This is a genomic window from Flavobacterium sp. FlaQc-48 (assembly GCF_044007335.1).
Classification (GTDB): domain Bacteria; phylum Bacteroidota; class Bacteroidia; order Flavobacteriales; family Flavobacteriaceae; genus Flavobacterium.
In genome coordinates this window covers 230,687-288,357 of sequence record NZ_JBIPCR010000001.1, presented here as the reverse complement: position 1 = coordinate 288,357, position 57,671 = coordinate 230,687, and the positions used below count along the sequence as shown (strand labels likewise).

General features: G+C 34.9%; 55 protein-coding genes and 1 pseudogene (2 of these 56 running past the window's edge). 31 read left to right on the top strand and 25 right to left on the bottom strand.

All coding sequences use genetic code 11. The annotated features are described in order from the left end of the window. Together ACHRWY_RS01205 and ACHRWY_RS01200 are read left to right on the top strand one after the other, a co-directional pair. Positions 1-706 carry the 3' portion of an ATP-binding protein gene (locus ACHRWY_RS01205; RefSeq protein WP_395351724.1) on the top strand. Its footprint begins 803 nt before the window's first position, so only the last 706 of its 1,509 coding nucleotides appear in the window; the start codon falls outside the window, past its left edge; the stop codon is at positions 704-706. A gap of 262 nt (positions 707-968) precedes the next feature. Then, a complete protein-coding gene (locus tag ACHRWY_RS01200; protein ID WP_395351722.1) occupies positions 969-1,133 on the top strand; it encodes a hypothetical protein in 165 nt (54 codons plus the stop codon). Positions 1,134-1,211: 78 nt separating this feature from the next. Here the strand turns inward: ACHRWY_RS01200 and ACHRWY_RS01195 are convergent, their stop codons facing one another. Next, positions 1,212-1,814, bottom strand: coding sequence for a hypothetical protein (locus ACHRWY_RS01195; RefSeq protein ID WP_395351720.1), 603 nt, complete (start codon positions 1,812-1,814; stop codon positions 1,212-1,214). A gap of 367 nt (positions 1,815-2,181) precedes the next feature. On the opposite strand from ACHRWY_RS01195, the gene ACHRWY_RS01190 reads away from it, so the two are divergent. Further along, a complete protein-coding gene (locus tag ACHRWY_RS01190) occupies positions 2,182-2,586 on the top strand; it encodes an XRE family transcriptional regulator (RefSeq protein ID WP_395351718.1) in 405 nt (134 codons plus the stop codon). Between the two features lie 82 nt (positions 2,587-2,668). Here the strand turns inward: ACHRWY_RS01190 and ACHRWY_RS01185 are convergent, their stop codons facing one another. The 8 genes from ACHRWY_RS01185 to ACHRWY_RS01150 form a co-directional block, all read right to left on the bottom strand. Next, positions 2,669-3,055, bottom strand: coding sequence for a hypothetical protein (locus ACHRWY_RS01185; protein ID WP_395351716.1), 387 nt, complete (start codon positions 3,053-3,055; stop codon positions 2,669-2,671). Between the two features lie 188 nt (positions 3,056-3,243). Continuing rightward, entirely contained in the window at positions 3,244-3,912 is a 669-nt protein-coding gene (locus tag ACHRWY_RS01180) for a hypothetical protein (RefSeq protein ID WP_395351715.1), read from the bottom strand. Between the two features lie 154 nt (positions 3,913-4,066). After that, positions 4,067-4,723: a hypothetical protein gene (locus ACHRWY_RS01175; protein ID WP_395351713.1), complete on the bottom strand. Its 657-nt coding sequence runs from the start codon at positions 4,721-4,723 to the stop codon at positions 4,067-4,069. Positions 4,724-5,390: 667 nt separating this feature from the next. Continuing rightward, positions 5,391-5,969, bottom strand: coding sequence for a DUF4833 domain-containing protein (locus ACHRWY_RS01170; protein WP_395351711.1), 579 nt, complete (start codon positions 5,967-5,969; stop codon positions 5,391-5,393). Positions 5,970-6,163: 194 nt separating this feature from the next. Continuing rightward, positions 6,164-6,595 (bottom strand): GtrA family protein, encoded by a 432-nt coding sequence (locus ACHRWY_RS01165; protein WP_395351709.1) that lies wholly within the window; start codon positions 6,593-6,595, stop codon positions 6,164-6,166. Position 6,596: 1 nt separating this feature from the next. Then, positions 6,597-7,283 (bottom strand): CDP-alcohol phosphatidyltransferase family protein, encoded by a 687-nt coding sequence (locus tag ACHRWY_RS01160; protein ID WP_395351707.1) that lies wholly within the window; start codon positions 7,281-7,283, stop codon positions 6,597-6,599. A 153-nt stretch (positions 7,284-7,436) separates the two neighbouring features. Beyond that, positions 7,437-8,243 (bottom strand): phytanoyl-CoA dioxygenase family protein, encoded by an 807-nt coding sequence (locus tag ACHRWY_RS01155; RefSeq protein WP_395351705.1) that lies wholly within the window; start codon positions 8,241-8,243, stop codon positions 7,437-7,439. A 223-nt stretch (positions 8,244-8,466) separates the two neighbouring features. Beyond that, the gene (locus ACHRWY_RS01150; protein WP_395351703.1) at positions 8,467-9,255 is read right to left on the bottom strand and encodes an SDR family NAD(P)-dependent oxidoreductase; all 789 of its coding nucleotides are present in this window, start codon (positions 9,253-9,255) and stop codon (positions 8,467-8,469) included. 408 nt (positions 9,256-9,663) lie between these two features. Between ACHRWY_RS01150 and ACHRWY_RS01145 the strand changes: the two genes are divergently transcribed. Then, entirely contained in the window at positions 9,664-10,065 is a 402-nt protein-coding gene (locus ACHRWY_RS01145) for a lipocalin family protein (RefSeq protein ID WP_395351701.1), read from the top strand. Between the two features lie 233 nt (positions 10,066-10,298). Here ACHRWY_RS01145 and ACHRWY_RS01140 read toward each other — a convergent pair whose 3' ends face one another. Then, complete coding sequence (locus tag ACHRWY_RS01140) at positions 10,299-12,674, bottom strand: outer membrane beta-barrel protein (protein WP_395351699.1); 2,376 nt, start codon at positions 12,672-12,674, stop codon at positions 10,299-10,301. Between the two features lie 197 nt (positions 12,675-12,871). Between ACHRWY_RS01140 and ACHRWY_RS01135 the strand changes: the two genes are divergently transcribed. Both ACHRWY_RS01135 and ACHRWY_RS01130 read left to right on the top strand, forming a co-directional pair. Beyond that, a complete protein-coding gene (locus ACHRWY_RS01135) occupies positions 12,872-14,446 on the top strand; it encodes a histidine kinase (RefSeq protein WP_395351697.1) in 1,575 nt (524 codons plus the stop codon). After that, complete coding sequence (locus tag ACHRWY_RS01130) at positions 14,443-15,138, top strand: LytR/AlgR family response regulator transcription factor (RefSeq protein ID WP_395351695.1); 696 nt, start codon at positions 14,443-14,445, stop codon at positions 15,136-15,138. The genes ACHRWY_RS01135 and ACHRWY_RS01130 overlap by 4 nt, the downstream gene beginning before the upstream one ends. Positions 15,139-15,279: 141 nt before the next feature. Here ACHRWY_RS01130 and ACHRWY_RS01125 read toward each other — a convergent pair whose 3' ends face one another. The 3 genes from ACHRWY_RS01125 to ACHRWY_RS01115 all read right to left on the bottom strand — a co-directional run bounded on the left by ACHRWY_RS01125 (position 15,280) and on the right by ACHRWY_RS01115 (position 17,791). After that, a complete protein-coding gene (locus ACHRWY_RS01125) occupies positions 15,280-15,567 on the bottom strand; it encodes a response regulator (RefSeq protein ID WP_395352489.1) in 288 nt (95 codons plus the stop codon). A 133-nt stretch (positions 15,568-15,700) separates the two neighbouring features. Then, positions 15,701-17,125 (bottom strand): amino acid permease, encoded by a 1,425-nt coding sequence (locus tag ACHRWY_RS01120; protein WP_395351693.1) that lies wholly within the window; start codon positions 17,123-17,125, stop codon positions 15,701-15,703. A 108-nt stretch (positions 17,126-17,233) separates the two neighbouring features. Then, positions 17,234-17,791 (bottom strand): hypothetical protein, encoded by a 558-nt coding sequence (locus ACHRWY_RS01115; RefSeq protein ID WP_395351692.1) that lies wholly within the window; start codon positions 17,789-17,791, stop codon positions 17,234-17,236. 182 nt (positions 17,792-17,973) lie between these two features. Here ACHRWY_RS01115 and ACHRWY_RS01110 point away from each other — a divergent pair, with 182 nt between their 5' ends. From ACHRWY_RS01110 to ACHRWY_RS01075, 8 genes are all read left to right on the top strand, one after another. Further along, the gene (locus ACHRWY_RS01110) at positions 17,974-18,384 is read left to right on the top strand and encodes a helix-turn-helix domain-containing protein (protein ID WP_395351690.1); all 411 of its coding nucleotides are present in this window, start codon (positions 17,974-17,976) and stop codon (positions 18,382-18,384) included. Between the two features lie 306 nt (positions 18,385-18,690). Beyond that, positions 18,691-19,848, top strand: coding sequence for a peptidoglycan-binding protein LysM (locus ACHRWY_RS01105; RefSeq protein WP_395351688.1), 1,158 nt, complete (start codon positions 18,691-18,693; stop codon positions 19,846-19,848). Positions 19,849-19,868: 20 nt separating this feature from the next. After that, positions 19,869-20,363, top strand: coding sequence for a DUF4280 domain-containing protein (locus ACHRWY_RS01100; RefSeq protein ID WP_395351686.1), 495 nt, complete (start codon positions 19,869-19,871; stop codon positions 20,361-20,363). A 5-nt stretch (positions 20,364-20,368) separates the two neighbouring features. Then, positions 20,369-22,459 carry a phospholipase effector Tle1 domain-containing protein gene (locus ACHRWY_RS01095; protein ID WP_395351684.1) on the top strand — a complete coding sequence of 697 codons (2,091 nt, stop codon included), beginning with the start codon at positions 20,369-20,371 and terminating at the stop codon, positions 22,457-22,459. Between the two features lie 429 nt (positions 22,460-22,888). Further along, entirely contained in the window at positions 22,889-23,947 is a 1,059-nt protein-coding gene (locus tag ACHRWY_RS01090; protein WP_395351682.1) for a DUF2931 family protein, read from the top strand. Then, complete coding sequence (locus ACHRWY_RS01085) at positions 23,934-24,062, top strand: hypothetical protein (RefSeq protein WP_395351680.1); 129 nt, start codon at positions 23,934-23,936, stop codon at positions 24,060-24,062. Before ACHRWY_RS01090 ends, ACHRWY_RS01085 begins: the two co-directional genes overlap by 14 nt. A gap of 90 nt (positions 24,063-24,152) precedes the next feature. Beyond that, the gene (locus tag ACHRWY_RS01080) at positions 24,153-24,389 is read left to right on the top strand and encodes a hypothetical protein (protein ID WP_395351678.1); all 237 of its coding nucleotides are present in this window, start codon (positions 24,153-24,155) and stop codon (positions 24,387-24,389) included. A 301-nt stretch (positions 24,390-24,690) separates the two neighbouring features. After that, positions 24,691-25,134 (top strand): DUF2931 family protein, encoded by a 444-nt coding sequence (locus tag ACHRWY_RS01075; protein WP_395351676.1) that lies wholly within the window; start codon positions 24,691-24,693, stop codon positions 25,132-25,134. On the opposite strand, the gene ACHRWY_RS01070 is transcribed toward ACHRWY_RS01075, so the two are convergent. The 3 genes and pseudogenes from ACHRWY_RS01070 to ACHRWY_RS01060 all read right to left on the bottom strand — a co-directional run bounded on the left by ACHRWY_RS01070 (position 25,067) and on the right by ACHRWY_RS01060 (position 27,632). After that, entirely contained in the window at positions 25,067-25,882 is an 816-nt protein-coding gene (locus ACHRWY_RS01070; protein ID WP_395351674.1) for a hypothetical protein, read from the bottom strand. The genes ACHRWY_RS01075 and ACHRWY_RS01070 overlap by 68 nt on opposite strands. A 120-nt stretch (positions 25,883-26,002) precedes the next feature. Beyond that, positions 26,003-26,140: pseudogene (locus ACHRWY_RS01065) on the bottom strand (DUF1826 domain-containing protein); the annotation flags it as partial. Between the two features lie 379 nt (positions 26,141-26,519). Continuing rightward, positions 26,520-27,632, bottom strand: coding sequence for a taurine catabolism dioxygenase TauD (locus tag ACHRWY_RS01060; protein ID WP_395351672.1), 1,113 nt, complete (start codon positions 27,630-27,632; stop codon positions 26,520-26,522). A gap of 272 nt (positions 27,633-27,904) precedes the next feature. On the opposite strand from ACHRWY_RS01060, the gene ACHRWY_RS01055 reads away from it, so the two are divergent. From ACHRWY_RS01055 to ACHRWY_RS01005, 11 genes are all read left to right on the top strand, one after another. Then, positions 27,905-28,540, top strand: a complete 636-nt coding sequence (locus ACHRWY_RS01055) for a nitroreductase (RefSeq protein WP_395351671.1) — start codon at positions 27,905-27,907, stop codon at positions 28,538-28,540. Between the two features lie 23 nt (positions 28,541-28,563). Further along, on the top strand, positions 28,564-30,081 hold the full coding sequence (locus ACHRWY_RS01050) for a pyridoxal phosphate-dependent decarboxylase family protein (RefSeq protein WP_395351669.1): 1,518 nt from the start codon (positions 28,564-28,566) through the stop codon (positions 30,079-30,081). Further along, positions 30,062-32,518, top strand: a complete 2,457-nt coding sequence (locus ACHRWY_RS01045) for a GNAT family N-acetyltransferase (protein WP_395351667.1) — start codon at positions 30,062-30,064, stop codon at positions 32,516-32,518. The genes ACHRWY_RS01050 and ACHRWY_RS01045 overlap by 20 nt, the downstream gene beginning before the upstream one ends. 1 nt (position 32,519) lies before the next feature. After that, the gene (locus ACHRWY_RS01040) at positions 32,520-33,842 is read left to right on the top strand and encodes a lysine N(6)-hydroxylase/L-ornithine N(5)-oxygenase family protein (RefSeq protein WP_395351665.1); all 1,323 of its coding nucleotides are present in this window, start codon (positions 32,520-32,522) and stop codon (positions 33,840-33,842) included. A gap of 10 nt (positions 33,843-33,852) precedes the next feature. Continuing rightward, positions 33,853-35,721 (top strand): IucA/IucC family protein, encoded by a 1,869-nt coding sequence (locus tag ACHRWY_RS01035; protein ID WP_395351663.1) that lies wholly within the window; start codon positions 33,853-33,855, stop codon positions 35,719-35,721. After that, on the top strand, positions 35,718-37,124 hold the full coding sequence (locus ACHRWY_RS01030) for an MATE family efflux transporter (RefSeq protein ID WP_395351661.1): 1,407 nt from the start codon (positions 35,718-35,720) through the stop codon (positions 37,122-37,124). The genes ACHRWY_RS01035 and ACHRWY_RS01030 overlap by 4 nt, the downstream gene beginning before the upstream one ends. A 35-nt stretch (positions 37,125-37,159) precedes the next feature. Beyond that, positions 37,160-37,402 carry an acyl carrier protein gene (locus ACHRWY_RS01025; RefSeq protein ID WP_395351659.1) on the top strand — a complete coding sequence of 81 codons (243 nt, stop codon included), beginning with the start codon at positions 37,160-37,162 and terminating at the stop codon, positions 37,400-37,402. A gap of 16 nt (positions 37,403-37,418) precedes the next feature. Next, positions 37,419-38,834 (top strand): AMP-binding protein, encoded by a 1,416-nt coding sequence (locus ACHRWY_RS01020; protein WP_395351658.1) that lies wholly within the window; start codon positions 37,419-37,421, stop codon positions 38,832-38,834. A 242-nt stretch (positions 38,835-39,076) separates the two neighbouring features. Then, complete coding sequence (locus tag ACHRWY_RS01015; protein ID WP_395351656.1) at positions 39,077-40,168, top strand: heparan-alpha-glucosaminide N-acetyltransferase domain-containing protein; 1,092 nt, start codon at positions 39,077-39,079, stop codon at positions 40,166-40,168. Positions 40,169-40,276: 108 nt separating this feature from the next. Then, positions 40,277-42,646 (top strand): TonB-dependent receptor domain-containing protein, encoded by a 2,370-nt coding sequence (locus ACHRWY_RS01010; protein WP_395351654.1) that lies wholly within the window; start codon positions 40,277-40,279, stop codon positions 42,644-42,646. A gap of 21 nt (positions 42,647-42,667) precedes the next feature. Continuing rightward, complete coding sequence (locus ACHRWY_RS01005; protein ID WP_395351652.1) at positions 42,668-43,882, top strand: hypothetical protein; 1,215 nt, start codon at positions 42,668-42,670, stop codon at positions 43,880-43,882. Positions 43,883-44,193: 311 nt separating this feature from the next. Here the strand turns inward: ACHRWY_RS01005 and ACHRWY_RS01000 are convergent, their stop codons facing one another. The 3 genes from ACHRWY_RS01000 to ACHRWY_RS00990 form a co-directional block, all read right to left on the bottom strand. Further along, a complete protein-coding gene (locus ACHRWY_RS01000) occupies positions 44,194-44,892 on the bottom strand; it encodes a DUF1826 domain-containing protein (protein ID WP_395351650.1) in 699 nt (232 codons plus the stop codon). Between the two features lie 371 nt (positions 44,893-45,263). Further along, positions 45,264-45,776 (bottom strand): PRC-barrel domain-containing protein, encoded by a 513-nt coding sequence (locus tag ACHRWY_RS00995; RefSeq protein WP_395351648.1) that lies wholly within the window; start codon positions 45,774-45,776, stop codon positions 45,264-45,266. A gap of 203 nt (positions 45,777-45,979) precedes the next feature. Then, a complete protein-coding gene (locus ACHRWY_RS00990) occupies positions 45,980-46,147 on the bottom strand; it encodes a hypothetical protein (RefSeq protein WP_395351646.1) in 168 nt (55 codons plus the stop codon). A 255-nt stretch (positions 46,148-46,402) separates the two neighbouring features. Here ACHRWY_RS00990 and ACHRWY_RS00985 point away from each other — a divergent pair, with 255 nt between their 5' ends. The 5 genes from ACHRWY_RS00985 to ACHRWY_RS00965 all read left to right on the top strand — a co-directional run bounded on the left by ACHRWY_RS00985 (position 46,403) and on the right by ACHRWY_RS00965 (position 51,058). Further along, positions 46,403-47,551, top strand: coding sequence for a helix-turn-helix domain-containing protein (locus ACHRWY_RS00985; RefSeq protein WP_395351644.1), 1,149 nt, complete (start codon positions 46,403-46,405; stop codon positions 47,549-47,551). A 142-nt stretch (positions 47,552-47,693) separates the two neighbouring features. After that, entirely contained in the window at positions 47,694-48,587 is an 894-nt protein-coding gene (locus tag ACHRWY_RS00980) for an alpha/beta fold hydrolase (protein ID WP_395351642.1), read from the top strand. Positions 48,588-48,774: 187 nt separating this feature from the next. Beyond that, complete coding sequence (locus tag ACHRWY_RS00975) at positions 48,775-49,233, top strand: VOC family protein (RefSeq protein ID WP_395351640.1); 459 nt, start codon at positions 48,775-48,777, stop codon at positions 49,231-49,233. Positions 49,234-49,567: 334 nt separating this feature from the next. Next, positions 49,568-50,365 (top strand): alpha/beta fold hydrolase, encoded by a 798-nt coding sequence (locus tag ACHRWY_RS00970; protein WP_395351638.1) that lies wholly within the window; start codon positions 49,568-49,570, stop codon positions 50,363-50,365. A 45-nt stretch (positions 50,366-50,410) separates the two neighbouring features. After that, on the top strand, positions 50,411-51,058 hold the full coding sequence (locus tag ACHRWY_RS00965) for a hypothetical protein (protein WP_395351636.1): 648 nt from the start codon (positions 50,411-50,413) through the stop codon (positions 51,056-51,058). 17 nt (positions 51,059-51,075) lie between these two features. Here ACHRWY_RS00965 and ACHRWY_RS00960 read toward each other — a convergent pair whose 3' ends face one another. The 3 genes from ACHRWY_RS00960 to ACHRWY_RS00950 form a co-directional block, all read right to left on the bottom strand. Then, positions 51,076-51,726: a Crp/Fnr family transcriptional regulator gene (locus ACHRWY_RS00960; RefSeq protein WP_395351634.1), complete on the bottom strand. Its 651-nt coding sequence runs from the start codon at positions 51,724-51,726 to the stop codon at positions 51,076-51,078. A gap of 106 nt (positions 51,727-51,832) precedes the next feature. Next, entirely contained in the window at positions 51,833-52,390 is a 558-nt protein-coding gene (locus ACHRWY_RS00955) for an NADPH-dependent FMN reductase (protein ID WP_395351632.1), read from the bottom strand. Between the two features lie 106 nt (positions 52,391-52,496). Continuing rightward, a complete protein-coding gene (locus ACHRWY_RS00950) occupies positions 52,497-53,609 on the bottom strand; it encodes an NAD(P)-dependent alcohol dehydrogenase (protein ID WP_395351630.1) in 1,113 nt (370 codons plus the stop codon). Positions 53,610-54,161: 552 nt separating this feature from the next. Between ACHRWY_RS00950 and ACHRWY_RS00945 the strand changes: the two genes are divergently transcribed. Continuing rightward, positions 54,162-54,833, top strand: a complete 672-nt coding sequence (locus ACHRWY_RS00945; RefSeq protein WP_395351628.1) for a YceI family protein — start codon at positions 54,162-54,164, stop codon at positions 54,831-54,833. Between the two features lie 74 nt (positions 54,834-54,907). Here the strand turns inward: ACHRWY_RS00945 and ACHRWY_RS00940 are convergent, their stop codons facing one another. The 3 genes in view from ACHRWY_RS00940 to ACHRWY_RS00930 are tightly spaced (at most 23 nt apart) and all read right to left on the bottom strand, a layout consistent with a single transcriptional unit that may run on beyond the window. Further along, entirely contained in the window at positions 54,908-56,065 is a 1,158-nt protein-coding gene (locus ACHRWY_RS00940) for a MalY/PatB family protein (RefSeq protein ID WP_395351626.1), read from the bottom strand. Positions 56,066-56,088: 23 nt separating this feature from the next. Then, positions 56,089-57,657 carry an ABC transporter permease/substrate-binding protein gene (locus ACHRWY_RS00935; protein ID WP_395351624.1) on the bottom strand — a complete coding sequence of 523 codons (1,569 nt, stop codon included), beginning with the start codon at positions 57,655-57,657 and terminating at the stop codon, positions 56,089-56,091. Further along, positions 57,654-57,671 carry the final stretch of an ABC transporter ATP-binding protein gene (locus ACHRWY_RS00930; protein WP_395351622.1) on the bottom strand. 906 nt of this gene lie beyond the right edge of the window, so only the last 18 of its 924 coding nucleotides appear in the window; the start codon falls outside the window, past its right edge; its stop codon occupies positions 57,654-57,656. Before ACHRWY_RS00930 ends, ACHRWY_RS00935 begins: the two co-directional genes overlap by 4 nt.

Below are 57,671 nucleotides of genomic sequence, written 5' to 3'. Positions count from 1 at the left end.
ATCCAATGATGACCTGCTGCATTTTGCCAATGTGGTCAGCCATGACCTGAAAGAACCTATTAGAAAAATCAAGACTTTCAATAGTCTTTTAATAAATGAATACAAATCTGATTTTAATGAGCACTCCAAAAAATTCCTCCAAAAGGTAGAACAGTCCGCGCAAAGGATGCAGAACATTATAGAGGGCATTCTCGCTTACTCTACCCTGGATAAAAAAACGCAGCCTATTGAAAAGATAAATCTAAATGAGATGATCGAAAGTATCAAAACAGATCTGGAACTCATCATAAAGGAAAAAGGAGCTATACTGATCACAAGCCAGCTTCCTGATATAGAAGGGGCACCTATACTGATCCAGCAGCTTTTTTACAATCTGATCCATAATGCCTTAAAATTCTCAAAAGCAGATGAGCCCCCAAGGGTTATCATATCATTTGCTGCGGTAAATAATCAGGATATTGACCTTGTTCAAATCACAATTAAGGACAATGGAATTGGACTGGATGCTATTCATGCCGAGAGGATCTTTAATGCCTTTCAAAGACTGCATTCCAAAGACCAGTATGAAGGCAACGGGCTTGGTCTGGCGCTGTGCAGAAAAATAGCCAAAAGACATGGCGGTACCATTACGGCTACAGGTGAAAAAGATAATGGAGCAGAATTCATTGTTACCTTGCCTTTAAGACAAAATACAGCAACGATATAGCGCTAATTCCCCAGCAAGCTTGTCAGACTTCTTATCATTAATTTCTATAAGATTTGTTCTGTAAAAACTTATAGAATTTAAACGGATTGCCAAAAGCGCTCTTAAATTCTAAAGTCAATCCAACTTTCTACAACTATTACAATACAATTTATTAAAAGTCCTTTCTTTTATTGAGATCTGTCCTTATATAACTACTAAATAGCGAGCAAATTTGTGCCACAATAAATATCACATAAAAAAAACATACTTAAAAAAATAAAACATGCTAGAAATCTGGATCGCTTTATCCATTACAGGGATTGTACTATTAGTACTGATAGTCTTTATATTCATCGAGATTGCAAAGACCAGAAAAGCATACCAAAAGGATTTAGACCGATATTCAGACCCTCATGAGAAAGAATTTGAAATAAATGACAAAGAATAATTATGGTATGCCGCCTTATAAGTAATCTTACCAGGAATTATAAAAGTTTTCATTTTATTATACCCATGTAAAACCTCATTACCAATTATTTATCTTTTGAGATTTATCAATAATTTGTTTTAAAACCGAATTGAAATGATTGTTTAATCCATTAGAGGCATCTTCTAAAAGAAGTTTTCCCTCTTTATCATAAATAGCCACTCTATCGTTCTTGCCTTTTACAAGTTTTAGCGTAGTCCAGCCACTGCTGCCCCAGCCACTTGTAGGTTTGTAAGTTGCTTCATACCATCGCCTGCATTCAAAAACAGGAGTGTTAATCCTGATCTTACCGTCTTTAAAAAGAAAGGATAACGTATAAGACAGGTCATATTTATAATTTCCTTTTCCAAAACCTCCAGCGCTATGCCTTACAGGCAGGGCATTTTCTTCATACGCTGTCAGACTAATACTTTCCCCTTCCACTACATTGAGTCCTTTTTGTGGGTTACTGTACATCAAATTAATCGCATTGAGTACATTTTTGTACAAATCCTTTTGTTTTGCGTTTGGCACATTCACTACCGTAAAATCGCTATTGTCGTTTGATACGAAGCCTTGAGGGGTTAGTTTAAAATATTGAGCGAAGCTTAGCTGTGTAACAAGCAGAAAGATGGCAATACTGAGTATTTTTTTTATGTTCATAATTTGTAAAAATTCAAGGTTATGAGTAATTGCAGCATTATCTGCTGTTTGATTCAAACAAATTTACTCTGGGACGATACGAAAAACAATACCTGATTTCATGGTTATTTGATGTAAATTTTCTCCACTCTTTTGTCTTGTTTTCTACTGCATCGGGCATTTTGATTAAAGAATATAAACCCTCGTCAGGTCAGGGTCAGGATCTCCGGCGGCATTATACCAGAAAATATTGGAGTAAAACAGAAATATAACCGGTATAATATCTGACAAAAAGGATCTTTTACGGGATATTTTTTTATCTTTGAAATTCAGGATTTTTTATCCAAATGGCTTTATCTTTGAGCCTTTAGAAAAATTAATATTCGTTATGGAACAGAAAATACATCAGGGAAGAAACATAAAACGTTTCAGAGAAATGCTTAACATAAAGCAGGAAGCATTAGCTTATGATCTGGGAGAAGACTGGAACCAGAAGAAAATTTCTATGCTGGAGCAAAAAGATGTAATTGAAGACAAACTGCTGAAACAAATTTCGGCTGTATTAAAAATTCCTGTTGAAGCTTTTCAGAATTTTGATGAAGAACAGGCGATTAATATTATTTCTAATACTTTTGACAATTGTCAGCAACCTGCATCTGTATTTTACAATTCTACCATTAATCAAATTGATCAATTTATTAAACTTCATGAAGAAAAAATTGAGTTATACGAGCGTATGTTGAAAGAGAAAGATGAAATGATGGTGAGGCTTGAGAAATTAATCAATAAATAATTATTTATAGAATATATATTAAAACAAAAAAGAGACTTTGGAGTCTCTTTTTTGTTTTGGGACTACCGACTTTAGAACTAAATTAATCCCTATTTTCGGAACTGTAGTTTATTTCTTTTTTTTTCATAATAAAAATAATGCCGGAAGTTCCTCCACCGCCTGTGCCTTGATAGCTACTACCTTCTTCTAATGTAAGTGTCTCAACCAGTTCAAAATCATTTTCAACCATATAGTTTAATATGGCGGCATAAGATTTTTTGTTAGTCAGTACCTGAGAATATTCTTGTCCAGCTTTTATCTGTTCTGGCAAGTCTCCAAGATCAACAATTACATTGAGTTTTTTGGAAAGCAATTTACCCGAGACGGAGATATAAGCATATGAAATTGTTTGACTTGTCTCTTTTTCTGTTTGCGAGAAAGCAGTAAAGCTAATTGTCGCAATAAGCGCGATCATAATAAATTTTCTCATATCAGTATAAATTTTCGATTGTCCCTTAGCATTATGAATAACGTTTTAATAATACAGTAGGTTTAAGAATAAATTAAACTCTATTCTCGAATTTGCCACCCAAGCTAAGTGAACAGGCGAGGCAAATTACCCCAAATACAAAACCAACTTTCCATTAAGCCTATTGCTTAAATCCGTTGTAGTAGTTGTTAGTGGCTGCTATTTTTAATAAGTTCCTTCGTCTTTTCTTCTATTGATTTGGCAATTAGAACTAATAATAAAATTGTAAGCTTCAAATAATCTCTGTCTATAATTCTTTTTGTTCCTAATACAAATTGACTATTCTCATTAATTTTTAAATAAGTTTCATTGACATAACCGTTATTATGCAAAATAATATTTCGTGTGCTGAATAATTCAATAATATTAGGTTTATGTTCTTCAATTGATGGAAAATCCAAATTGAAATTATTTTTAAGGAATTTTATTTTATCATTAAAAGATGAATGTGAAAACTTTAAAATCGTTTTTCTTAGAAGTTCATTGTTTTCCTCAGTAGTTTCTTGATTTATCAAAAGGTAGTGTGTGTCTAAAATATCATTTAAAAAAGCTTCTGTTCGTGCAATTAGATTGATAAAACAAAAAGTGTAGATCTCTGTTTCGTAGCTTGATATTTCTAAATTTAAATTTTTAAAGATTTCCATACCTCTTTTTTCCTCAACATCTCTATCCTTTTCATTGAACTCATTTAGAATGTCAGGATATTTATCCTTAAAAAACATATATGATACCAATGTGCCAGTTAAAAAATGGTCGACATTCAAAGTGTCTTTTCGGAAATCATCGATATTTCTACTTATTCTTTCAATTAAATTCATAATGTTTATTTTCCTTGCCACTAACGTTCTTGTAATATATCGGGTTTGGTATTAAATTATCTCCATTCTTCGGATTTGCCAAATCATCCCATACAAAACCATTTTCCCATTAAGCTTATTGCCTAAATTCGTTGTAGTAGATGTTAGTGGCTGACTATTTGGGTAAAAAGTAATTATTGAAAACTCTTTTTATCAAGTCCCAAATTGCATTTGCATTTTCAGGAGTTACATTTAATTGAATTACAACACTAATAATTGTACCGACAAATAGATTTATCCAATCAAATTTCCCTAATTCTTTAGCCGTTTCACTTAAATGGTCAAGTCTTAAAATTATCTCATTTTGCTGGTTTAAAATTAAAGGAATTGATGAAAGGCTATTTTTTAGGATATCTATTTTTTCTGAAATTTCAGTATACTCAGAAAAAGAAAATTTTTGGTTACTAAAGTTATTAATATATTTTATTTCTGAGATTTCAGTTTTAAATTGTTGCCAAAGATTTGGAGATGTAACTTCTCTTTGTAAATAATATAACCAATTTTCAAAAATATTTAAAGCTTGATTCCAACTTATTTTAGAAGTCGAATCCATAATTTGTTCATCACCTGGAGAATGATTTACGAATAATGAATTTGCATAATTTGAATCAATAAATCTGAAATAAAAATCTTTATTTGCTTTATATTCTATGTGAGTATCATATACTCCCATAATATCTTTTTCGATTAATTCAAATTGATTATGAGAAAAGAAATCAACTTCTTGAATTAGTTCAAAAAGAGAATTCTTTTGAGATGTTAATAGTTTCATTTTTTAGTTGGTTTTTAGTTTGCCACTAACTTGTATATATTGCCTAACAATATCCGACATATCTATCCTAAATCGGGTCGATATATCGGATAAATATTAATATTTATTTACTTTCAAAAATAGGATTTTTATTTCATAAATCATTAAACTGACTTCTATTTGTTGAATACTTTTTAGTACTAACTTGGATGTAAATTTCGTTGGTCTTGCTGCTTTAATGACCTAATAACCCGATCGCGCGGATTTGCAATCCGTGCCCGCAAAGTATATCTTAACAAATAAAAAAAAGAAAATCTAGTTTTTATTAATATAGGAACGGGCACGGAAAGAATTTCCGCGCTATCGTTGCGTATATCTAAGCGATTGGGTTTTTATTTTTGCATTTCAAATATAACCCGATAGCGCATATTTGCAATCCGTGCCCGCAAAGTATATCGTAACAGATTAAAAAAAAGAAAAATCCGGTTTTTATTAATATAGGAATGGACACGGAAAGAATTTCCGCGCTATCGTTGCGCATATCTAAGCGATTGGGTTAGTAATCTGTATTTCCGCACCACCTGCATTGTTTATTTCTTCTAAAAATTCTTCCATATACTTTTTTCATAATAATAACGATTTTTGAATTATAAGTCAACACTTCAAAAGAGTTTTTTCTGATTTTTTTTTATTTCAACAACATCCTCTCAGTAATCATTTTATTTGAAGAAGTCTCAATTCCGGTAACTTCGGCATACTTTACATTGGGTAACCAAAAAGAACCTCCTTCAATGCGTAAAAATATTTTTTCTACCTGGATTTTTTTCTGATTTACACTTACAAAAACATGATATTTTTGATCTGAATCTATCTTTTTCAAGGTCAGGGGTAACTTTTTATATGATACAAACTGAAGCTCAAACTCCTCATTGTTTAAAGTTTTACTTTCTATTCCGTAGGCAAATTTGCGTTGTATATAACTAAAATCTTTTTTGTCCCCTTTCTCAGCATATCGAATCCAATACGCTTTTATAGGATTGCTTTTGTCTATTTTTCCATTTTCCTGGTAGTTTATGGCATAAATAGCCGTGTTCGTATTGGGGTCGCGCTGAATGTAAAATAGCATATTATCTATATTCTTGGGCGTTGGAAAATGTAATGGCGACGGATTTTTGGATTGTGCCAATAGATTTTCAGAAGTCATGTTTACTAAGATCGTTATAATGATTAGTGATCTTGTAAAATATTTAAATTTTAATTTATTCATAAACGAAATATTTTATAATATATTGGGGGCTATTATTTTAACACATAGAAACATAGATAACAGGACGTTTAAAAAAGGCGTTTCACTTGTTTAAAACAAACATAGCTATGTGTAAAAAAAATAGTTTCTTTTGTTATATTCTTTTTACGCATCTAAAACCTATGTTTCTATGTGTTAAATTTACGTCCAGCGGATTAATTTGATTCGATTGCATTCTGTTTTTCGTTTGCCCTAAAAACCCAATATTTAATCAGTGGATAGTTAAATCCATAAGAAACAAAACTATCCGTGATTAATCTTCCAATTCTATAATCGATTTGAAATACTTTCTGCAAAATAAGCGTCCCAGATGATTTTAAGGAAATGCTTCCCAAAACCACCAGCGCAAATTTAAAAAGCTGACTATTGATGCGGCTGCTATAACCCGATTGATTTTTAAATACCCAAAATCTGTTGATGCTGAAATTGATAACTGCACCAATAGTTCCGGAGATGAGAATAGAAAAGGTAAAATGCAGTTTAAATACTTCTGTCAATAAAATCATTACCCCATAATCGGTAATGCCGCCTAAAAATGCTGCAACTTGTGCTTGCAGAAAAGTCAAAACAGATTTTTTCGGGAACATATCAGCCTTGGTTTTTGTCTTTTAAATCGCCCAGCTTTAAAAGCTTTAAGCTATCGCTAGTATTGATTATAAGCAAAATAACAGAAATTAAACCCGCCAGATAGGCAATTGATCCCTGAAATAAAACTTCGATAATTAAAAGTAAAGCAATAATAAACCGAAGTTCTGTTGGGCCAACAAAACCGGAATCTATACGGTATTCATTTGTGATTTTATAGCGTAACTGGCTGATGATGATAGACCAGCCATACAATGCGACAAAAGCAAAGGCTACTATTTGTGTGCCATTTTCAGCATAAATGTAGTAGCCAAAGCCTATAAGTACAATACCAATCCAATCGGCAATAATATCAAGTGCAAAACCATACCAACGGCGTGGAATATTTCGATAATAAGCCAGTCTTCCGTCTAAAGAATCGCCTAACCAATTTATACCCAAACCGATAATACCTAAAAGCAAATACCAATTTGCTCCATAAGTACCTAAAACAAAAGCTAAAAAAACGAATCCCGAACCAACTGTACCCATTAAAGTGAGTACGTTTGGCGAAATGAATTCAGGTATCTTTGGAAGCAAAAATACAATCGTTGACTGTTCTGCTCTTTTTAAAATATTAGTTCGCTTACGGTCTGAAAATGTTCTTTGTACAATTGCACTATGATCTTCAAGCTGTGTTTCTTTTCCCATTAATAGCGCAAAATTTGTAAGCCTGATAGTATAGCCAGTTCTAGTTTTATCATTTTTAATTTTATTTTCCTTTGCGTATTTTTAAAAAAATCGGTGGTTCTTTTTAGCTTACCTGATCTGACCAGATAGCTAAATGCGAGGATAATCAGCATATTATTTAACAATTCCCGCAAAACGTTGATAGAAAACCGTTGGACTGTTCTCATTTTTAGGAGCATATTTTCCTGCTATAATCGGGATATAAATCACTCTTCTTCTACTCTCTTCGCCACGGATAGATGATTCTGCCACTCTGTGCCACAAACGGCCATCGTGAACAGTTAAATCTCCGGCTTCCGGATTGATGGAAACTTCCTCCGGATCGGCTTTATTGTCTAAAAAGTATTTTTTACGAAAAAGCATCTGGTAAATACTTTGCTTGTGCGTACCCGGAATGATCTTAAGACCGCCGTTTTCGGGTTTTAAAGTGCTTAAGTGAATCCCCACATTGAGCATCGGGTTTAATTTTGCACCATAAAAAATATCTCTCAAACCATCTGTATGCCACCCCATTTTAGTAAACTTACTTTCTGGCCCGTTGATATAATGATTGAAAACCATTCCGTCTTTTTCTTCCGTACCTAATCTTGCGCCATCGCCTGCCAACGGTAATAAACCATTAAATCTTGGATCAAGTAAAAGACCGCTTAAGGTTTGATGATGCTGATTGATAAAAGCAAAACGTTGTACAATAGGAGAACCGTCTAAATCTTTTCCGTATTTAATAGGAACACCATTTATTTTTTGAAGGTCATTGTCAATCCATTTTTGCTCCACTTGTTTCGAGGCATCAATGATGGATGAAACAGTTTCGGGATTTATAAATTTTTTGAAATGGATAAAGCCATATTCGTTAAAAAAGTCAATTTGCTCAGCAGTTAATTGCTCAGTTAGGGTAAATGTTTTATAAGAAGATATCATGATAATATAGATTTAATAAATGAAAGAATAATGTTTGAATTTTATCTAAAGGACTAGCAACAGCAACAACAACACATTCGCATGTTTGTGTGCATTCGACCTTTAGGAAAATTAAACTTATTTCTTTTATTTGACATACTCTATAGAATTAGTAGATATTAAAACAAATGTAATATAATTTCTCTTTCGCAAAGAATTTTTTTTTATTTTTTTTTTGAAAAAATTAAATTTTATAAATTCCGGCTGCCGTTTTTTCGATAATAGCCTTTGGTAGTATGCGGTTGGCATAAACCGAAATGATATTGGTAAAACCCGGAATAACTTCTGATTTTTTGCTGAACATGGCTTTTACGGCCATTTTTGCCACTTCATCAGGCTGCATATTAAACTTTTCGGCCATTTTGCTAAAAGCGTTTAAGCCGGCTCTTGCAGCAAAACCAGTATCAACCGGGCCCGGACTAAAACAGGTTACTGAAATGGAAGTTGGGGCAAGTTCGAAACGCAAGGCGCGCGTAAACGATAAAACAAAAGCCTTGGTAGCCGAATAAACAGCCAGCGTAGGTACGGCCTGGTAGGCAGCAGTACTCGATATATTTAAAATGTAGGCTTGTTTTTGTTGTAAAAGTACGGGTACTAATAAATGTGAAAGCTCTACCACTACATTCATGTTAAGCTGCATCATGCCAAGCTGATCGGTTAGAGAAGACTCGCTAAAATCGCCCCACACGCCATAACCGGCATTGTTAACTAAAAAGCCAACTGGATAGTTATTCGTTTTTATCCAATCGCTTACCTTTAGCGCTGCACCATTTATCGAAAGATCAATCGATAAAATAGCAGCATTGATACCGTATTTAACCTGAAGATCATCAGACAGTGCTTTTAATTCCTCGTCACTTCTTGCCACAAGCAATAGTGGATAACCCTGTTTAGCCAATTCATAAGCAATAGATTTTCCAATGCCTTTGCTGGCGCCGGTTATTAAGGCATACGGTTTCGTTTTTTCGCTCATTTTATTCATTTAATCATCAAATATAAAGATTAATTGCAAACCGTAGGCGGTGCAATGTGCATAATGATTACCCCCTGCCTCCCCTATCCTCCGGGACTTATTGCACTCCTCATCCTTTAAGCCGGCAGGTTGTTTCCCTAAGCTCATCATCCAGCTCTGGTTCCTTATTTTATAATACCCCATCAATCGCCAACAGGAGATCCAAACCAAATTCATAAAGCCAATGAAAGGCAGACACTGGATATAAGATAGGTCAAACTCTTCAAATCTTGCATAAAATTTCTAGGAATTTGTCCCGTAGAGGTCACAAAACTTAACCATCACAGGTAACAATACTTACAAGATTTATCCTATATTTGATTTTCGACATTCAATTCCAAATAACCTAAAAAACCAAATTCAAAGACGATGAAAAAAATTTACCTGCTCCCCCTATTTTTAATCATCTTAACCTCTTGCTCAGGCGATAGCGAAATCATCCCCGAAGACACATCAGGAAACATTCAAGGGGTCTGGCAGCTAAAGGCATTGTATGCTTCTGGTATAAGACAGCCCTTAAGTGCCTGCCGTTTGAATGAAAGCATGGCCTTTGAGCAGAATGCTGTTATGATGGTACAGGCCAACGAAACCGGCAACACATCCTGCAACATCAGTACCGTGAATGGTACCTTTTCAAGAAGCGACAATACCTTATTGATCACATTTCCTAATGAGAACAAAAAAGTCAAAATCAAGGAGCTTACTAAAGTCAAATTGGTTATACTCTCTGAGAATAATACAGAGAGAATGGAATATGAAAAAGCGAATTAAGCTATTGGGCAAACGCTGCCAATAATAGACTAATCTCTTTTGGTCTTCTATAAAATGGTATAAGATATGTTCTTTAAGGGCCATAAAATTAAAATCCCATTTCTTGCAAAATGGGATTTTAATTTTATGGTTTTTCCATTCTGGTTTACCATCTTAAATTTATAAAAACAGTCTTTTGGAGTCTTAAAATTTACTTTTACTAATAAAGAGAATTATAAACGTCAGGTAATATATTAATTTCGATTAGCACTATTCGCCTGTCTGATTGCTTTAGGATCGGTTAAATTAAAGCGATACACAAAACTTAAACGGTAACGGGCGGCATTGGGAATATTGTTTTCAGCAATATAATAATCTGTTCCGGTTGTGGTACTTTTATTCTGGCGTAAGTTAAAAGCATTGGTGACATCAAATACAAGTGTAGCTTTATCTTTTAATAAAGTTTTGCTCAGACCAAAATCCAGAGACTGCAGTGCATCGTTTTTGGTCTGCGCATTTTGCTGTGCCCCCCGAAAGTTGTAACGACCCTGAAAACTAAATTTTACAGGCAATTTTATCTGAGTATTCAAACGTCCTGTAAAGGTTTGGCCTTTGTAGTCTAAGTTTTCCTCCTGATAACTTCCTTTTTGAGTGAAATGATAGAAATTCATTTCCATATTGATCTGCAGCCATTTTACCGGATTATATAATGTAGAAAGCTCTGCGCCACTGCGTATTTCATGTTGTATATTAATAGGTGTTGTAAAAAATATATCATTTTCACGATAAGTAAAATCCTGAATATAGCCGCTTTCCCATTGATAATAAACCGAAGGATTCAGTGTAAAGGTTTTCCATGTTTTAAGAAATGCCAGTTCAAACACATCTGTAAAAGAAGGATTAAGATCAGGATTGCCAATATATTGCGAATTTAAATCGGTCAGTTCATTAAAAGGATATAAGGCATATAAAGACGGGCGATTTATACGTTTACTGTAATTTAATTGTAAAGTCGCAGCGTCAAATTTATAACTCAAATTTACGGTAGGAAACAATTGGCTGTATTTTTTATCATCATTATAAGTATTTTTGACATCTGTAATAGCGATTTTGGTAAACTCATTTCGCAGACCCAGCATATAATTAAATCTGCCTTTCTTATTGCTGTATTGTGCGTAACCGCTGGCAATAGTTTCGTCATAATTCATGTCGTTTTCAATATTTTGGTAGATACTCCACGTATTTCCTTCTTCCTGTTCTGCTAAAAAATTACTGGCAACTTTACGGATTTCTGTTTTAACGCCAAATTCAAATACTGAAACACTGTCGATGGGCTGCGTAAAATCACTTTGAACAAGCAAATCCTTACTGCTGCCAATTGAGCTCGTTCTAATGCCTGGATACTTCAGGACAGTTGGATACAAACGCTGAGTCGAAAGATTCCAGTCTTTATCGCTGTTCCACCAATCATACTGAACATCAATCGTCCATTTTTTGGCCGGCTGTTTAAAGGTTTGTGTATAATTAAACTCTAATTGATTGTAATCTCTTTTTTCTAATGATTTTCCCTGTCTTGTCAAAGTACTGTCTTTTGCATGGTCAGCTTTGTTGTAATTGTACAACAAATGAGTTTTGTCATTGTCTTTTGTGGCATTTTTTAGAAAAGCGGCAGTAATGGTCCGATGCTCATCAATAAAATAATCCGCACCAAAATAAATCAATTTGCCATCGTCGTGGCGATCTTCGTTCTGCACATGGTTTAAGTAAGATAGTGTACCGTTATTCATTGTAGACTGATTGGTAGTATACAATCCAACATAATCAGAAGAACGGATACTGAAATTAGAAAAAATATTGATTTTTTCCGATTTATAGTTGATGCTCGGATTAAGTCTGCTGTCATTTGGAGAACCTGCAACCAATCGAACCTGACCGCTAAAACCGCTTTTTTTGTTTTTCTTCAAAATGATATTGATAATCCCTGCAGAACCCGAAGCGTCATATCTCGAAGAAGGATTCGTAATCACTTCTATCCGCTCAATTTGGTCCGCTGCAATTTGATCAAGTGCGTTATTTTGGGTTAAACCCGATTGACGCCCGTTGATCAATACCAAAACGCTGCTGTTCCCGCGAAGACTTACAGATCCTGTGGGGCTGACCGCAACAGACGGAACACCATTGAGAACATCATGTGCAGAACCATTCTGCGAAAGCACATCTTTGCCAACTTCAAAAACTTTTTTATCCAGCTTTAGGCTGATGTTTGGTTTTTGTCCGTTAATTTCTACTGCGTTCAATTGTACGGCATCTGTAGACAAACCTATAGTTCCTAATTCTGTTTTCGGCCTGCCCGAAATAATTTCAAATGGCTGTGCATAATTTTGATATCCCATGAAACTAAAAGAGATCGTCATTTTACCAATTGGCAATCCTTCTAAATTAAAAATACCCTTATCGTCTGTAACGCCAATTACTACGGTTTTCAGGCTGCTGTCTTTTACTGAAACCGTTACGTACGGCAAAGCTACTTTGGTCGTCTTGTCCTCTACTTTTCCGGAAACACTGATTTGCTGGCTGTGGCCAAAAAGATGAAAAAATAAAATTAAAATACAAGTTATGAGGTTTTTCATGTTAGGTGTTTTTTAGACTACAAGGTTAGCTGATAAAAGAAAATGCCGTCTTTTAAAACATGCAAACGGCTCCAATACCTTTTGAAATGCATTTCGCTATTCAATATTTATGCTATCTTTATCTTATGTATCGTCTCCCCTTTTTTATCGCTTTTTTACTACTTTTGTTTACATCATGTGAACAGTATACTGATTATGTGAAATCAGATGTAACCTATTATAGCGATGATGATCATCCAAAAGATTATTTGGGCAAATCTGAAAATTCTGTCTTCAAAGTTCCTATACCTGTTGAACTGATTGAACGCGAAAAAAATGCCGGCCCATTAGGTTTACAAGTGAACGCTTTTGGTGCTTTTGATGTTTACTGGGATGGCGTTTTTGTAGGACGCAACGGCAAAATGGCCCAATCAGGTCAGGCCGAAGTACCGGGAACTGAAATGACTTATTATCAAATACCCGAAGATTTAGCTTTTACAGGTAAGCACCGTGTCACGATAATAGGAACACAATCGCAATGGCGGGAAGCGTACCGTGGCATTCATGTAAAACTTGAAAGCTATTTAAGATTGCATCGCGCACCGCTTATTGTGATGTCATTTATGAACCTTATGGCAGGAGCTTTTCTTATTGCTGCTATTTATTATTTTTTTCTATATATAAACAGTAGCCGTAAAGAGACAACGGTTTTGCTTTTTGGAATAATCTGCCTGCTTTTTTTCTGTCTTTTAATTATTGAATATGTCAAATTTTATATAGATATTCCGTACATTCAATATTACACACGATTGAAGATTGTTGGCTGCCTTACTTTTGCAATTTCAATATTGGTTCCATGGTATTTTATGCTGCAGTTTGACTTCAAAAAAAAGCGGTTGTTTTTGTTTCTTTTGTTTACCAGTCTTATTGCAATCTACATTATCTATTATGGCCATTATGACAGGACCGCTATCTATTTTAGTTATGCTATGTGCCTTGTTTCCTTAATTATTGCCACCAATGCGGCAGCCCGTAAAATTAAAGGCGGATTAATTGTTGTCATTGGCTTGCTGGCAAGTGTGGTTGTGAATTACTTTTTATTTTATGATTTTGGATTGTTTATCGCTTTTACAATCATTGTATTATCGATGCTTTATCTCCACACCATTCGGGCAAAAGCTATCGAAGAAGCTCATAACGCATCATTATTGCTTTCGTCAAGACTGCAGTTAGAGCTGATTAAGAAAAATATTCAGCCTCATTTTCTTCGCAATACATTAACTTCTTTAATTGACTGGATCGAAGAAGCTCCACTGCAGGGCGTTATCTTTATTCGCGCGCTGGCAGATGAGTTTGATATTATGAATTCTATCGCCGAAGAAACACTTATTCCCATAAGGGAAGAAATCAGCTTATGCCAAAAGCATTTGCAAGTAATGTCTTTTCGCAAAGAAATTTGTTATGATTGGGAGGAAAAAGATATCGACGAAAAGGAAGAAATTCCGCCCGCCATTATACACACTATTGTAGAAAACGGTATAACACACAGTATGCCTCCAGCACATGGCTGTATCTGTTTTTGTTTGAGTTTTACCAAAGAAAAAAACTATAAACAATATTCATTGCTGACAGCCGCAAAAAACCGAAAAACAAAAAAAGACAAAAGCAGCGGTACTGGTTTTAAATATATAAAAGCCAGACTGAATGAAAGTTATGGAGACAACTGGCAGTTTGGTTCTTTTGCTGTAGAAGAAGGCTGGCTAACGACCATTAAAATTTTTGATACAAAATGAAGATTCTAATTATTGAAGACGAGGCTAGAATTTCCAAACGAATAGAACGAATGACCCGGGATTTTTTTGATAAAGAAGTTCAGATTTTGCTTTGCGATTCGGTTGAGAATGGTTTAAGCACGATTGAAACGAATTCTATTGATTTACTGCTGCTGGACTTGAATTTAAATGGCGAAGACGGATTTGATATACTGCAATCTGTTGTCGTGAAATCTTTTCAAACCATTATCATATCTGCTTATACTGATAAAGCTATTACGGCGTTTCATTACGGCGTATTGGATTTTGTACCCAAACCATTTGATCAAAATCGGCTTTTCCAGGCTTTTTTACGTTTTACATCGCCAGAAAAACAACCTGGTGGCGACCTTCAGTTTTTAGCGGTAAAAAAAGCAAAAACAATTAAACTCATCAATATTACAGACATACAATATATAAAAGGAGCAGGAATTTACACAGAACTGCATGTAGCAGACGGACACGTTGAACTTCATGACAAATCTTTAGAATCATTAGAAAAACTGCTTCCACCATCCTTTCAAAGAATCCATAAATCTTATATTCTTTGCTGGCATGAAGCCGATAAATTGGTTGTAGAATCCGGCGGAAGATATAATATGCTGCTTAAAAATGGCGAATTATTACCCGTAGGCCGTTCAAAATATAAAGAAATAAGACATCGAATGATTTGAATACTTATGTTTTTCAAACAAATTACAGCTGTTTTAAATAGTAAATTTTAGGAGACCACTCCAATAATCAAAATAATGATCTCCAATAAATCGTTTAGATATTTGAGTGTCTGGGAAGTTAGAAGCAATACTTTCAAGTCATTATACTTTTTTCTCAGACTTTTCGGCTAGAATTATCTTTTGTAGGGACTTAAAAAGCTTTCTAAAATTTGCACGTTTCTTCAAAAACTGTACTTTCCTGAATTTGGTCATCGCTTCCTCTATCCTAAGTCCTGAACTTCGAGAATAAAGTACAACTGGAATTCTTTTTAGGCCTTTAATGTCCCGAAGTAATTTAAGAAATCCCATTCCATTAAGATATAACATGTTATAATCCAGGAAAATTATATCTGGTGATAATTTTGAATCCTGAAGCTTTTTTAGTACTATCTAGTCTGTATAAACATCTAAATTCCTGGTGGTTTTGTCTTAAAGGTATCCCTGACAGCATTAAAAAAGGCATTGATAACCAACTATATGCTGACAATCAATGCCTGGTAATGAATAAGGTAGTAAAAGCTGTTTATTTTTTTGTTTTAAAAACTTTATAACATGCAAAAAGAATCCCCAGCCAAATAGGAATTAATTCTACGGACAACTTCATATTTGTGATCCACATGATGGATAAAATACCCAGTAAAAACACAAAACAGATGTAGTTACTTACCGGATAAAACAAGGAAGGAAACTTCGTTTTTGTGTTTTCCCTGTCTTTCGAACGTCTAAATTTCAGATGGGTATAAGAAATCATAACCCAGTTAATAACCAGGCAAGACACCACTAAAGACATTAAAATACTAAAGGCCTCTTTTGGAATTACTTTATTTATTAAAATACAGATCGCTGCAAAGCATGAAGAAATTAAAATAGCATTAATAGGTACCGATTGTTTGTTTAGCTTCATTAAAAACTTAGGAGCATTGCCCTGATCTGCTAAACCATATAACATACGTGAGTTGCTGTATACACTACTATTGTATACTGATAAAGCGGCAGTTAATACAATTAAATTAAGCACATTAGCAATAAGGCGTGTAAAAAATATTTTGTTGCCAAAAAGCTCAAATTCCATTCCGTTTAAATTTTGAAAAACCATTACAAACGGACTGCTGTCTGTAGTAATTTGCTGCCAGGGTGACAAAGCAAATAAAATGACCAATGCACCTACATAAAATATAAGGATTCTATAGATAACCTGATTGGTTGCTTTTGGAATGTTTTTTTGCGGATTTTCTGCCTCAGCAGCGGTAATTCCAATTAATTCCAGACCGCCAAAGGAGAACATAATCAGCGCCATTGCAGCTAATAAACCCTGAAAACTGCCATCAGTTGTTTTTTCAAAGAAACCTTTCGGGAAAAAACCTCCATCGTTATATAAATTATGAATTGTCGCATGCTCTCCTCCTGTACCGCTTATTAGCAAGTAAGTACCAAAGAGGATCATGGCAATAATGGCAGCAACTTTTATGATTGAAAACCAAAATTCAGTTTCTCCATACACTTTTACCGAGGCAAAATTCAAAGCATTAACAATCAGGAAGAAAAATAAACTGGATGCCCACAGCGGAATTTCAGGCCACCAAAACTGCACATAAACACCAATGGCTGTAAGTTCAGCCATACTAACCAGAATATATAAAATCCAATAATTCCAACCGGATGCAAAACCGGCAAAAGAACCACAATACTTATAGGCAAAGTGACTAAAACTTCCTGATACCGGTTCTTCTACCACCATTTCGCCCAGCTGTCTCATAATAAAAAAAGCGATAATTCCGGCAACAGCATATCCTAAAATAACAGAGGGCCCTGCTAGTACAGCCGCCGGGCCAATACCAAGAAAAAGACCTGTTCCTATTGATCCGCCTAAGGCAATTAACTGAATGTGGCGATTAGTCAGCCCACGTTTAAGCTGATTGTCCTGCGCGTCTTCCTGTTTTATTTTCACAAATTAGATTTTTTAAATGAGCCAGATGCACTCACAAATGTATAAACCGCGAAGATAAGTTAAAAAAGGAATCGTACAAAGCATGCACTATGCTAAAAGGTTATTTTATTACGCTACAGGATCCATCTGATCCGTTTTCCTGATTTTCTCAACACCCCTTTCTCTTATTAGTTCCCCCGCATCGAGCATTTTGATTAAATGAATATAAGGCGTCGTCAGTTCAGCGTCAGGATCTCCGGCATGGGGAGACAATGAAAGCTCTACGATTTGGCACAGGAATAATTCAAATTCTTCAAGCGTATTTTCGCCAAATGCTTTCTGAAATACAATAAAAGGATTCTCGTATTCTTCCTGAGTCAGGGAAGTAAGATGAAATACAGTTTCACAGCACAAAGAATCTTTCACTTTCCATTTTTTGCTTTTCTTTTGGAGACCGTAACAGACTTTAAGAAAAAAGTTGAAAGCAGTATACAAGACAAAAACATCAGAAGGGTTGTCCTGTTTGTATACTTTTGTTTTACGGCTGTAAATTACCATTTCACTTAAATTCTGTTTATAATAATCAAGGTAGGCAAAGGCAAAAAAGGCATCAACTTCCCTGAATGGATTTCCTTCTGCCAACCCTGTCCAAAAGCTGGTTTCGAAAGACATTTTATTCTTTTTCATTGTACGGAGATTTAAAATTCTCAAGCGAAGTTCTATTCTTTAGAAAGGATAATCTATTCTGGAAACGGGTATAATATCTGACAAAAACAGCCGTTTTAAAGGATATTTTTTTATCTTTGAAATTCAGGATTTTTAATGCAAATGGCTTTATCTTTGAGCCTTTAGAAAAATTGATATTCATTATGGAACAGAAAATACATCAGGGAAGAAACGTAAAACGCTTCAGAGAAATGCTGGGCATCAAACAAGAAGCATTGGCTTTTGATCTGGGAAATGACTGGAACCAGAAGAAAATTTCGATGCTGGAGCAAAAAGATGTAATTGAAGATGATATACTGGATCAAATTTCACATGCCTTAAAAATTCCTGTTGAGGCTTTTCAGAATTTTGATGAGGAACAAGCGGTAAATATTATTTCTAATACGTTTACAAGTAATGATACATCAACATTAAATGCAGTTAACCCACACTGTACATTTAATCCAATTGACAAAATTGTTCAATTATATGATGAAAAAATTGCATTGTATGAGCGTATGCTGAAAGAGAAAGATGAAATGATGGTGAGGTTTGAAAAATTGATTAATAAATAATTAATTATTGAAGATATAATTCCTTAAAGAGACTTTCGAGTCTCTTTTTTTGTTTTAGAACATTATTTTATGGGTGAGAAGTTAGGAGATATTCGCTTTTCAATAAGAACTCTTTGGAGATCGGGGAATATAAATCTGATTTACACAAGTACCTTAAGCTGCTAACGACTTAAAAACAAGGAGGTTAAAACTAACAAGAAAAAACTTAATTTTTATCTTTATATTAATTGTTATTTTTTAATGTTTGATTTTTAAATGTAAGAAAAAGATGTATCTTTAAAGCTAAAATAAATCTTACAAATTATCATGATTACTGGTGAAATTTTAGACAATTGGGGAGTAGTTAAACACTTTACTTACAAGATACAAAAAGGAGATACTCCTACTTCGGTAGCAAATAAACTTGAAATAACACTCTACGAACTTAGGCTTTATCATAACTTTAATTGCATTGAAGATTGTGATGTGATAAATGCTGATTTTCCAAGTCATTTACAATTTGTTCTTTTAAAACCAACAAAACAGGAATCAGATTGCGAGCAAGAAAATTCAAAGCCAGTAAAAGTAATTTTCGATAATGAATTCAAGATACCTTTCGATAACGTAAGAGGTAAAAACACCTACATGGTGCTTCAGACCATTGAAAACGACAAGCATTTACAAACTATAAAATATAAAGCAAGTGTAGAATGTATTAAAAAAGATAAAAATGGATATTCTTTATTTGAAATTGATAGAGTCTCTAAAGTATATTTAAATAATGCTCAAACTGACACCATAACAGATACTCTGGCAGAAGAAGTCTCAAGTGTTTTATACCCACTATTAATAGTTGTGAATCAGGAAGGAGAATGGATTGATATCCATAATTTTGATGAAATAGGCGAACGATGGATTTTAAAAAGAAAAAGAATCTTAGAAAAAAATGAAGGCGAAGCTATAAATAAATACTTAAATGCTGTCGATTCTATATTAAATGATGTAGAAAATCTACTTCAAAATCTATCCGATGATTGGTTTTTAAAAGTCTTCTTTAATGGAATCCATACTACTTATACTTCCGATTTATCTTTTATAGCAGAGGCAGATTTTGCTATTACACCTAAAGATGATGCTCTAATATTCAAAGTAACTCAAAAAATTGATGAGTACCTAAATAATATGAATATGATAGTAATTGAAAAAAAGGGCACGCTGGTAAATACATCAAAAGAAACTGCTGTTGAAAAAAATAATTTTTCAGGCAGCTACCATTCCATTTACCATTTGAATCCAAATACCTATAACATCGAAAACGCAAGTTTAGAATGCGATATCATTGATGATCTTACTAAAAAAGCTATAGTTAAAATCTACAATCTCAATGACAAAAAAGTTATAGCTTCTGAGCAAAAGCATGAATTTTTTGTAGGCGAAACTACAAAAAAGGAAAGTTTTTTTAAGGGTCTCTTTAAACTCCATTAATCAAGAATAAGTTAAGAATTATGAGTAAAAAACACATTGTTGTAAACGGTGCAACTCTAAAATGCAAATTTAGTGTTGAACCTAAGCTTGATAAATTAAAAGTAAAAACGCAAAATAAACATTATGCAAATGATAAAGATGGTAATAAGAAACTTATAGCCACAGATAAAGAGATTGGTCAGGCATTAGAAAAAAACACCTTCGGAAAATGTAAAATGCAACCTAACGGAAGCGGAGATTATTTACCATGCCAAGCGATAATTACAGAATGGAGTGGTTTTTATGAAAAAATAACCTTGTCTAATAAAGGTAAAGCATTACTAGAAGATAGTAAAGGAACTTGTCCGATTGGTGGACCTGATTGTATTGAAGTTAAAAATCACGGGCAAATAGCGGAGCCTAGTGAGCAAAATTTTATTAATGCAAATCCTGATGTACACAATCTAATAAATCCCATGTTTAATATGGGCGAATTTCAAAATGAACTAAACGGAATACCTGAAGCTAAAAAATAATATTTATGAATTTTTTTATAAAAGGAGACTCAAGACCTATAATTGGTAAAAGTGTTTATTTATTAATGTACACCAAGACGGCTAAAGACCAGGAAAAAAAGAAAGTGCAGTTATATGTAAACGAAAAAGAAGACAACCATAAAGAAGTAGATGGAGATAAAATTGTAAAACAGCATTGGACACTTTTAAAAAACGGAAAACTGTTTTTAGATTTAGGTAACGATGGTCGAGTTACTTTTAGTCAGGCAAGTTTGGGGATCAATTATACAATGGTTGTTACTTTTACTGATATTCATGGAGCAAAAGATACTGCAAAACTTAATATTACGCCAGTTGCAGGAACACCAAGTATAGAAAATCTTAAATGGCAAGATCAATATTATCGCGACCTAAACGGTAAAGCAATTGGCTATTCTGATAATGTTCGTTTGTTTATTCATACACTAAATATTCCGGCAGGAGACAGACTTCAAGTAACTATTTGGGAAGACGAAGGAACAGACGGACACGCTAATAGTTCTAGAAACATGGGCACCTATACCACATCTCCTGTTGATAAATATGGAAAAGCAGAATTATATTTTAACAATATAAAAGCATATCAAAAAATACTAAACGATAAAGATTTTAGGGACGAAAATGAACATGAATTTTACGCCCAGGTTAAATATATAGGGAAAATTGACACGATACAAGACACTATACAACTTAAAATTATAAATGATCTAAAGAAAACAGTTGAACCTCCTAAAAATAATAGTCTTGCAAAAGTTGCTGCTCCTGATAAACAAAAAAAACCTGCTAATAAGGTAGGCGTAAAAGTAACTGTGAATGTGTTTTTTGATGGAACGAAAAACAATACACAAAATACTACAGACAGACTTGCATTTCAAAAAGAAAAAGAAAGCAAAACTTTTAGTAAAGATGCAAAAGCATATATTAATAATGCTGGAAAAGAAAGTAGTTACCATAATTATTATTCAAACGTATCTATATTGAATCAAATTAATTTAGTTACTACAGATGGCGGATATAGAGAAATTAAAATTTACATCGAAGGACCGGGAACTGTAGATAATGAGAAAGATGATTTTATGGGATATGCCTATGGTAGTGGCGATACGTCAGGAATTCCAATAAAAGTAAATAAAGCATTTATTGAAATTGAAAAAGAAATAGAATTGCTAAAGAAAAAGAAATTAATAAAAGAAAATGAATTTGTAAACGAAATTGAATTGACTGTTTTTGGTTTTAGTCGAGGTGCCGCAGCAGCTCGCAATTTTGTATCTCAAAGACGAAAACTACAAAATTTGTATGATTTAGAGTCTAGTAAATTTACAATAAAATTTGTTGGATTGTTTGATACAGTCTCATCCTACTCTAAGAATGCTTCTTTATCACCAAATTTTGATAATGATGTTGAAGGAAAACAAGGACTAGGATTAAAAATGGAAGGAAATATTAGAAAAGTTGTACATCTTACAGCTGCAGATGAATATCGTAATAACTTTTCACTTACTAATATCAAAAGCTCTATTTTAGCAGGAGTTGGGTACGAACTTTCCTTGCCGGGTGTGCATAGTGATATAGGTGGAGGTTATGAAGAAGACCAAAAAATAGAAGACAGAAGTTTATCCTCTAACATATCTTTATTTACTAAAATTAAAAAGGAGCTTATAAAGGAAGGTTGGTACACTCAAGAACAATTTGTTGAAGTAGAAACAAACAAAGATGATAGTACTGATCATTTTGAATTTGAGCTTCATGGTATTCGTAAAAATATTCCAAACAGTTATCAATTTATTCCATTACTAATAATGGTACAACTTGCCGAAAACTATGGACTAAAATTTGAAAAAAAATTAATGGAAAAAGGATTAGACTATAGTGTTCCAGAAGATTTAACTGGCGTTAAAAATTCTCTACTAAATTATGCTATAGCAAATGATGGAGCCCATAGTAAAGCAATTTCTTTTAAGATCGAGAAACTGTTATCAATACGTAATAAATACCTTCATCGTTCTGCTTCAACTTCTATAGGCATGGAGGGACGATATAAAGATGGAAAACCTAATAGAAAAATTATCGACGGGTAATCTTTTCAAAATGATTAATATTCGCAATATATAATAAACCTATCTTAATAATGAAAAATAATATAGTAAAACATTTAACAATTAGATTAGTCATTCCTGTCTTTATTTTATTTCTAATATGGATATTAGGAGGTATTAATAATAGAGGTTTAGAACAGATACTGTTCTTTTCATTTTTTTCAAGTATTCTGATTTTTATATTTAGCATATTTATAATAAATGAAACTATTTCTTTTTATCAGCAGAAAAACCTAACGTTAAGAAATATTAATATTGCTTTATTAATATTTTCTATTACTTTTTTTGTTTTCATGGCAATTATAACCGTTGCTCTCGTGAATTTTTAAATATACAAAAATGAAAAAAATATCCATCTATATAATTACACTAATGCTTTCAATTTTAATCAGTTGCAAAAAGAATGATATAATGAAAATACAAACAAAAAAATTTGAATGGTTGCCACAAGTTAGCGGTGATAAAACTTGTCCAGTCGAAATTGTTAATGGAAGTTTTAAATTATCCGATAGCAGCAAAATTTGGATACCCAGTGGAGAATATCTAAATGGTAATTGGGGAATAAGCAGTGGGACTATGGTTGTAGGCGAAGATTTAAAAAAGATACCTGAGCATTTGGAGATAACATGGTTTTCTTATATCGAAAATAAATTTTACACAGGTAGTTTTGAATTACCGCAAAAAAAAATGTATGAAATTTTTAAAAAAGATTATGGTAAATCTTTAATGCCAGATGGTACAGAATATAAAAATGCATTTACAAGATTACTTCTTGGTTTCGCTCCACAAGGATTAGTAACTCTTTGGATTGACGGAGAGGGTTCTAAAGAAATTGGCACTTACCAAGCACATGAAACTTTTGACGTTGAATGGAGTAATTTACATAAGGGTGAAAAATCTGTATTAGTAAATTCACGTAGAGAAGATATGCCCTTATTTGTTCAGGAAGAAATAGCAAATAATAAAATAAGTAATACATATTTCAAGAATCGTCTTAAAAGATATCATTATAAAATTGGCACCAATAGATCAGACTTTAAAATATACAATTATGATATCTTTTTTATAAATAACGAAGTTATCAGTAACGCCAATACTGGTATTGAATTTCTTAACGATACCGTTGTCGGAAAAGCTGTACCTATAAGTATGGTAATTTTTGTAGAAGATCAATTTTCAAGACAATTAGAAGTTCGTATTTGGTTAGATTTACTTAATGGAAAAACAACAAATGAGAATGACGACATAAAGGATCCACTTGAAAAACGTAATTTTAATAATCAATTAATGGAGCGTTTTAAAACATTTTTTGACAAAAACGAAAATGTCGAATTATACATTAAATTCAATAAAGAAATTATAAAAAGTAACATCAATAAACCTGTTTATTCAGGTAAAGTTTATCTAAAATCTCCAACTACTGAAGTTGAAATACCAAACTCAAAAGTCGAGGTTTATGACGCTGAATAAAATAAGATGTACAAGTACAATAACCTCAAAAGATAATTTTGTGTTATTAGTAACAATAATTCATTATTGGTGGGATAAGTACGACTGGCACAAAGAAGCAAATGCTTATATCTGATGAAAAAAACATCCGAACAGTTACCAATATATACCACTTGCAATAATGGTAAAACTTTCCGAAAATTATGGTTTAGCGTTCGATAAATCTATGATAGAAACTAAAGGATTAGATTACAACGTTCCGGATGATTTAACTGAAGCCAAAGAAGCTTTATTAAATTATGCAATTACAAATGACGGAGCACATAGTAAAGCGGTAACTATTGAAAATGAAAAATTGCATTTTATACGTAATAGATACCTTCATAGATCAACTTGTGATAGTATGGGAAAAGGAGGCAGATATAAAGACGGAAAACCATATAGAAAAATTATTAATGGATAAATATATACAAGTTTTAAATAAAATGTCAGATCAAAATAAAAATAAGATACTATCATTATTACTCATCTTGCTAATTTCTTCTTTATGTAGTTTTTTTTATTCAAATGATTCAAATGGAGAAAAATTAATAACAACAATTCCTGTTTTTACAATTTTGTTTTCTTTCTATGTTCATGTGTATGGGTTAAAAAAATTACTTGCAAAAATTTTATTCATACTTCTTATAATAGCAAGTATAATCGTGTTGTCATTCATTTGGTTGTTTCACAAATTAGCACATGGGTCGCATTAATCTAAAAACATGAAAATAAATAATTTAAACAAAATTTACATTTTAACAGTTATAATTCTATTAGCATTATTACTAAAAGCTGGATATAATGTATGCAAGGAAAGAGGGATGCTAATATTTAACAAGGAAAAGAAAAAAGAAATGCTTATAAAAACAGAAAAATTCGGATGGCTAGCAACTACAGGTGCAGGTGAAGAATATCCAATGGAAATTGTAAGTGGGAGCTTTATTGCCTCTGATAGCAGTTTGCAATGGATACCAAGTGGAGAAATTTTAAAATCTGGCTGGGGCAATGGAAATGGCGTTTGGGTCGTAGGTGAAGAATTGAAAAAAGTGCCAGAACGCATGGAAATAACATGGTTTTCTTATGCTGAAAATAAGTTTTTTACCGAACTCTTACAATCTTCGATTCAGGAAAATCGATATCAAGATTCTTTTTTATTATTCCAGTAATAACATCAATGCGAGTTCCAATAATTATATCTCTATTTTTAATTGGCCAATCTGTCATTATTGCTGTTAATTTAGGTTTTATAATTCCTGTAGATAAATCTAAAGGATCTGTAAACCATAGACCGCACCCACTAATACCGTGTAATTCCGGACCTGTTCCAAACATATATTTTTTGTGGTTAAAAGAAAGTTTTCTATTATATGATGTAACAACATTAACAGCAGGATTTCGATCAAACTTTGAATAATCCTCGTTTCTTTCAGGAGTAGTAAAATGAAAAAAAGAGGTAGAATCGAAAATATCTGTCTTATATTTTTTTTTTGATTTTGTCGCGGGATAGCCCAGAAATGTGTAATATTCTTCGCTTTGGAATATATGATTGATAGCTAAATCGTCAGCCTGCAAAAAATTATAAGTGCGCAAAAGATGAGGAACACATTCTTTATCTAATTTCAGAACACCTATATCAATTGTATCTTTATCCCTATTTGCTGCATTATGATTGTAAGTTGTTCCTCCTGGCCTAATTATTTCATAGTCTCTTGATAAAAAAATGAATAACTCACTGTACTTATCAAAAACATGGGCAGCTGAAATAAGAAAATAGTGGTCTTGAATCTGAATAAATACTCCTGTTCCATAAACTTTATAACTAGAAGTATCGGTCAATAGCATACAAGTATAACTCTTCATTGAATTCAAACTGGATAATTGTAACGATCTATATTTTTCAGCTAATGTTTCCATATAATAACTAATTCTTTTGTGATCTATTTAACCCTTTAAATTTAGAAATAATAAATCGTTCAAAAAAGTAACGAATTCAATAAATAATATAATTGCCCAAAACTGTTATAGTAACTGCTTTTAGCAAATCAACAACAAGCGATATTGGCCTTCATTTTCTATTGGTGCTCTGTGAATGCAAGGCAACACTTCTTGTTTTGGATGATCTACGGCAAGTCGCCAAAGATGTCCTAATCCTAAATTAACAGGTTCTGCATCAGCATCCCGCTCCCCGAAGTGTTCATAATTGCTGTACAAAGTCTCCCGACTTCACACCCATTCCCGCTCCCCGAAGAGTTCTTATAAAAAGCTGTGCGAAGTCTCCCGACTTCGTACCCGTTGCTATATTCCGTTCCTATTTTATTTTTTGATGCTCTTTGCGGATTATTGGAGTGCGTACGAAGTCGGCAGACTTCGCAGCAAGTACAGTTGGCCCCGATATTTGGAAGAAATATACTAATGCAAATGGTGATATTGATTTTTCTGACCCATATTTTAATCCTTCCTATTAATATTCCATTTAGAAATTCGTATTGACCTGATATAAAAAGAGACATCAAATATAGTTTGACATCTCTCTTTAATTCAGCTTCAATGATTAATCCTGATCAAAAACTTTTCCCAAATGTTCTTCCATCACAAAATACGGATCATCTGTCTGTGTCATCGACCTCATATGAATTAAACTAGTTTTACTCATCATTCTGAGCATTTGTCGTCTCTCGCACTTCACAATCTTGCCATTCTCTTCCCTCTGCCCTGCCGTAAAAGCACTTCTTCCATGCGCACATAGGTGATTATTGACAAAGATCACATCTCCGGAATCCGGTATATACTCATTATTAATCAACTCTTTAGCCTCGTTCCAGAATTCAGTTAAATTATAAAGAGCTTCAGGGGTTTGGCCAGCCTTTTCATTAAATATCTGCTCTGCCGCATCGAATCTAATAAAAGGCAGTTCTTTATTTCCGTACAGAACAGAAGCCAGCGGGCCGTTATTAATTTCCTCATTATAATTGGCGTCTTTAGGGCATTGATAAATAGGCTGAAAAAGCTTTTCCATTACTGTATTTACCCCGCCATGTGACCGTACCGAATACAGTGATGAGGGAACTCGCTCTTCATTTCGCAAATACAGAAAGCTTAAAAAATCAGCCTGGTGCAGAAGAAACGCATCTTCGGTATGAACATACAAATTTGTTTTTGATCCCGACCCTGTTTGCGTAGCAGCCATATTTTCATCGGGAATAACCGCATGAAGAATTCCTCCGCCTTTTCGCTGTGCATAATACTGAACAGGTTTAGAGGGAACTGCCCCATGCAGCAGTGAACAAATAAAGCCGTATTTATTGAGTTTGGAGTAATCAGCACTTTGCCAGTTCGCGGGAGTTGGTCCCAGATGGTTCTGATCTACTTCAAGAAGGCCTCTAAAAATAATGGCCCCGTACTGGCCTGCCGAGAAATCCGCTCCAAAACGGCTTAAAATCCTGGCAATTCGTTCTGGAAGAAGCTGGAAAGAATAAAGATGAAGCGCGGCTATATAATCCGGATTTTCATAGCTCCGGAATGCCTTCTCCAGCAGGGTGCCCACATTCGATAAAATATTTCTTTCCTGAGGCGTAACCTCCACTATCAGCGGGCTTGTAGGAATTTGATAAACAGAACTTTCTTTTACTGGTATCTCATCTTCAATTAATGACTGTGATTTCATTTTATAAGTTTATTTAATAGTTAATAACGATTTGGACAAACAAAAAACACAAACTACTGAAAGTAACCTATATAAAATAAAACCATTATTCATACACATTTAAAAATGTACAGAATTTCTCATGAATATTTTTTCTGATTTATTTTTTTTATACAGATTAATTTCTACATTTGCCTACACTGTTTTTATTTATTCTAAATAAAATCTACTTACAAATATATTTGTTTTATCATTTAAAAAAAGAATTTTCTTTAATAATTTTAAAAAAAAACATGAATAATAGTGTTAAACCCAGTAAAATCAAGGTCTCAGATTTTGAAAGCAGACGAAGTAAAATTTCAAAAATTATCCGGACAAGACGAAGTATTTATGCTGATGAATTTGTAAAGCAAAATATACCGGACGAATTATTAAATGAAATTTTAATAAATGCAACTTATGCCCCTACGCATAAAATGACCGAACCATGGAGGTTTATTGTTTTTAAGGATAGCTATTTAGAAAAATTAGGCGCTTTTCTGGCAGAATATTACAAAGAGTTTTATTATCAAAAATTCTCTGCTGAAACCGCTGTCGAAAAGTACAATCTGCTTAAAGAATATCCTCTTAATTCGGCATGTGTTATTGGTGTTGTAATGGTTCGTAATCACAAAATAGATTTGCCTGAATGGGAAGAAATCGCTGCTGTTTCATCTGCTGTTCAAAACATAGCGCTTACCTGTACTGCCAATAATATCGGGAGTTACTGGAGCACATCTGCAGGTGCAATTGATTACTTAAAGCAATTTGACCTGGCAGAAAATGAAAAATCCCTCGGGTTAATTTATGTGGGATATTATCCGGAGGATATGGAACCATCAAGAAAAAAAAGAACCCCCGTTTCTAACAAAGTAACTTATTTTAAATAATCTCAACTCTAAAATTTATCATTATGCAAAACCTATTAGACACTGATCAGGATGTCATTGTTAAAAGTTCTACTGACGATTTTTATCAGGATATTTTTCATGAAAATTCCGGCACTGAATATAACAACGCAATAGCATTAGTACAAAAACGAGTAGCCGGTTTTCTTGAAAATACTAAAATTCCATTTAGCGGTATTAAACCCGAGGAAATAAGAAATAAAGTAGAAGCTGTAAACTTAGACCTGCCGCTCAAAGATTATGAAAGCCTTTGGAATGAGATCGATGATATTTATGTAAATCATGCCACTGCCTATCATTTACCGGAATATATAGCCCATTTAAACTGTCCGGTAGTAATTCCAGCTTTAGCCGCCGATGTACTGATAAGTGCTATCAATTCGTCGCAGGATACTTATGATCAAAGTGCCGGAGGAACATTTATAGAAAGAAAACTAATTGCCTGGACAGGGGAACAAATTGGATATAATGAAGATTGTGATGGTATCTTTACAGGAGGCGGCTCGCAGAGTAACCTTATGGGACTGCTTTTGGCAAGGGATTATTTTGCCTTGAAATACCTGAATTGGAATATCAAATTAAATGGATGTCCTCCGGATGCCAGTAAATTCCGAATTTTTGTTTCCGAAAAATCTCATTTCAGCAATCAAAAAAACGCTTCTATTCTTGGCCTTGGCGAGCAGTCTATTGTCCAGGTTATTACCGATAGCCGTTATCGAATGGATGCCGGAAAATTGAATCAAGCCATTATTGAAGAACTGGAAAAAGGCAATATTCCAATAGCTATTGTGGCGACGGCAGGTACAACAGATTTCGGTAACATTGATCCATTAGCTGAAATTGCGATTCTGGCAGAAAAATATAAATTATGGCTTCATGTAGATGCGGCTTATGGCTGCGGCTTATTGCTTACCGATAAATACAAACCTTTACTAAACGGCATAGAACAAGCTCATTCTGTAACTATTGATTACCATAAATCTTTTTTTCAGCCTATCTGCAGCAGTGCTTTTATGGTGAGAAACAAACAGCATCTCCATATTATAAAACATCATGCCGACTATCTAAACCCTAAGGAGCAGGATTATGATGAACTTCCTGCCCAAATCAACAAGTCTCTGGTACAAAGTACACGCCGTTTTGATGCTTTAAAGCTATGGTGTACGCTGCGCTATATGGGCAGAACTAAACTGGGGCAGTATACGGAAACTATTATTGAAACTACAAAACAAACTGCTGCAATATTAGAGAACGACAAAGATTTTGAACTTTTAACAGATTCTGATTTAAGTGTTTTGGTTTTTAGATATAAGCTGGCCGGCTGGCCGGGTGACTGCTGTAAAATGAATTTGTACATCAAAAAGAAAATGTTTTTTAACGGCGAAGTTTTAGTAGCAAGCACAAAAGTAAATGGCATTTTTTACCTGAAGTTCACCATTTTGAACCCATTAACCACTATAACACACATTAACAATATTCTTTCAATCATAAAAAAACACGGAAATGAATACATCTTCTCCTAAAGAGATTGCTCAGGAAGCAGTCCATATTACACTTACAATTTTATTGAACTGCTGCCTGCGCGAATTAGGCAACAGTAGTTTTTATGAAGGGGTTTCTAAATACGATCCTGTACTAAAATCATATATGTCAAAGTCTGATCATAAGCTTCATCTAAAATTGGATTTTCCTGTTGATAATGTTGAAGTCTATGCACCGATAAGGTACAGATCTGAAACCTTCAGACATTTGTATGATTTTCCGGTAATGGAACGTGACCTTACTGCTGAAACCATAAAAGAAATAGATGCAGAGCGTCTTTTGGAATTAATTACAACTCACGTAAGACAGCAGTATCCGCTCGTAGATTCTAAAAATGTAAAAAAAAGAATGCAGCTGAGTACCGAGAAAATAGCGCAGTTTTTAGAGCATTTTAAAACTTCCGGCCAGCAGTTTAATAAGCCTGAAATGACATTTATTGAAGCGGAACAATTATTTCCGGCAGGACATTTACTTCATCCGCTTACCAAAGGACGTGAAGGTTTTACGGAACCGGAAGTTTTGAAGTATGCTCCTGAAACCGGCGGCCATTTTCAATTGTACTATTTTTTAGTGCACCCTGATCTGGTTACCGAAAAATCAGTAGACAACGTTCTGCCTTCTGAATTTGCAAAAGCAACAGTATTAGAAGCAGGCAAAGGAGATAAAGAAATACAAGATTTACTGGAAAAATATCCGGAATGGAAAGTGCTTCCGCTTCACCCGTGGGAAGCTGCCCATTTTAAATCCCAGCCCCTATTTGATACACTGGTAAAAGAAAATCTGCTTATCGATCTAGGCGAATTTGGCAAAGAATTTACAGCCACTTCTTCTGTACGAACGGTATATAATAATGAAAGCGATTATATGTACAAATTTTCCCTTCACGTAAAAATTACCGGAGCGGAACGCATTAATCATTATCATGAACTTTACAGAGGTTATGATGTATCGAGGCTAATGCAGACCCCTTGGGGAGACAAGGTAAGGAAAACGTATCCTGATATTGAATTGATATGCGATCCGGGTTTTATATCAGTATCTTATAATGGAAATGTACTGGACAGTTTTTCTACCAGTGTGAGATATAATCCATTTAAAAGTACTGCAGCCGAAAAAGAAAAGAATGTCTGTTTAGTGGCTTCTTTATGTCAGGACAGCATATTGGGAGATCCTTCCAGAATGCAGAACGTGATTCAAAAAGCGGCACAGCAAACCGGATTATCTGTAGAAAAAACAAGTGAGCTTTGGTTTAAAAAATATATTGATATTATAGTTACAGGCGTAATAAAAATGTTTAATGAACAGGGAATGTTCTGCGAGTGGCATCAACAAAATACATTGGTACAACTGGATGCGGCGTTCCTGCCTGAAAAACTATTTTTTCGCGATAATCAAAGTTTTTTATTCCGAAAATCTTTTGAAGAACAGTTAAACAAGATCGTACCAGGTTTATCTGAAAATGGAAAAATGTTTATTCCGGACGATCGCTTATTTAACCTGTTGCTTCATTATTTCTGGGTAGGTAATATACTGGCCGTTGTAAATACCTTCGGCGCCAACGGACTTACAGATGAAAAAAATCTCTTAAATATTCTGTATGACAAATTAGAAGATTTACAAAAAGAAGACGAAAGCGGTCTGGTTACGTTTATTCTCGAAAGCAGATATTGGAAAGTGAAAGGCAATTTGCTTACTGCACTAAATGATATTGACTGCGGTGGTAATCCTGCCGGCGTGACCCGTATTAATTTCCCTAATGTTTTACACAAACGCTTTTTTTCAGAACAATTAATACATCCAAAAGGGAAAGAAATCGTTTACAACCGTTATTTTCCTAAAGAAGATGTAACCATTAGTTTACGCCCTGTTGATATAGAAAATGACCTGGAAATGCTGCACGAATGGTTTCATCGTGACCACGCCAAAGCAGCATGGAAAATGGACTGGCCCCTGCGCGAACTTGAAGCCTATTACAGAACTCTGCTTCCGGGAGATGGTTTGTACAGCTATATAGGAATGGCCAACGGAGAGCCTACTTTTAATATTGAAGTATACTGGCCGACACGTGATGTACTGGGAGATTATTATGATGTTCTGCCTACTGATTATGGAACTCATCAATTTATTGCGCCAACAGATCCTAAACAAAAATTTGTATCACCATCAACACAATGCATGATCGATTATGTATTTGCGCAGTCTGAAGTGGGTAAAATGGTTGGTGAAGGCGCTGTTGATTCCAGGGCTTCGATGATGAACAAAGCGTTTCATGGTTTTAAAATCGAAAAAGTCATCGAAATGCCGCATAAAACCTCAAATCTTAATTTTTGCTACCGCGAATGGTATTGGGCGAAATTCCCTCAAAACAAAGACATTATCATAAACGCTGAAGCAGAACATAATCTTATAAACCAATAGTATGGAAGATCGTAAAGTATATTCATTAATAGGAATCGGAATCGGGCCTTTCAATTTAGGTTTAGCCGCTTTGTTAGAACCGGTTGATGAGGTTTCATCACTTTTCTTTGATCAAAAAGAGCAATTTAACTGGCATCCGGGTTTGCTTTTTGACCACGTTACACTGCAGACTCCATTCTTATGTGACTGTGTTTCAATGGCAGATCCAACAAGTAAATTTAGTTTTTTAAATTTCCTTAAAAAAACAGATCGACTATATAAATTTTTTATCCGCGAAAATTTCTTTGTACTGCGTAAAGAATACAATTTATACTGTCAATGGGTAATTAAACAGCTAAAGAACTGTCGCTTCTCCTCTAGTGTAAGGGAAATTTATTATAAGGAGGGCCTCTATGAGTTACACGTATTTCATAAAGAAGAAAACCAAACCAAAATTTACTATTGCGAAAAATTAGTATTAGGAACAGGCACTGTACCTGTACTTCCTGAGTTTGTCGATTTAAAAGAGATGGAAAAAGTTTGTCATACGTCAAGCTATCTTTTTAGAAAAGAAGAAATTCTGGAACAGGATACCGTAACTGTAATTGGTTCCGGACAAAGTGCTGCCGAGGTATTCTTTGATCTTCTTCAAAACAGACCTAAAAATCTAAAACTGAATTGGTATTCACGTCCCGATCGTTTTTTTGCCATGGAATATTCCAAGCTTATTTTAGAACATACCTCACCGGATTACATAGACTATTTTCATCAAATGCCAGCTTCAACCCGTAAGGTCATGCTGGACCGTCAGAAATTACAATTTAAAGGAGTCAACTTTGATTTACTCAACGAGATTTACGATCATCTGTATGCACTCAGCGTAGATAACGAAGACATTGGTGTAAAGATCAGGCCCAACATACAATTGGATGATATAACGGCGGGAATTCACAATAATTACGAATTGCATCTGGAGCAGATCGAACAGCAGAAAAAGTTTACAGACCATGCTGACTATGTTATTTTAGGCACCGGATATCATTATCAGGAACCTCAATTTCTTAAAGAGATACAGCATCGCATCAGCAGGACTTCAACAGGCAGTTATGATGTAAAAAGAAACTACAGTATAGATCATAATGGCAGTGAAATTTTTGTGCAGAATGCAGAAATTCACACCCACAGCTATATTTCATCTGATTTGGGCATGGGTGCTTATCGCAATTCTTATATCATTAATGAAGTAGCGAAACGCGAAGTATATAAATTAGAAAAAAGGATTGCTTTTCAGGATTTTGACCTTTCGGGTATTGCCGCGGAAAGAGCGGAAGAAATTAGTATTTAATACATCTAAAATGAATATAGAAACAATACCACACTTAGACATTTTTACCGCTCCCGTTTGGGAAAAGGTAAATCTTAATCTGCTGGCCAAGAGTTTAGCCGAATTAATGCATGAAGATGTTGCAAAACCCGCAATTACGGGCAGTGAAAAAGCGGGCAGTGAAAAAGATGGTCTTACACATTTTAAACTGACAACTGATCTCCCGGAGGTTTACTATACTTTTTCGGCTTATCCAAGACTTTTGGAGTATTGGCATATTGAAAAAGAAAGTACCCGGAGATGGGAAAACGGCACAGCCAAGCCTGCAAAAGATGTTCTTTCTTTTTTTATGGAATTACAAAAAACCTTTGGCATTGACTCCTTTACACTGGCAAAATATACAGAAGAACTCCTCAATACCTTATATGCTGATGCACATTTGTACACCAGAAAAAAACTGAGTGCTGCTGATTTGACACAGGCCGATTACCAGACTATCGAGCACCAAATGGAGGGTCATCCCTGGGTTATTGCGAATAAAGGACGAGTTGGTTTCAACAATAGTGATTATCACAATTATGCGCCCGAAGCCAATAAAAATACTGATTTATACTGGCTGGCAGCCCACAAAGAAAGAGCTGCATTTAATGCCCTGGAGACGATAAATTTCAATGATTTTTATACGGAAGAATTAGGAGAAGAAGTTTTTAATAGATTTCAGGAGAAGCTCTTCAATATGAAACTTGTGGCTGAAGATTATGTTTTTATACCCGTACATCCGTGGCAGTTGAACAATAAAATTTTGCCGCAATTTCATCAGGATCTTGCGAACCAATATTTAGTTATTTTGGGCAAAAGCGACGATGTATATTCGCCTCAGCAAAGCATCCGGACTTTCTTTAATTTAAGTTATCCCTCAAAACATTATGTAAAAACGGCAATCTCGATTTTGAGCACAGGAAATATCCGCGGATTATCCCCAAAACAAATGGATATTGCTCCGAGAGTAACAAAATGGGTAAAAGAGATGCTCGATAAAGATCCTTATTTTCAGGAAAAAGAAGTGGTGCTGTTAGGCGAAGTTGCCACGGTTTCTTATCGTCATCCGCAGTACAATTCTATAGCTGACAGTCCGTATCATTATCGCGAAATGTTAGGCGCATTATGGAGGGAAAGTGCAGAGAAATATCGTAAACCTGAAGAAAAACTAATGACAATGGCATCTTTATTATATATCGATGACAACAGCCGTCCTTTTCTTCAGGAGCTGATAAACATATCAGGACTAGATACGCAAGGCTGGCTGGAGCACTATTTAGAAGCATATTTAAAGCCTTTGTTGCATATTTATTATCAGCATTCCTTATGTGTAACACCTCATGGCGAGAATATTATTTTAGTTATGAAAAAAGGAATACCGCAGCGTATTATTATAAAAGATTTCGTTGATGATATTGTTTTAACAGAAGAAGCCAAAGCAAAATTACCGGCTGAACTTAAAGACGGTCTTATACAATCCTCCAATAAAGAGAATACGCCTTTATTTATTTTGATAGGTGTTTTTGATGCCTTTTTTAGATACCTGTCTGATATTTTACATACTTATTTGGATTACGATGAACATTTGTTTTGGAAAACCGTAACAGGATCAATTGAGGAATACCAACAGGATAATCCACATCTTACAGACCGCTTTGAAAAGTACAATCTTTTTGAACCTGAGTTTAAGCGATTTTACATCAATAGCCTGAAACTGCTTAATAATGGCTATGCTGAGCAAACTGGTTTTGCCGTACCGAAAAAAGGAAGTAAACTTCCTAATCCGCTGTATGTCATTAAGCAGTATGAAATGAGCGAGTTTACAGACATTAGTAATGAAACAATACAGCACCAATCATGAAAACAGTTGTATTGAGGCTTCAATCTTATAGTGATTTGTTTCTTACTGCGGTATTAGGCCGGGAAAAAAAGTTCACTTCAGGCAGTATTAATCGGGCAATTGTATTGCTTGCTGTTCCGATGGTTTTAGAGCTGGTTATGGAATCTGTTTTTGTTTGTGCCAGTTTGTTTTTTGTGAGTAAACTTGGTGCCGAAGCAGTTTCTATTGTGGGTTCTACGGAGTCTGTTATCAGCTTTTCCTATTCGGTTTCTATTGGTCTGAGCATTGCAGCCTCGACTTTAATTGCAAGACGGGTTGGCGAGCAGAACTTTAAAGAAGCAAGCGTTACAGCAGGACAGGTCATAAACATAAGCGTAATTTGCGGTATTATCATTAGTATCATCTGTTTTATCTGGAGTGATGAGATACTGGCACTGGTAGGGCTTTCTCCAGCGATTATAAAACAAGGCAGTTTGTATGCCAAAGTAATGTTTGCCAGCTGCGGATTCATTATTATCCGTATTGCGTTAAATGGTATTCTTCGGGGTGCCGGTTATGCTGCTATGGCGATGCGTACCCTATGGCTGTCCAATGCATTGAATATACTCTTGTGTCCCCTGCTTATTTTTGGATGGGGCCCGATACCTGCATACGGACTACTCGGAGTTGGTATAGCTACAGCTGTAGCCCGTTTTATCGGAGTCTGTTATCAGGCATTTCATTTGATTAAAGGAACAACCATTATTCAAATTGGTAAACAGCAGCTGGCACTTCATAATGAAACTTTTAAAAAAGTATTGAAACTTACTTTTGGTGGTATGTTACAGTATTTGATTCCTGCATCCAGCTGGCTGTTTATGATTAAAATCGTATCTCATTTTGGAGGTAATGCCCTCGCAGGCTATATCATAGCACAGCGTGTTGCCTCAATAGTGACAACGCCGGCCTGGGGAATAGGAAATGCTGCCGGAATCTTAACCGGACAAAATTTGGGTGCACAACAGCCCGAGAGAGCCGAGAAATCAGTCTGGCGGGCAGGAATGATCAATATGTGTTTTTTGATTTCGGTGTCCATAGGATGGATTTTTATGGCTGATCCGGTTGTCAGAATCTTTTCTGATGTGCCTGAAGTCATCGATAACAGCACGACTTACATTCACATTATTTCTATTGCCTATGTATTACTGGGGTATACAATGGTTATTTCCAGAGCACTGAATGCCGCCGGCAAAGTAATGGTGGTTACCCTCCTGTACATCCTGATGTTTTACGTGATACAAATACCGCTTTCATTTGTCTTTGGAGTCGCATTGGGTTTTGGCCCTAAAGGCATTTTTGCCGCTATATTAATTTCAGAGCTGGTATTGGCTTTTGGCTGTATCACCATATTCAGAACAGGAAAATGGAAGTTAGCTAAAGTTTAAAAAAAATAGTATAAATAAATTAAAACAAGATAATTATGAGCACAACACAAGAATTACATCAGGTATTTGCAACTGCGTTTGAAATACCTGTAGAATCAATTACACCGGATTTAGAATATCAGGGTATTGTCGAATGGGATTCGATGAGCCACCTGCTTTTGGTTGATGAACTGGAGCGATTTTATAATGTTGCAATTCCTATGGAAGATATTCTGGAGATGGGAAGTGTCGATAAAATAAAAGAAATACTGAAGAAAAACGGTGTAGAAATCCAATAATTCAAAAGAAGAAAGTATGGAACTTTATGATTTAATTCAAAAAAATAAAAAATTAAATTTTATAGATGCAAAAACCAAAGTTGTTAAAACGTTTAGCGAATTACATGAATCTTTAGATATTGAAGATTTACGTGCAGTTGTTTTCATTTATAACGACAATCAGCTGCCGGCAATTGAAACGTTTTTGAATTTTTATCAAAAAAAGTACACGGTAGCTTTGCTTAATTCGGGTTTACATCCTGCTTTTAAACAAAACCTGGAAGATCAATACAGGCCTGCTTATATCTTCGATCCGGCAAGGACCGAAGTTGAAGGCTATGATTTAAAGCAGGCATCCAAAGACATTTCAGTGTTTAAAAGAAGAGAAATTCACCTCTACCCTATTCACGGGGATATTAAGCTTTTAATGAGTACATCAGGAACCACCGGGTCACCTAAATTTGTTAAGATTTCAGATCAAAACCTGGTTCAGAATGCCTTATCTATCATGGAGTACATGCCAATAACGGAACACGATGTTGTTCCGTTAAATGTGCCTGTTAACTTTGTGTATGGTTTTTCTATTTTTACTACAAATTGCATAAAAGCAAACACCATTGTCTGCACTGACAGAGATGTACTTCAAAAAGAATTCTGGTCAGATCTTGCCCATTATGGCTATTCTACGCTCAGTGGCGTTCCTTATTTTTATGAGTTGCTGCACCGCTTTGGTTTCTTTAAAAAAGACACTCCTTCTTTACGTTATTTGACCCATACGGGAGGAATGATGAATAAAGAGCTGGCAAATGTCATCTCCCATTATACCCATATCTATAACAAGCAGTTTTTTGCCCAATACGGACAAACCGAAGCCAGCGGCAGAATGGCTGTTTTACCGCCAAAAGATTTTCAGGCCAAAGGAACATCTATAGGGTTTCCTGTAAAAAACGGAAGGTTTGAAATTGATGAAAGCACAGGAGAACTTATTTTTTACGGACCCAATGTTTCCGGAGGTTATGCCAACAACATCTTTGATTTACAGGACTATAACCATACTGATAAGCTTTATACCGGTGATCTGGCAGAAAAGGATGAATTGGGCTACTATCATATTAAGGGACGCATTAAACGTATTATAAAATTATTTGGAGTCCGCTTAAACCTTGATGAGGTTGAGATTTTACTGAAAAATGAATTAGGGGGACAAACCTTTATCTGTATAAGTGTTCAGGATAAATATCTTGGAGTCATACATCAGGATGAATCTTTATCGCGTGAAACAATCACTCAGGTAATAAAAGAAAAACTGGGACTACATGCCAGTTCCATAAAAAACTATTATTTCGATCAGGTGCCCCTGACTGTTAACGGCAAAGTAGATTATCCTGCTATAAACAGGCATATCAATGAAAACGAAAATTCATTTGCAGCCGCAAAAACAGTTGCAGGGTAATACAATTATATTTAAAATGTGTAAAAATTAAACGCGGATAAAACAGATTTGCTTTCGCAAAAACGCGGATAAAAACGGATTTTATGTATTGAATTAAAAAAATCCGTGAAAATCAGCGTCTTCATGATAACAAATCCGTCTAATCCGTGTCATAATATATAATTTTTGAATTACACCCAACAAGTAATTATTTAATAAAAAATTTAGGTCTTGAAAGCCTAAGATCACAAAAAAATAAAACTATGGAACAGCAAAGTAAAAGAATTCCAGCACTGGATCTTATAAAAGGAATGAGTGTTATAGGAATGATAATCATACATACACTGCTGACATTTGCAGATGTCAAATCGCAGTCGGAAACATTTATTGGTAGTTTCATTGTTTTTCTGGGCAGAGGAACTTCTATTTTTCTAATCTGCATGGGAATAACATTTATGACCTCTCGTCATCAAAGCCTTAAAAGTGCTCTAACGCGCGGTGGACTGCTTTTAGCAGCTGCCCTTTTAATGAATTTTCTTAAGTTCATTTTTCCTGTAATTTTTGGTTTTGCACCGGATAATTTTATACAAAGATATGGTTGGCACGGGCCCATAGAACAGCAGTATATGTATCTGATGTTATTGGGCGATATTCTACAATTAGCAGGAATGTCTTTACTGTTCGTTGGCTTTATTAGAAAATATGTTACCAATAAATATGGAATCTTAGCCATAGGCATATTGGTAGCCTTAGTTTCCAGGGAAGTCAGCGGCATCAATATAGATTATCCTGTAATTAATTATGTGTTGGACCTTATTTTCAGTAATGATTATCCGGCCTACGTTTATTTTCCTGTTTTTCCGTGGATGTCTTTTATTATCATTGGGATGTTTTTTGGTAAATGGTATCAGGAACTTAATTATGACAGGCCCCAATTGTTTAAAAACATGTTGTATACCGGCTTTTTGTTGCTTGCTCTGGGTGCACCTCTGGTTTTTATCTACGGAACTTACAATTACAATGGTTTTTACCATATGGGACCGGGCGGAGTTCTTTATTTCGCAGGCTGGACCTTAATTTTTCTATGGATTATTTTTAAAATATCCATAAATACCAAAGAAAACAAATTTATTAAACTTCTAAAATATTGCAGTAAGAACCTGACATCTATGTACATGACACAATGGATTCTCATTTCCTGGGGCAAAGGCATCTTCGGTTTTAGGGAGAATGGCATAACCACTGTACTTGCACTTATAGTACTTTATATTATACTGACTTTTTCTGTTCAGATCCTTTTAGATTTCCTGCGAAAAAAGAACCAAAGATCAAAAGTTATAGAAGCTGTTAATTAAAATTTAAATATTTTTTTATTCTATTAAGTTATTATTATTAGATAATTTCATACTTTTGAATTTTTATTTATTCTAAATAAGAATAGTATTTAATTCTAAGTATATTTCATGAAGCTCAAAATAGTATTGCTCTTTCTATTCTCGTCGACATTTTTAATGGCACAAAACAAAATTTCCGGTACAGTAAATGATGAACAGGGAAACCCTTTAAGCGGGGTTAACATTCAGCTTTTAGGTACCCAAATAAATGTAACAACTACTACCGGTGGATTTTATCAGATCGAGAATGTAGCAAATGGCAGCTATACAATTGAAGCAGGTTTAGATGGGTATATCTCAAAGAAGCAAACTATTGTGGTAGAAAGTTCTCTAAATACTTCGTTTACTATAACGTTAGAAAAGGCTCATACTACATCAAAAGATGCTGAAAAATTAAATGATGTAGTGGTAAAAGGTGTATCTGAAAAAAGAAAAAAGGAAGAAACAGCACAAGCGGTTTCCGTAATAGAAATGCGGGAAGCTAAGTTTAAAACTGCAGATTTAGGCGAAGTACTTGCCCAGACACAAGGTATAAATGTTAGACGTACCGGCGGTTTAGGTTCCAGGACAAATTTTTCAATGAATGGACTGACAGGAAATCAAATCCGGTTTTTCCTAGAGGGGATTCCTTTGGAATATCACGGCTATACTTTCGGAATTTCAACAGTTCCCGTTAACTTAATTGATCGTGTTGAGGTTTATAAAGGAGTCGTTCCTATCGAATTTGGAGCAGATGCCCTTGGTGGTGCTGTTAATTTAATCACTCCAAAAATAAAATCCGGATTCAGCGGTTCTTTTTCTGCCCAGGCGGGATCTTTTGGAACCTACAGAACATCGTTAATACTTAGTAGTTATAATAAAAAGACTGGATTTTTTATAAAAGGAAACGGATTTTACGATACTTCCCAAAACAACTATAAAGTAGATGTTGATGTTGCAGATGATGCCGGTAAAATAAAAAAAGTAACAGTGCCTCGATTTCATGATGCCTACAAAGGCTACGGATTGCAGATCATTACAGGTGTAAAAGACAGAATCTGGGCAAAGGAACTAAGCATCGAAGGATTTTATACCGATTACACAAAAGAAATCCAGCACAATCAATTAATGGTTGGAGTTCCCTACGGAGAAGTGATGACGTATCGAAAATCGGCCGGATCTGTCCTTACCTATCGTAATGATTTTGGTAATAATGTTCAGTTGGATATTGTTTCGGGATATAATTACAGGGAACGTCAATTTAAAGATGTATCAGATTATGTCTATAATTGGTATGGTGAGCGTATTGAAGGTTCTGCAGGAAATGTGAGCGGGGAGATTTCAGAATCTACCGGTCCAAGTGATACTTACACCTGGAACAATGATGTTTTTTCACGTCTGAAAGCGTCATGGAAAATCAATAATCAATATGCCCTGAGTTTTACTTCAGCACCAACCTACTCCAAACAAACCGGAGATGACAGACTTATTACCGGCTATGATCCTGCCAGTGCTGTAAGAGAATTGTTTACATGGGTGAATGGTGCAGACTTTAAAATAAATGCATTTAATGAAAAATTAGAGAATCTGTTTTTTATTAAAAACTATTTACAAAAAATCAATTCTGAGGAGAGGATACCCTCTAATAATAGCGTAATAAAAGAAGACAGAAGCGTAAACTATTTTGGTTTTGGAAATGGATTCCGCTTTAAATTTAATGAACAATTTGCTGCAAGATTAACGTATGAGTATGCTACCCGACTGCCTCAGACAGACGAGTTGTTCGGAGACGGCCAATTTGTACAAGGCAATCTGAATTTAAAACCAGAACGCAGTCATAACGTCAATTTTGAGTTGTTTTTCAAGTCTAAAGAAAATTATGAAACAAGCAACTGGCAGGTTCAAACCAATGTTTTTTTAAGAAAGATAGACAATCAGATCTTATTTGTTCCAAGTCTGGACCGCAATAATATGTATCAGAATGTATTTGCAGCCACTTCTAAAGGAATTGAAGTTGCCGGCAGCTGGACTTCTAAAAATGACAAACTTTCATTTCACGCCAACAGTACTTACCAACACTTTTACAATGACTCAAACGAAGGGATATTTGCCGCTTATAAAGGCGACAGAGTACCTAACCAGCCTTATTTTTTTGCTAACGGAGGCGCTAATTATTCTTTTCATAACTTAATTGGCAAGGCCGATAAATTATCCCTTTTTCTTGATGCAAGGTATGTATATGAATTTTTTAGAAGCTGGGAAAGTGCTTCTGTTAATCCTTTTGTTATCCCAAGTCAGCAGACTTTTGATTTTGGCACTACTTATCATAATAGTATAAACAGTTTCAGATATGCCATAACAGCAGAAATCCAAAATTTAAGCAATGAAAAAAATTATGACTTTTTTGGTGTACAAAAACCGGGAAGATCATTTAATATCAAATTAGTAACGCAATTTTAATTAATTATATAACCAATCCATATGAAAACAAATCGATTTTTTATAAAACATGCTGCTCTAGCCATAATGTGTTCGGTATTCGCATTAACATCATGCAGTTCAGATGATTCCAAAACAGATGAAGGTCAGGGTGATAATCCTGCCGTTATTGCATCAGTTCGTGTAAATACTCCCGGAGGCAGGGTTTTTTATTTAGGAGCATACGATAAATTCCCTTCCACTCTTGATTATAAAACGATGACAGAGATTGGTCCGGGCGCTACAATATATTCCTATGGAGAACATCCTTATGTCTGGAATGGTACAGCTTCGACTTTAACTAAATACAATGTAAGTAACGAAATGAAAATTTCAGCCGCAGATGCTTTAAGCCTTGCGGGAACTGGTGTTAGCGGTACTTTTGGCCCTCCTGCTTTTGTGTCTGAAACAGAAGCTTATTTTTTCGCCTTAAATGATGGAAAAATTATTAAGTTCAATCCAACAACTATGACTATAACAGAAACGATAGCCGTAACTCCATTGCCGTTAAGTAATGATGCTGCTGTTAAGACATCTACTTATATGAGTTATGTTACTTCTGCAAAAAAAATCATTTTACCGGTGGCAGCAACTCCTACCGATTTTAATAAGTTTCCACAATATGCTCAAATTGCAGTTTTTGATATAGCAACAAAAGTGGTTTCTTATGTTAAAGATTCCCGTATGTCAATGGGCTACGATACGTTTGCTAAAGGAAATGATGGTACTTTGTACTACAGACCTTCACGCGCTACATCTCTTTCATTAGATTACAGCACTGTAACGGGTGCTCCTCCAGCAGGCGGGCTACTAAAGGTAAACCCTAACGGAACATTTGATCCTAACTTTTTTGTAGACTTAAAAGCCCCCCTAAATGCACATTCAGTCAATGTGGTAGCTTATGTTCATGGAGATAAAGCGCTTGCTCAGTATCTGGACAATACATTTACTCCGCCGGCAAAACCAGCTGATTGGTACAATGCTCCGACAAAATTTGCTCTTGTAGATTTAAAAACATTAAAGGTTGAGCCTTTTACTTCTTTTGAAAAATATGGTACCGTTTATTCTGTCGGTACAATTGATGGTGTCGAATATTATGGTAATATCACTGCTCCTGATGGTAAATTCAGCCTTTTGAAGCAAAAAGGACCTGCCGATTTTGAAGCAATTTCTGAAGCGATTGGCGGTAGTTTAATATTTGTTGGAAAATTAAGATAGTAAATACATTCATTTTTTTATAATCTAATGATTTTCTAAATATATAATTCGAACTTAAGTACGTACCACTTAAGAAGAAGAATCTGTCCTAAAGGGCAGATTCTTTTTTTTAAATCATAAATATATTTACAAAACTGTATTTTAATACCTTGTAATTAAACTCCCGATTACTAATCCCTAAAAAGAAAATAAAAAAACTGAACTAAATTTTAAAGGACAAATTACCCCTGAACAGTAATTAAAATGCTTAAAAATGAAGGTTTTCAGGGATTTAAAAAGCTTTCCTTAACTGCATTGTCCCCACAATTTCCTTAACAAATCAACAACAACCGATATTCCCCTTGTTTTTCTATTGGTGCTCTGTGAATACAAGGCAGCACTTGTTGTTTTGGATGATCTACGGCCAGCCGCCAAAGATGCCCTAACCCTAAATTAACAGGTGCTGCATCAGCATGTACCTGATAATGCAAATCAAAATAATTTTCCTCCAGAAAGTTTTCGAATCCTTCATCTGGTCCGTCATACAGCTCTTTTAGCCTGGCCCTGATTTCCGGAATCTGGATTTTTTGCTCTGCCTGCGCATTAGCAATAATATCACTTGCGGCTCCGTGATAAGTACATAAAAAAGTATCTGTTGCAATGGGCGAACGGTCTACATGAAACGAATACACATCAGTCGATATGAAATCAAATTCATCATCACGTTCGTAACACTTCAGTAAATTAAGAGCCGGAGAAGCTCCAAAATCAGTTAATAATTGTAAATCATTTAAGATGATTTCCCTTGCTATACTCCCCTTTTCCGATAGTTGGAGCGCGATTAGATCTTCAGGGTAAACTTCGGTTATATTTTCTTCTAAAGATAACTTGGCAACAATATCATTAAAATCGCCATCCAAATTTCTGAACCAGCATAGTGCATTCATTTCTCCCCTGAAATCAGTATGTACAAGCTCAGAGAAAGTAGCTACCAATCCTATTTGGCTGCTGTCAGAAAATGTATTGTTCATAGTATAATAGTAAGAAGCTAGTTACTTCATGCCTTACAAAATTATGTAATAGTAGTCAGTTGCCGCATTTTTATCGCTATAAACTTTTAGAGTTATCCTTTTTTTGGTCCAAAAACACAACGCTATACTTCTTTAAAATCTCACTACTTAAATATTAATGGGTTTAAAATAAAGGTAAGGGAGTCTTTTTGTCCACACTATTTTAGGATATTAATATTCCAAAAAACAAAAGAGTCGTCAATCTTAAGTAAACAAATTTAATCAGGGCTAAAATCAAAAAAAAGATCAGCCATTGCTAAATGTTTGATCTTTTTTCTTGATTTTCATTTTATAAAATGTCAGCTTCTGCATTAAAATATCTGATAAAAATACTATTTGTCATCAAATTCCCTGCGGTTGTAAAAAGAGTCATCATCGCTATAATACACAGAGTCAGGATCATTTTCGGGATAATAGGACTTCATTACTCTTCTTTCATATTCCCTGTTAAAATTGTGCTGCCTGTTATATCTGCTGGTGTTTCTAAATGTATCATATCCTATACTGTTAGCCATAACAATTTTGGTATCTTTATTAATACTGACTGATCCAATTGGTATGATAACATGGCTGTCTCCGTCTTTATAGATAAACTCCTTTCCATTATCGTTTGCTATAACATCGTGCACCTCATTACGGCTATCCTCAATTAATGTTTTATCTGCTTTCACATCCAGATATACAACGCGCTTCATATCTTTGTTAACCCAAAGATTATCAATTGTACCTATCGTACGGTTGTCAGCGTCTACTATTTTCCATCCTCGTACATCAGAATAGTTTGAAGCAATTTTATAATCAGAAAGTTCGTCCAGTCTGTATAAATTTCTATCTTTATTTTCCATAAATTATTTTTTAGTATTAAAAATTATTTTCCCCTCGTCCGGCTGCAGGAATTTTTTCTTTTAAGTCTGATCTTCCTTCTTGCAGCAAAAAAATTCAGAAAAACTTCTTGATCCACCTATGTTAACACAATGTTTTTGTTTATGTTAACCCATTTCTATAGGTAGCAAAAGGAGTTATTTTCGTTTCTCTGTATCGTTACTGGTTAGTTTGTCGTATTGTCTGTACTGGTAGTATTTTCAATTTCAACGCTTCTTCCACTTTGTGCCTCGTTATCTCTCAAAAAGATATAGTATATAATTGCTGAGATCAACAGGACTACTACAATCCATGGCCATATTGCCTTCTTTTTCTCAATTTTAATTTCTGCCATAACTTTATTTTTTTTTGATTATATAATAGTTTTTAATGTCCTATTAAAGATACAAATGAGAGGAGTTTAAGAAGTATTTAATTTCAGCAGGATGTTACACAATTCCCAGTAGATCTAAATGGGCTTTTTTAGGTGTTTTTCTATTAGTAGCCGATGAGCTGCAAAAAGTTTATAGTAGGATCAGCTCTATATTTCTGTGTATATTTAGTAATTTTATTATTTCAAAACTTATACAAGCTTAAAAAACTGCTTTTAATGGATCAACTACTTAGCTTCTTTGTTGCTGGAACAACTTTATTACTGGCATTTTTAATCTTCGCAAATAGTAATCAGATCAACACCAGAGGCAATCTATGGCTGGGTTCTTTTATTTTGTGTGTTTTTCTTATTCAGTTTAACGACCTGTTAGAAAAAACCGAGTTTATGAAAACAAGAATGCTCATTAATGATTTTCTGGGGATAACCGATTTTATAGTAGCTCCTGTTTTTTATTTCAGTGTAATTTATTTTATTCAACCCAATAGAAAATGGCAGCTAAAAGATACTTATCATTTTGCTTTTGCTTTTGTAATATTAGTACTGCTTTTTCTTTCGGTAATGATTGAGGTAAAACAACCAACAGCTACAGATAAAAAAAATGCTGCTATAATACTTACCGTTTTTGATCTTCTTTTTTGTGTTCAGGTTGTTACGTATTGCATTTTAGCGTATAAAAAAATTACTTCCTATCAAAAGAATTTGTTTTTGTACACTTCAAATACTGCTGTAATTAACTTAAAATGGTTACAGAAAGTGGTTATTTGTGTATTGTTTATCACAGCGTTATGGTTGATTGACAATGTTTTTAAATTAGCAAAAAACAATGCTTTATTTGACCATTTTGCGAGTCTGATTTATCTTGCCGGATTTTTTTCGATTGCGTACTATTCTTTAAAACAAAAAGAAATTTCAGAAATTAGTCCACAAGAAAAAAAAGAAATCGATATCATGATAACAGAGGATTTCAGCACAGAAAATAATCAGAAAAAACTAATCTCTGATATTGATTTACAAGAAATGAAAGCGGTTTTAACGGATATGATGAAAAATAAAAAACCTTTTTTGGATGCTGAATTGAGCTTATTCAAATTGGCTTCACAACTGGATATTTCATCTCATCAACTTTCTTATATTATCAATAAAGGTTTTGACGAAAATTTCTATCAATTTATCAATCAGTACCGAATCGAAGAAGCAAAAAGAATGATCCGGGATCCGAACATGCAGCATTTAAGTTTAATTGGAATTGCATTTGAAGTTGGCTTCAATTCTAAAACCGTTTTTAATACTACTTTTAAAAAAAGAACCAATCAGACTCCATCCGAATTTAAAAAAGCAAATCTCGCTTTAATATCAATTCATTAATGTTATTTTGATTTTTCGCAATATGAAGCTTGTAACTTATAGTGTATTGTAAAAGACGTTCTGATTCATAAATCAGAACTTTTAAGTGGTAAATGATACTAATATTTGTAGAGAATTTACTTTTTAAAACTGAAACAATACCATGACCTTAAAAAAAGAAACACAAAAATTAAAGCGAAACAAAATCATTAAAACTCACTTGCGATGCGTTTTTATAGCCATTACTTTTACCATTTTTTCTATCTCTTGTTCAGACGATGATAGAAATCGCAGTACGGAATATCCCGGAACTCCAGTAGATCTGGGGACACATCAATTAATGGCATACACGGTATCAAAAAAATCAAAATATTTGGTTGTTTTTGAATCAGGTCACGGCAATGACCATACATCATGGTATAGTACCGGAAAATCCTCCGAAATCTTATCTATATCTAATTTTCTGGATTCTGATGTTTTATTATATGACAGAGCCGGTTATGGAAAATCAGGTTTTAATACTGAGCCCAGAAATATTAATAAGCTAAGAAGTGAACTTGAAACAGTAGTGAATCAATTTGCAAATGGCAGAAAACTAGTTCTGGCAGGACATTCATTAGGGGGCCTGATTATTAGAGATTATGCGATAAAAAATCCGGAGAAAGTGGCCGGCTTATTATTTGTTGACCCTTCGCACGAAAAGTATAATAATCTTTCGCAAGAACAGATCAATACTTTTTATACTAATTATAAAACTATTTATGGAGCAAATTCCGGCATAGCACTGGAAACACTACAATTAATTGAAGATTTTAAATATATGGCAACATTGCCTAATTTGCCAGACGTTCCGGTCGTTGTACTAACCAGTATGAAAACTGATGCTGAAAATAATGCGGCTTCAAAACAACAATGGTATAATGCCCACGAATTCCTTAAGGCCGGGGTAACTGATTTTACGCATATTTCAACAGTAAAATCCGGGCATTTTATTCAGCTTGACGAACCTCAGCTTGTCTTGAACAATATTAATTTTATATTGTCAAAACTTCCATAAGAATACTATTTTCAGAATACTTAAAATTCTTATTTTTCAAGGGTTTTTCTCTTAGACAATGCATTACTTATATTATTTTTCATAAAAAATACTATTATATTTGTTTGTCTGTTTTTCTTAATTGACAACTTAACTGCCTTTCGGAAATCAGTAAAGGCATAGTAATCTAACCTCAACTATATACAGCATGCAACTTAAATTTAGTCATATCGATATTTTGGTAAAAGACCTTGAAACAGCTTGCAGCTATTATTCAAAAATACTTGGGGCTGAAATTTCAAAAAAATTTACTTGGGAGAGAGATGATCTACACGTTATCTATGCCGTTGTTAAAATTGGTAAAGAAAGATTTATGCTGGTTCAGCCATTTTCCGGAAATCTCAAAAACCTTCTGGATAGTAAAGGCGAAGGAACCATTTACCGTCATTGTTATTCAACTCCTGATATTGAAGCTATATTTGACGAATTACTAGCCTCGGGTGTACAACCTGAAGATGAAAATGGAAATGCTTTATCAAAAGAAAAGCTTAATTCGCCTAGTGGAATCAGAATTATCTGGCTCCCAAAACGTTTTGGAGAATTCTCTATTGAAATACTGGAAGAAGCAGGACTTCAAGAATTTATCGATGATGCATTTCAAAGCTAACAGGAAGCGTCTGCAGAATATGTAAAAGATGATGTTCAAATTGTATTTTTATCAATAGCAATAACTTTAATTCGAACTATCTCTGTGAATGCTCCGGCATACTGAATGTAAAAGGCTGCTACAGGCATAAATTCATAACCATAGTCTATCTGCATAATTACTAAAAAACAAACAACCCTTAAACTAGTTTAAGTATTTTTATTAAAGTAGGTTATTCCCCATAGGTTCTTACACCACTAAATTTGCAGGGTAATAAATTAATTTTATGAAAAATTTACTTTTATCCGCAATACTAATTTTCTCTGCGGCACTCTATCCACAGCAGACAAAACCGATGAGGTATGCGCTTCAGGCGATCACTCCGCCCCAAAACACAATTCCATACGGAAACAATACAGCAGCAGGGCATTACATAACGTCTGATGATGCAAAAATCTATTATGAAATCTATGGCACGGGCGATCCCGTTTTGGTATTGCATGGAGGTATATTTGGTTCTGCTTTCGAGATGTACCCTTTTATAGACAGTCTAAAAACTAATCATCAGGTAATTGCTATCTCCACAAGAGGGCACGGGAAATCAGAATTGGGAAATCAGCCTCACACCTATCAGCTGAAAGCCAGAGATGCCGTCACTATATTAAATGCAGTAACAAAAGACAGTGCTACCGTAATCGGTTTTAGCGATGGAGGTTATACCGGTTATATGCTTGCAAGCCTTTATCCGTCAAAAGTCAAAAAATTAGTAGTTATAGGGGCTGGTGAAAGGCACCCGGGAGACCAGCCTAATGGCATTACGGTTAAACAGGCCTTAGAACTGGATAAGCCTTTTTGGGATCAGCAGCTGGCTTTGATGCCCGAGCCAAAAAGACTCTCTGAGCTCTTTACAAACGTTCAGGAAGAGTTCAACAACAAACTGGTGGCGGACCAAAAACTATTTAGCACGATTAAATGCCCTGTGCTTGTAATGGTTGGCGATCATGATCATTTTATTTCGGTTGAACATGCGGACCATGCTGCTAAATTTATTCTAAAGGGCCAGCTGAGTGTTATTCCCGGTGCCGGTCATGGTGCCTTTCTGGAAAAGTGGCCTGTCGCCTGGCCTGCTGTATGCCATTTTTTACAACAATAATTAAGAATCTAAATAAAAGTGATGAGATATTTTTTAAAATATACTGTGCTGACGCTACTTTTTGGCCCATGCCTGTTGGCACAAAAGATTAAACTTAATGATAATAACCTCACCCCGGTCGGGATTTACCTTTCCCGGAGTAAAGTAAACGGAAGCAAAGCGGTACGGGTAGTTAAAGATTCAACTATAATTCCAGATGATGAAGCTACTTATGCCAGAATCAATAATTTTGAATTTAGTCAGGGGGTTATTGAAGTAAAAGTATGGAGTAAAATTCTAAAAAATGCCCCTTCCCATGCACGAGGCTTTATAGGGGTCGCATTTCATATTAATGACGATAATTCTAAGTTTGAAGCCATCTACATAAGACCAGCAAATTCCATGGCGGATGACCAGCTTCGCAGAAACCGCTCTACACAATATTTTGCCTATCCTGATTTTAAATTTACTGATAGCAGGAAAATTGCTCCGGGAGTTTATGAATCCTATGAGGATATGGAACTCAACAAATGGATAAAGATTAAAATTATAGTTAAAGGGCAACAGGCTAAACTATATTTAGACGGACGCAAAGCACCTTCTTTGATCGTAAATGATCTTAAGCTGGGCAAGGATGCCAAGGGTGCCATTGGACTTTTTGTAGACATTGGCACTGAGGGATTTTTTAAAGATCTCGTTATTACCAAAGAATAACTGGGGAAATATAAATACTAAGTCACGATTTTTTTCCTGATTTTACTCAGAAACTCAGGTGTAATACCTAAGTAAGAAGCAATTTGTGTATTGGGTATCCTATTAACCAGTGCAGGATATTCGCTGGTAAAGCTAATGTAGCGTTCTTCTGCTGTAGAACTGATATTCTGCAAAATTCGATTTTGAAAATTGATGTACTTGCGCTCTGTAATTATCCTGAAATTGCGGTCGAATTTATGGTAATGGATAAATAAATACAAAAGGTCGTCATGCTGGATCTGCAGGACAACCGAAGGCTCAATCGCCTCTATATGCATACGGCTTGGTTCCTCAGAATAAAAACTGTGCAGGTCGCTTATCCATTCATTTTCAGCAGCAAACTGCAGGTTGTGTTCTTTACCGGCAGGATCTACAGCAAACATTTTAAAACAGCCTGAGACAATAAAGAAATAATGGCGACATACATCCCCTTCCTGCAGGATATATCCTTTACGCCTGATATTTCTTTGCGAAAAAAGTCTGACAACCTCTTCACGTTCTTTTTTATCAAGGGCAAAATATCCATTAAAGAATTGAATTAACTGCTCCACAGGGGATTCTTTATCGGCTAATGCTGTAGTAGTATCCATAATATGCTTTAAGTAGTAAAAGTAAGGAATGTGAGCCATAATAAAAAGTTTTAGATGTTTCATCTCAAGATGAACTTAATGCTTTTATTACGGCTCACATTCCTTTAGGATGCTTCTGCTCTAATAAACTATGTGATAGTGAAGGCTATTTTTCATTTTGATTAAACCATGCGATGTAAGCGTCAACAGCTTTTTTAATAAAGTCTTTTGTGGGGCCTTCTTTAATAGTTCCGCTTTCATTAAAAAGTTCATTAACCTTGGCAAGGTAAACTTCCGGCTGCTGCATCACGGGAATGTTCAAAAATACAAGGCTTTGTCTTAAATGGTGGTTGGCACCAAAACCTCCAACTGCCCCTGGAGAATTACTGAATATGGCTCCCGGCTTACCATCCCAGACACTTTTACCGTAAGGACGTGATCCAACGTCGAGTGCGTTTTTAAGTACAGCCGGTACAGATCTGTTATATTCAGGTGTAATAAAAATAAAGCCGCCAAGCTCCTTTACTTCCTTTCTAAATGTTGTATAGGCCGGCGGAACTTCATTATGATCGTCAAAGTCCTGATTATAAACAGGCAGGTCAGCCAGACTTATTATTTTAAAATCAAATCCTTCGGGTGCCATAGCTACTATAGCTTTTGCCAATTTTTTTGAAAACGATTCTTTACGCAGGCTTCCTGCGATTATACCAATTATCTTGCTCATAATTTTGTTTTTTATAATTAACTTATCGGCAATATGCTGTTCAACAGTCTGTTTGCTTATGTAATTTACAAAAAAATTGCCGGTTACCCGGCAATATCTTAACTATTTATGCTTTATAATCCCCTATTAAAAGAACGGATTTAATAGTTCTTCCTTTTTCTGAATCTTCAACTGCCTGGTTGATGTCTTCAAAAGCATATGTTTTAATTAACTTATCAAAAGGAAATTGACCATGCTGGTACATTTTTATCAGTTTAGGAATAAACTCCTGAGGTACACTGTCGCCCTGGTTCACAAATTTAATTTTAAACCCTTTGGTCAAAAATATATTGGTCTCCAGTTCCAAAGGTTTTGTAGCAACACCAATTATGGCAATTTCGCCTACAGGAGCCAAAACAGCCAGCGAATTATTAATTACCTCGTTACGACCTGTTGTGTCTACAGCATACTGAACACCATTAGGCAATATCTCCCTAATGCGTTCCTGAACATTTTCTTTAAGGCTGTTTATGGTATGTGTAGCACCCAGTTCTTTCGAAAATTCTAATCGCTCGTCATTAATATCTACGGCAATAATTGTGGTTGCAGAGCTTGCTTTTGCAGCCATAACTGCCGAAAGCCCAACTGCACCTGTACCTGATACCACCACTGAACTGCCTACTTTAACCTTTAAGGTGTTGATTATGGCCCCGGATCCTGTTTGTATCCCACATCCCAAAGGCCCTAAAATTTCTAAAGGTGCATCTTTAGGCACTGCTATCACATTATTTTTATGAGCAATAGAATAAGTTGCAAAAGAAGACTGTGAAAAGAAATTGTCATTAATAGGTTGGTGATTATGGTCGTGATGGCTGTGGGTTCCATCTACACGTGCACCCGAAAAATTTCTTTGAAAAAATTCATAACAATACGCCGGTGTCCCGCTGCGGCATATTTCGCATTCTCCACAATAACCATAGGTAAGTACTACGTGGTCACCCACTTTTAGATGGTGCACATCTTCTCCAATTTTTTCTATAATACCTGCACCTTCATGCCCCAGTATAACGGGGAAATTTGGAGACCCCATGATAAAATCACGTGCTACCATATCTGTATGACAGATACCCGTTGCTACAATTTTAACTAATACTTCTTCAGAACCCGGTTCATCAAGAAGAACTTTACTTAGCTTAAAATCACTGCCTTTTTCACCAACTATTGCTGCTGTAATTTCCATAAATTTAAATTTTTAAAGTTTTTAAATCTGGTATGTTTAGTACTACCAAAACTATTTTAACTCAACTAATAAGTAGAAAGATGCCATGCTTCTAAAAAGAAGAACTGTATGTTTACAAGAACAGCATCTAATTAAACAATCATAAGGCTGAGAAAAAAACCTTATAATCCTCCTGTCAAAGTTCTTTATAATCACAAACATATACCCTTAAACTATATTAAGAAATACCCTTAATTTAGTTTAAGTACTACAATTAAACTCAAATAATAGAAGTCTAAATAGTAAATCCAGATCTGTAAAATAACGAGGAACAATTAAAGTAAACCCACACGCAGAATTAAAATTTAACGACTGCTTTAAAATTTACTATAAGCCATCAAAAGAGTATTTTACATTTTTTGACCCGGAAGTTATCAAAATTGGAATACTACTGTAGTTTTTTCCTTAAATTATCACTAAATTTCCGATTAGTATAACCCGGTCTTTTTTTAATAAATGAACTTTGCATTAAAATAAGACGTAGTCATTAACAATTTTTTAAAACGTAAACGAATGAAAAAATTTAGTGTATTAACATTGGTCGCTGTTACTTTATTTATAACGGCATGTAAAAAATCATCAGGCGAAACCACAACAGGCGAAGAAAAGCAGGTTGCCGAAAAAAAGGGAGAAGTATTAGCCGTAAAGCTGGAAACCTCTAAAGTAGACTGGAAAGCATTTCATAAAGGAGGTTTTGCACCTCGTTGGGGAACTCTTGCTATTCAGTCAGGTGAAGTATCAGTTGAAGCTAATGAACTTACAGCAGGTGATTTCGTAATCGATATGAAGTCTATTAAAGTAGATCCTGCATCTGTAACTGAAAAAGACAAAAAATATTCAGAATTAGAAGCTCACTTAAAAAGTGCTGATTTTTTTGATGTTGAAAAAAATCCAACTGCTGCCTTTAAAATTACCAGCGTTACAAACTTAGCTACTCCGGTAAAAGATGCGGTAGAAGGCGCTAATAAAACAGTAAGCGGTAATCTTACGCTTAAAGGCAAAGCGGTGAATGTTACTTTCCCTGCAAAAGTTACGGTAGCAGGCGGAACTGCCACAATACAAGCTAAATTTACTGTTAACCGTACAGACTGGGATATTAAATTTGGAGCATCTGAAGCTGATCCTGCAGAATGGATGATCAGTAAAGATATCGAGATTGGTATTAATGTTACGGCAGGAAAATAATAAGTAAATCGTAATTACTATACTAAAAAAGGCAGTCTAAAACATTGGGCTGCCTTTTTTGATTTTATGACTGATTAAGACAATCCTTTTAAAAGCCTTTCAAGTCCATCTTTTAAAAGAAATTTTGGCGTTGCAATATTAATTCGCAGAAATCCCTCTCCCGAAGATCCATACATGGTGCCGGAATTAATCCAAAGCTTTTGCTCTTCAAGAAGTATATGCGATAATTCATCTGCCGATTTTCCCCATGCTGTGCAATCCAGCCAAACCAAATAAGTGGCTTCTAAACGGGTAACTTTAACTTGAGGTAGATTTAAGTTTATAAATTCTGTTAGAAAAAGATAATTATCATGTAGATATTCTTTTAAAGCATCCAACCATTGTTCTGATTCTTCGTAAGCTGCTATAAGCGCTGTGATGCCAAATATATTGAGTAATTCTATTCCCATCAACTGAAACGAGGACTGAATGGCTTTGCGGAATTGCTCGTTTTGTGTGAAAAAATAACCAACCTGTAATCCTGCTAAATTAAAACTTTTTGTTGGCGAACTCAGCGTAACAGAATGAAGACTGTATTTTTCTCCCAATGAAGCAAAAGGAATGTGATTGTGTCCCTTAAAAACCAAATCGGCATGAATTTCATCTGAAATAATTACGACATTATGCTGTAAACAAATATCGCCAAGGGCTTGTAATTCTTCTTTTTTCCAGACTCTGCCCACAGGATTGTGCGGATTACTAATCATCAGAAGCTTTACTTTGGGATCTGCGGCTTTTTGTGCCAAATCTTCAAAATCAATAGTATATTCACCATTGTTGTAAAGTAAATTATTCTCGATGGCAATTCGTCCGCTATTTTCAATACTGCTGTAGAAATGATTGTAAACAGGTGCTTGTATTATGACTTCATCGCCAATTTTCGATAATGATTGTATGCCGGCCGATAATGCCGGTATAACTCCGGAAACAGGTACGAGCCATTCTTTTTCAAGGGTAAAACCATATCTTTTTTTCCACCATTTTATTATCGCAGCATAAAATGCTTCGGGTATTGCCGTATAACCAAAAATACCATGATCTACTCTTTTCTGTAAAGCCTTTAAAATTTCCGGTGCCGATTTAAAATCCATGTCAGCAATCCACATGGGGAGTACTTCTCCAAACGGACCGTCATCCCATTTAATAGAACCGCTATCGCTGCGTGATATTATCTCATCAAAATTATATTTCATGATACGAAGTTTTAGTTTGAAACTTAGTCTTTAGCGCAATATTCTGTCAGTTGCGAAATTGTTCTAATGTGCAATTGCTTCGCCTGAGTTCTGCGCATCATCAACGCATAAGCATTATTAAACCCAATAGGTTTGAGCCATTGCAATTGATATTGTTTCTGAAATTCTCTCTGAACATACTCATAGGTTTTTCTGCTGTCTTTCGAGACCTCTTTAATTGTTTGTTCTGAAGGTTTTAGCAAGACTAATAATCCTGTTCCGGTATATTCCGGATAAAGATCAATGCCGTCATTCATTAGAGCATCAAAACATATTTTTGTTCCGCCAAGTCCGGTTTTAGTTTCCACTTTATAATTGGTATTTCCTTCAATGAGCATTTGGTACATTTCGGCCAAAATATATTGTTCGCCAAAAATCTTTGAACCAATTCTTATGGTTTCGCCATTTCCCTGATTGGCTTTTTTATATAAACCCTGACTCACCAAAAAATCTTTCGCCACTTTTTCCGGAGTCTGGTTTAAAAGTTCAGTCTTATAATTAAGATCTGTCATAATACTGTCGTTGATTTTCCCTGCCAGAAGATTCAGGGTTTCTTCGAGTCCGGGAAATTTTTTCAGTGTCTGGGTTTTGATGATCGGAGCGGCGTAATAAGGCGGAAATATGGTTTTATCATCTTCTAAAACTACCAAATCAAAGGCTTTAATTCTTCCATCGGTAGAATAACCACTGATTAAATCCAATTTTCCCTGATATGCCGCTTCGTACATAACAGCATCTGAAACCACCAGCGGATTCAGTTTTAATCCATATACAGATCGAAGTCCCAAATCACCATCCTGACGTCCCATAAATTCCGGTGTAAATCCGGCAATTATTTTACGTTCAGCTTTAGCCGAAAATATAAAATAAAGACCTGTTACCACTACAATAGCACAAATAATATAAAAGGCCCTTCGCAGATTTTTTAAGGTCGATTTTTGAAGATAACCAATAATGAAATCCAACAAGACAGCCAGTACTGCCGCCGGAATTGCTCCTGCCAAAATCATATTGGTATTGTTTAGCGAGATTCCGCCAAAAATAAATTCGCCCAATCCGCCCGCCGCCACAAAAGAGGCAAGAGTAGCAACGCCAACGTTGATTACGGCAGCAGTTCGAATACCGGCTATAATCACCGGCATCGCCAATGGAAATTCAACTTTAAACAAACGCTGGGTTTTATTCATTCCAAGTGCCGTTGCTGCTTCAATAACTACGGGATCTACTCCTGTAATTCCGGTATAAGTGTTTCGTATAATGGGAAGTAAGGCATAAATGAGCAATGCAATGATTGCGGGCGTGGCACCAATACCAAAAAGCGGAATCATAAAACCCAAAAGCGCAATACTGGGAACAGTTTGTAATATTCCCGCTGTTCCTAATACCGAAGCAGCTAACCTACGTCTTCGGGAAATTAAAACACCTAACGGGATTCCAACTACAATTGCCAGAAGCAATGATAAAAAAGTAAGTCCCAGATGCTGCCCGATTTGTACCAACAGCTTTTCCTGCTGTGACATCATAAATTGCCAAAGGCTTTGCTGTTGTGTCATACCGTTTGGAGTTT

Excerpts from the sequence above, each read along its gene's own strand:
- ACHRWY_RS01200 (WP_395351722.1), top strand. The coding sequence starts at position 969 with ATGCTAGAAATCTGGATCGCTTTATCCATTACAGGGATTGTACTATTA.
- ACHRWY_RS01195 (WP_395351720.1), bottom strand. The coding sequence starts at position 1,814 with ATGAACATAAAAAAAATACTCAGTATTGCCATCTTTCTGCTTGTTACA.
- ACHRWY_RS01190 (WP_395351718.1), top strand. The coding sequence starts at position 2,182 with ATGGAACAGAAAATACATCAGGGAAGAAACATAAAACGTTTCAGAGAA.
- ACHRWY_RS01185 (WP_395351716.1), bottom strand. The coding sequence starts at position 3,055 with ATGAGAAAATTTATTATGATCGCGCTTATTGCGACAATTAGCTTTACT.
- ACHRWY_RS01180 (WP_395351715.1), bottom strand. The coding sequence starts at position 3,912 with ATGAATTTAATTGAAAGAATAAGTAGAAATATCGATGATTTCCGAAAA.
- ACHRWY_RS01175 (WP_395351713.1), bottom strand. The coding sequence starts at position 4,723 with ATGAAACTATTAACATCTCAAAAGAATTCTCTTTTTGAACTAATTCAA.
- ACHRWY_RS01170 (WP_395351711.1), bottom strand. The coding sequence starts at position 5,969 with ATGAATAAATTAAAATTTAAATATTTTACAAGATCACTAATCATTATA.
- ACHRWY_RS01165 (WP_395351709.1), bottom strand. The coding sequence starts at position 6,595 with ATGTTCCCGAAAAAATCTGTTTTGACTTTTCTGCAAGCACAAGTTGCA.
- ACHRWY_RS01160 (WP_395351707.1), bottom strand. The coding sequence starts at position 7,283 with ATGGGAAAAGAAACACAGCTTGAAGATCATAGTGCAATTGTACAAAGA.
- ACHRWY_RS01155 (WP_395351705.1), bottom strand. The coding sequence starts at position 8,243 with ATGATATCTTCTTATAAAACATTTACCCTAACTGAGCAATTAACTGCT.
- ACHRWY_RS01150 (WP_395351703.1), bottom strand. The coding sequence starts at position 9,255 with ATGAGCGAAAAAACGAAACCGTATGCCTTAATAACCGGCGCCAGCAAA.
- ACHRWY_RS01145 (WP_395351701.1), top strand. The coding sequence starts at position 9,664 with ATGAAAAAAATTTACCTGCTCCCCCTATTTTTAATCATCTTAACCTCT.
- ACHRWY_RS01140 (WP_395351699.1), bottom strand. The coding sequence starts at position 12,674 with ATGAAAAACCTCATAACTTGTATTTTAATTTTATTTTTTCATCTTTTT.
- ACHRWY_RS01130 (WP_395351695.1), top strand. The coding sequence starts at position 14,443 with ATGAAGATTCTAATTATTGAAGACGAGGCTAGAATTTCCAAACGAATA.
- ACHRWY_RS01115 (WP_395351692.1), bottom strand. The coding sequence starts at position 17,791 with ATGAAAAAGAATAAAATGTCTTTCGAAACCAGCTTTTGGACAGGGTTG.
- ACHRWY_RS01110 (WP_395351690.1), top strand. The coding sequence starts at position 17,974 with ATGGAACAGAAAATACATCAGGGAAGAAACGTAAAACGCTTCAGAGAA.
- ACHRWY_RS01105 (WP_395351688.1), top strand. The coding sequence starts at position 18,691 with ATGATTACTGGTGAAATTTTAGACAATTGGGGAGTAGTTAAACACTTT.
- ACHRWY_RS01100 (WP_395351686.1), top strand. The coding sequence starts at position 19,869 with ATGAGTAAAAAACACATTGTTGTAAACGGTGCAACTCTAAAATGCAAA.
- ACHRWY_RS01095 (WP_395351684.1), top strand. The coding sequence starts at position 20,369 with ATGAATTTTTTTATAAAAGGAGACTCAAGACCTATAATTGGTAAAAGT.
- ACHRWY_RS01090 (WP_395351682.1), top strand. The coding sequence starts at position 22,889 with ATGAAAATACAAACAAAAAAATTTGAATGGTTGCCACAAGTTAGCGGT.
- ACHRWY_RS01085 (WP_395351680.1), top strand. The coding sequence starts at position 23,934 with ATGACGCTGAATAAAATAAGATGTACAAGTACAATAACCTCAAAAGAT.
- ACHRWY_RS01080 (WP_395351678.1), top strand. The coding sequence starts at position 24,153 with ATGATAGAAACTAAAGGATTAGATTACAACGTTCCGGATGATTTAACT.
- ACHRWY_RS01075 (WP_395351676.1), top strand. The coding sequence starts at position 24,691 with ATGAAAATAAATAATTTAAACAAAATTTACATTTTAACAGTTATAATT.
- ACHRWY_RS01070 (WP_395351674.1), bottom strand. The coding sequence starts at position 25,882 with ATGGAAACATTAGCTGAAAAATATAGATCGTTACAATTATCCAGTTTG.
- ACHRWY_RS01060 (WP_395351672.1), bottom strand. The coding sequence starts at position 27,632 with ATGAAATCACAGTCATTAATTGAAGATGAGATACCAGTAAAAGAAAGT.
- ACHRWY_RS01055 (WP_395351671.1), top strand. The coding sequence starts at position 27,905 with ATGAATAATAGTGTTAAACCCAGTAAAATCAAGGTCTCAGATTTTGAA.
- ACHRWY_RS01050 (WP_395351669.1), top strand. The coding sequence starts at position 28,564 with ATGCAAAACCTATTAGACACTGATCAGGATGTCATTGTTAAAAGTTCT.
- ACHRWY_RS01045 (WP_395351667.1), top strand. The coding sequence starts at position 30,062 with ATGAATACATCTTCTCCTAAAGAGATTGCTCAGGAAGCAGTCCATATT.
- ACHRWY_RS01040 (WP_395351665.1), top strand. The coding sequence starts at position 32,520 with ATGGAAGATCGTAAAGTATATTCATTAATAGGAATCGGAATCGGGCCT.
- ACHRWY_RS01035 (WP_395351663.1), top strand. The coding sequence starts at position 33,853 with ATGAATATAGAAACAATACCACACTTAGACATTTTTACCGCTCCCGTT.
- ACHRWY_RS01030 (WP_395351661.1), top strand. The coding sequence starts at position 35,718 with ATGAAAACAGTTGTATTGAGGCTTCAATCTTATAGTGATTTGTTTCTT.
- ACHRWY_RS01025 (WP_395351659.1), top strand. The coding sequence starts at position 37,160 with ATGAGCACAACACAAGAATTACATCAGGTATTTGCAACTGCGTTTGAA.
- ACHRWY_RS01020 (WP_395351658.1), top strand. The coding sequence starts at position 37,419 with ATGGAACTTTATGATTTAATTCAAAAAAATAAAAAATTAAATTTTATA.
- ACHRWY_RS01015 (WP_395351656.1), top strand. The coding sequence starts at position 39,077 with ATGGAACAGCAAAGTAAAAGAATTCCAGCACTGGATCTTATAAAAGGA.
- ACHRWY_RS01010 (WP_395351654.1), top strand. The coding sequence starts at position 40,277 with ATGAAGCTCAAAATAGTATTGCTCTTTCTATTCTCGTCGACATTTTTA.
- ACHRWY_RS01005 (WP_395351652.1), top strand. The coding sequence starts at position 42,668 with ATGAAAACAAATCGATTTTTTATAAAACATGCTGCTCTAGCCATAATG.
- ACHRWY_RS01000 (WP_395351650.1), bottom strand. The coding sequence starts at position 44,892 with ATGAACAATACATTTTCTGACAGCAGCCAAATAGGATTGGTAGCTACT.
- ACHRWY_RS00995 (WP_395351648.1), bottom strand. The coding sequence starts at position 45,776 with ATGGAAAATAAAGATAGAAATTTATACAGACTGGACGAACTTTCTGAT.
- ACHRWY_RS00990 (WP_395351646.1), bottom strand. The coding sequence starts at position 46,147 with ATGGCAGAAATTAAAATTGAGAAAAAGAAGGCAATATGGCCATGGATT.
- ACHRWY_RS00985 (WP_395351644.1), top strand. The coding sequence starts at position 46,403 with ATGGATCAACTACTTAGCTTCTTTGTTGCTGGAACAACTTTATTACTG.
- ACHRWY_RS00980 (WP_395351642.1), top strand. The coding sequence starts at position 47,694 with ATGACCTTAAAAAAAGAAACACAAAAATTAAAGCGAAACAAAATCATT.
- ACHRWY_RS00975 (WP_395351640.1), top strand. The coding sequence starts at position 48,775 with ATGCAACTTAAATTTAGTCATATCGATATTTTGGTAAAAGACCTTGAA.
- ACHRWY_RS00970 (WP_395351638.1), top strand. The coding sequence starts at position 49,568 with ATGAGGTATGCGCTTCAGGCGATCACTCCGCCCCAAAACACAATTCCA.
- ACHRWY_RS00960 (WP_395351634.1), bottom strand. The coding sequence starts at position 51,726 with ATGGCTCACATTCCTTACTTTTACTACTTAAAGCATATTATGGATACT.
- ACHRWY_RS00955 (WP_395351632.1), bottom strand. The coding sequence starts at position 52,390 with ATGAGCAAGATAATTGGTATAATCGCAGGAAGCCTGCGTAAAGAATCG.
- ACHRWY_RS00950 (WP_395351630.1), bottom strand. The coding sequence starts at position 53,609 with ATGGAAATTACAGCAGCAATAGTTGGTGAAAAAGGCAGTGATTTTAAG.
- ACHRWY_RS00945 (WP_395351628.1), top strand. The coding sequence starts at position 54,162 with ATGAAAAAATTTAGTGTATTAACATTGGTCGCTGTTACTTTATTTATA.
- ACHRWY_RS00940 (WP_395351626.1), bottom strand. The coding sequence starts at position 56,065 with ATGAAATATAATTTTGATGAGATAATATCACGCAGCGATAGCGGTTCT.
- ACHRWY_RS00935 (WP_395351624.1), bottom strand. The coding sequence starts at position 57,657 with ATGACACAACAGCAAAGCCTTTGGCAATTTATGATGTCACAGCAGGAA.